The organism is Streptomyces sp. NPDC047974, assembly GCF_040653375.1.
GTDB lineage: Bacteria > Actinomycetota > Actinomycetes > Streptomycetales > Streptomycetaceae > Streptomyces.
This window is the reverse complement of sequence record NZ_JBEZNU010000026.1, coordinates 1-57,671: the sequence shown is the minus strand read 5'-3', so window position 1 is coordinate 57,671 and position 57,671 is coordinate 1. Positions and strand designations below refer to the sequence as shown.

Below are 57,671 nucleotides of genomic sequence, written 5' to 3'. Positions count from 1 at the left end.
TACTCTGTGGGGCAGCACCGGTGGGGGCCGGTGCCGTTCAGGGGAGCGAGACCGCCGGGTACGGCGCCGGGAGCGGGGTAGCAGTCTGGTCACGGCGGCGGCCGTGTGCCCGACGGACCCGCCCTCCGGCGCCGTACCGCGTCGGTCTCTCCTCGACACTTGGGGGTGTCCGTGGCACGAATCCGGGTCCTGGTGGTGGACGACCACCGCGTCTTCGCCGAGTCGCTGGCGGCCGCGCTCGCGGCCGAGCCCGACGTCGACGTCGCCGCCGCGGGCACCGGTCCCGCCGCCATGCGCTGTCTGGACCGGGGCGTCGCGGAGGGGCGCCGGTTCGACGTGCTGCTCGTCGACGCCGACCTGGGCGTGCTGCCCGCGGCCGTGCCGCCCCCTCCCGAGGGCGAGCCCGTCGTGGACGGGATCTCGCTGGTCGCGGGGGTGCGCAAGGCCCAGCCCGCGGTGCGTACGGTCGTGCTCGCCGAGAAGGACGACGCCCGCCGTGCCGCGCTCGCGCTCCAGGCGGGGGCCTCCGGCTGGGTGGCGAAGGACTCCTCGCTCCAGCGGCTGCTCGCCGTGGTGCGGGGGGTGCTGCGGGACGAGACGCATCTGCCGCCGGCGCTGCTGACCGGGGTGCTGCGGGAGCTGACGGCGGCCCGGCGGCACCGGACGGAGAGCGAGCGGCTCGTGGAGTCGCTGACCCCGCGCGAGCGGGAGGTGCTGCGCTGCATGGTGGCGGGCCTGGGCCGCAAGGCGGTGGCGGAGCGGCTCTTCCTCTCCCCGCACACGGTCCGCACGCACATGCAGAACGTGCTGGGGAAGCTGGGCGTCCACTCCACGCTCGCGGCGGTGGCCCTGGCCCGGCGGGCGGGCGTGGGCCCGGCGCCGCTGCCGGCGCTAGCCGGGGACGTTGTCGAACGGGGCGGTCAGCCGGCGTAGCAGGGCGGCCAGTTCGGCGCGCTGGGGGCGGGAGAGCTGGGCGAGGATGGCCCGCTCCTGGGCGAGCAGCCCGGCGAGCGCCTCGTCGGCGCGGTCGCGTCCCTCGGGGGTGAGGCGGACCAGGACCCCGCGCCGGTCGCTGGGGTCGGGGAGCCGCTCGACCAGGCCCTTCTTGGTGAGCCGGTCGATGCGGTTGGTCATGGTGCCCGAGGTCACCAGGGTCTGGGTGAGGAGCTGGCCGGGGGAGAGCTGGTAGGGGGCTCCGGCGCGGCGCAGCGAGGTGAGGACGTCGAACTCCCAGGGCTCCAGCTGGTGCTCGGAGAAGGCGAGCCGGCGGGCGCGGTCGAGGTGCCGGGCCAGCCGGGAGACGCGGCTGAGGACCTCCAACGGCTCCACGTCGAGGTCCGGGCGCTCACGGCGCCATGCAGCGACCAGCCGGTCGACCTCGTCCTCCATGTGATCAGTGTAGTGGGTCTGTTGACATAAAGTCTCTTGGGGTCAAGTTTCTCTATTTCATGAATCTTGATGTCGAGATATATTTGGCCGAAAGGTGGGGAAGGGACCGGGCCGGAACCGGTTCCGTTTCACCGCCACATCCCTGCAAGGGGGCTTCGAACATGCATTCCGTGCCGTCCGCGCCAGCCCAGGGTTCCGCCGTCGCACCGGTCTGGGACCCGCACCAGTACCTCCGCCACTCCACCCACCGCACCCGCCCCTTCCTCGACCTCCTCAACCGAATACCGCGCCTCCCCGACCATGGCCGCCCCGCCCGCATCGCCGACCTCGGCTGCGGACCCGGAAACGTCACCGCCCTCCTCGCCGACCGCTGGCCCGACGCCCGGATCACCGGCTTCGACCTCTCGCCCGAGATGCTCGAACAGGCCGAGAAGGACTGGTCGGGCACGACCGCCGGGGGCGGCTGGCTCGACTTCCGCCCCGCCGACGCCGCCCACTGGACCCCCACCGAGCCCTACGACCTGATCGTCTCCAACGCCGCCCTCCAGTGGGTCCCCAACCACCCCGAGTCCTTCGCCGCCTGGATCGACGGCCTGCGCCCCGGCGGCGTCCTCGCCTTCCAGGTCCCCGGCAACTTCACCTCCCCCAGCCACGCCCTCCTCGGCGAACTCTGCGCCCGCCCCGAATGGCGCGAGCGCCTCTCCGACCAGGGCCGCCGCTTCGTCCACATCCTCGAAGCCCCGGACTACCTCACCCGTCTCACCGCCCTCGGCTGCGAGACCGACGTCTGGGAGACCGTCTACTGCCAGCTCCTCCAGGGCGAGGACCCCGTCCTCGACTGGGTCAAGGGCACCGCCCTGCGCCCGGTCCTCACCACCCTCGGCGACGACCGTGAGGCCGTCGACGCCTTCCTCGCCCAGTACCGCGACCTCCTCCGCGAGGCCTACCCCCCGGGCCGGGACGGCACGGTCTTCCCCTTCCGCCGCGTCTTCGCCGTCGCCCGCAAACCCGCCTGAGACGCGGCCCGGGAACGCGACCGCCCCCGCACCGGAGGGAACCGGTGCGGGGGCGGCCGACGGGGCCGACCCGAGGGTCAGTTGAACTTGGTGTAGGCCTGGTAGCCCGTGCCGAGGCTCGTCTTCTTGGCGAAGCGGGCCGACGAGGTGTTCAGGTACGGGTAGAGCTCGCCCGCGCTGTTGACGCCGAGCAGGTCGCCCTTGCCGTCGGCGTTCAGGTCGCCGGGGGCCGTGAGGTGCTTGAAGGTGTTCCAGCCGCTGCCGACCAGCTTGCGCGCCCCGAAGACCGCGCTGGCGCTGCCGGTGCCCGGGTAGACGTACAGGTCGCCGCCGGTGGTGCGGGCCACCAGGTCGGTGAGGCCGTCACCGGTGTAGTCGCCGGCGCCGAGGAGCTTGTTGAAGCCGTTCCAGCCGCCGCCGATGCTCACACGCGTCGCGAAGCCGGTGCCCAGGCCGTTGCCCTTGTACAGCCACAGGATGCCGGAGGCGTCGCGGGCGACGAGGTCGCCCTTGCCGTCGCCGGTCAGGTCGCCGGGGCCGACGATGGAGTTGTAGATCTGCCAGCCGCCGCCGATGTCCTGGCCGTCGATGATCAGGTGGCCGTCGATGACGAAGGCGTCGTCGCCCGTGCCGTCGTCGTTCAGCGAGGACAGCGTGTAGAACTTCGCGCTCGCCATGAACGAGTCGGCCCCGGAGATGAGGAGACGCGGGCTGAGCCGACCGGTGGTGAGGTTGTCGTACCAGTACCACGAACCGTTCGCCGTGACCGCGTTGACGCCCGCGCGGCCCAGGTACGGGATGCTGCCCGCGTTGGCGATCTGCGCGGCGTCCGACCAGACGCCCTTGTCGCCCTCCTGGACGCGGCCCGCGAGGGTGCCGTCGCCCTTCGGGGCGTAGAAGAAGAGCGTGCCGTCCAGGGAACGGCCGAGGACGCTGCCGCCCCCGCCCGCCACGATCTGGGTGTACGTCTGCCAGCCGCCGCCGATGGACTTGGGGGCGGCGAAGGGCTGGCCGACGACGCCGCTGCCCGGGTAGAAGAACAGCTGGCCGGCGGCGTCGCGGGCGTACAGGTCGGCGTGACCGTCGCCGTTGCCGTCGCCGACGCCCACGAGCTGGTCGAACTTGTTCCAGCCGGAGCCGACCAGGGAGCGGCCGCTCAGCGGCTTGTCCGCGAGGCCGGTGCCGAGGTACAGGTACAGCTGGCCGGTCTTGGTGCGGCCGATGACGTCGGCACGGCCGTCGCCGTTCACGTCGCCGGGCGAGAAGACCTTGTTGTAGGTCTGCCAGCCGCCGCCCACGAAGGTGCCCGGGCGCGGGTTGCCCTCCGCGTCCTGGCTGCCGTACTCGTTGTTGTCGTGGTACATGAAGAGGGCGCCGGTCTCGCTGACCGTCAGCACCTCGGGGCGCTCGTCGCCGGACTGGTTGCCGATCGGGACGACGTCCTTCACGACGGTCTCGTTCTCACCGAACAGGGACAGGCCGGTCGCGGTGACCGCGTTCAGGAAGCCGTACGTGTCGCGGTAGACGAGGTCCTCGAAGCCGTCGCCGTCCAGGTCGGACAGCAGCGGCGAGGCGGCCTCGGCGGCCAGCGCGTCCGCACGGGCCGTACCGGCCTGCGGCAGCGTCAGGCTCCGCTGCGCGGGCTTGTGGTCCTGCTTCCGCTCGGCGAGGGCGCGCGACTTCGACGGGACGGCGTCGTCGGCCGAGGCGGGGGTCGCCAGCAGCATGCCGGCGGACAGGGCGAGAGCGGTGCACGCGGCGACGCGGCGACCACGCCCGGAGAACATGGAACGCAAGGGATCCCCCCCTGGGGAACATGAAGATGTGGGTACCGGGGCGGGTTCCGCACGCCTTCGCCGCGTACCTGCGTGCGAAGGGCGAACATCCCTCCCGATGTGTGCGCGAGTGTAGCCCCCGGCGCCGACATCCGGACGAACGGATGCCGGCGCCGGGGCAACGCGGACTAGTACAGGTGGGAGTAGACCTGCCAGCCGCCGCCGACCTCGGCCCGCGGCGCGAAGACGCCGCGCGTGGCCGTGGAGTGGTAGCGGTACAGCGTGCCGCCGGACGTCGTCGCGAGCAGGTCCGCGCGGCCGTCGCCGTCCACGTCACCCGGGGCGACGATCTGCCGGTACGTGTTCCACCCGGCGCCGATGCGGTACCGGGTCTCGAACGGACGGGTCGAGACGCCCGTGCCCTTGTACAGCCACAGCACGCCCGAGGCGTCCCGCGCGAGGATGTCCGCGCGGCCGTCGCCGGAGACGTCACCGGCGCCGATCAGACGGTTGTAGGAGGCCCAGCCGCTGCCGATCCGGATCCGGGACGCGAAGCCGGTCCCCTCGCCGTTGCCCCGCTGCAGGTACAGCACGCCGGAGCGGTCACGGGCCAGCAGGTCGCCCTTGCCGTCGCCGTTCAGGTCGCCGGGGCCGAAGACGTGGTTGTACGAGCCCCAGCCGCCGCCCTGCCAGTCGTTGACGTGGAGGGTGCCGTCGGCGAGGAGGAACAGGTCGGCGAAGGCGTCCCTGTCGAGCGAGGCGGCGTAGCCCAGCGTGAGGCCGGGCAGGTCGACGTCGAGGGAATCGCGCGGGGTCAGCTTGCCGTTGTTCGTCGCCCCGTACCAGTACATGGCGCCGCCGGACGTCCGGGCCATCAGCGCGTTCTTGCCCGCGAAGGCGATCGCGCCGGAACCGGCGAACTGGTCGACCGAGAGGTACCCGCCGGACGAGAGGCGCCGGCGGGTCTCGAAGGTGCCGTTGCCGCGGCCCGCGTAGGCCCACAGCGAGCCGTCGACGGACCGGGCGAACAGGTCGGCGTGCCCGTCGGCGTTGATGTCGTCGGCCGACAGGATCTGGTTGTACGTGTTCCAGCCCGGGCCGACCGGCTTCTTCGGCTTGAACGGGCTCGTGCTCACGCCCGTGCTGCCGTAGAAGTACAGGGTGCCGTCGGGCGTGCGCGCCACGGCGTCGCCCTTGCCGTCGCCGTCGTTGTCGCCGATGCCGACGAGCTGGTCGAAGGCGCCCCAGCCGGTGCCGGCCTTCACCGGCGCGGCGAACGGAGCCGAGAGGTTGCCCGTCGCGCGGTAGAAGTACAGCTCGCCGTTGTGCTTGCGGGCCAGCAGGTCGAAGCGGCCGTCACCGTCGACGTCACCGGGCGAGAAGACCTTGTTGTAGGTCTGCCAGCCGCCACCGGTCCAGTAGACCCAGCCGCCGCTCAGCGTGGCGTCGCCGTGCAGCTCCGCCTTGCCGTACTTGGTCAGCACCAGCACCTCGGGCCGGCCGTCGGCGTTCTGGTCGCCGACCGGGACCAGGTCCATCGGGACCTCGGCGGCACCGGAGCTGAGCCACGGCCCGCCCTCGGCGTCGCTGCTCGGCACCACGCCGAGCTCGCCGCCCCAGTCGCGGTAGAGGATGTCCGTGAACCCGTCACCGTCCACGTCGAACCGGGACGCCAGCGGGTCGCCCGCCTCCGCGGTCCGGGCGGTCGCGCCGGAGCGCAGCGGAGACAGGTCGAGGTCGGGCAGCGGGGCCGCGGCGCGGCGCGGCTGCTCGGCGGCCGACGGGGGCGTGGGCTGGGCCACGGCGGGAGACGCCAGCAGCATGCCGGCGGAGAGGGCGAGCGCGGTGCACGCGGCGATCCGTCGGCCGCGCAGGGAGAAAGCGGTACGCAATGTGATCCCCCCCTGGGGAACGTGAGAACAGGTTCCAGGGCAGGGCTCCGCTCCTGCTCCGCGCGGCAGAAGGCACGCGCGGAGGGCGGACACCCCCCCGGATGTGGGGGGATCATAACCTTGATCGTTGATCCGGCAACGAGTCTTTTCGGGATTCGTCAGGTCGACGGCTCCGGACCGGGGCGGTCAGTTCTTCCGGTGCCCTATCAGCCGCGGCTTCTGCTCCAGGCCGTCCAGACCGTGCCACGCGAGGTTCACCAGGTGCGCCGCGACCTCCGCCTTCTTCGGCTTGCGCACGTCCAGCCACCACTGGCCGGTCAGCGCCACGCTGCCGACCAGCGCCTGCGCGTACAGCGGCGCCAGCTTCGGGTCGAAGCCGCGCGCCTTGAACTCCAGGCCCAGGATGTCCTCGACCTGCGTGGCGATGTCACTGATCAGCGAGGCGAACGTGCCCGTGGACTGCGCCACCGGCGAGTCCCGGACCAGGATCCGGAACCCGTCCGTGTAGTTCTCGATGTAGTCGAGCAGGGCGAAGGCCGCCTGCTCCAGGAGCTCCCGCGGATGGCCGGCGGTCAGCGCGCCCGTCACCCCGTCGAGGAGCTGGCGCATCTCCCGGTCCACCACGACCGCGTACAGCCCCTCCTTGCCGCCGAAGTGCTCGTACACCACCGGCTTCGAGACCCCGGCCTTCGCCGCGATCTCCTCCACCGACGTGCCCTCGAACCCCTTCTCGGCGAAGAGCGTCCGGCCGATGTCCAGGAGCTGCTCCCGGCGCTCCGCGCCGGTCATCCGCACCCGGCGGCTCCGCCGGGGCTTCGCTCCGGTACCGCCCGTACCGCTGGTGCTGCTGGAACTGCCGTCGATCGCCACGTCCTCCATCATGCCGCGTCGGAGGCCGCGACCTGGCGCCGGGCGTCGATCCGGGACTGCGCCGGCCAGCGGACGTCGGTCGCCCAGCCCGCCAGCTCGAACCAGCGGATCAGCCGCGCGCTGGAGTCGATCTGCCCCTTCAGCACGCCGTGCCGCGCCGACGTCGGATCCGCGTGGTGCAGGTTGTGCCACGACTCGCCGCAGGACAGCACCGCCAGCCACCACACGTTCCCCGAACGGTCACGCGACTTGAACGGACGCTTGCCCATCGCGTGACAGATCGAGTTGATCGACCACGTCACGTGGTGCAGCAGGCAGACCCGGACCAGCGAACCCCAGAAGAAGGCCGTGAACGCGCCCCACCACGACCACGTCACCAGACCGCCGATCACCGGCGGGATCGCCAGCGACACGATCGTCCACAGCACGAACTGCCGCGAGATCCGCCGGATCGCCGGATCCTTGATCAGATCGGGCGCGTACTTGTGCTGAGGCGTCCGCTCCTCGTCGAACATCCAGCCGATGTGCGCCCACCACAGGCCCTTCAGCAGCGCCGGGACCGTCTCGCCGAACCGCCACGGCGAGTGCGGGTCGCCGTCGGCGTCCGAGAACTTGTGGTGCTTGCGGTGATCCGCCACCCACCGCACCAGCGGCCCCTCCACCGCGAGCGAACCCATGATCGCCAGCGCGATCCGCAGCGGCCGCTTCGCCTTGAACGAACCATGGGTGAAGTACCGGTGGAAACCGATCGTGATGCCGTGGCAGCCGATGAAGTACATCGCCGTCATCAGACCGAGGTCCAGCCAGCTCACCCCCCAGCCCCAGGCCAGCGGCACCGCCGCGAGCAGTGCCACGAACGGCACCACGATGAACAGCCCCAGCGCGAGCTGTTCGACGGAACCCTTGCTGTCGCCGCCGAGCGTGGCGGAGGGCAGGGCCTGGACCGAGTCCGGCGTCTCGGACGCCGAGGTCACCTCGGGGGTGATGGTCATGCGTGTCCCCTGGGGGGTGAAGGAGAGGGTGAAGGCACGGCCGGAAACGACCGGACCGAGGCTACGGATGCGTAACCTACGGCGACGTAAGTATGGCAGCGCGACGGCGCCCGGCAAGAGGGCACAAGCGGGGGGCTCGCCCACGTCCAGGGAATGGACACCTATCCTGGGAACGCCGGACAGCGCGGTCCGCAAGCCTCCAGAACCCTCCAGACGTGCTTGAACACTGCAAGGAGCCACACCTGTGAGCAGTGCCGACCAGACTCCCACCACCAACGCCGAGCTGCGCGCCGACATCCGCCGACTGGGCGACCTCCTCGGCGAGACCCTCGTACGCCAGGAGGGCCACGACCTCCTCGACCTCGTCGAGAAGGTCCGGCGACTCACCCGCGAGGACGGCGACGCCGCCGCCGAGCTGCTCCGCGGCGTCGAACTGGAGACGGCGGCCAAGCTCGTCCGCGCCTTCTCCACCTACTTCCACCTGGCGAACGTCACCGAGCAGGTCCACCGCGGCCGCGAGCTCCGCGAGAAGCGCGCCGCCGAGGGTGGCCTCATCGCCCGCACCGCCGACATGCTCAAGGACGGCGACCCCGCCCACGTCCGCGAGACGATCAAGAACCTCAACGTGCGCCCCGTCTTCACCGCGCACCCCACCGAGGCCGCCCGCCGCTCCGTCCTCAACAAGCTCCGCCGCATCGGCGCTCTCCTGGAGAGCCCGGTCATCGAGGCCGACCGGCGCCGCCACGACCTCCGCCTCGCCGAGAACATCGACCTCATCTGGCAGACCGACGAACTCCGCGTCGTCCGCCCGGAGCCCGCCGACGAGGCCCGCAACGCCATCTACTACCTCGACGAGCTGCACGCGGGTGCCGTCGGCGACGTCCTGGAGGACCTCGCCGCCGAGTTGGAGCGCGTCGGCTACGAGCTGCCCGCCGGCACCCGCCCCCTCACCTTCGGCACCTGGATCGGCGGCGACCGCGACGGCAACCCCAACGTGACCCCCCAGGTCACCTGGGACGTCCTGATCCTCCAGCACGAGCACGGCATCACCGACGCCCTGGAGCTCATCGACTTCCTCCGCGGCCTGCTCTCCAACTCCATCCGCTACACCGGAGCCACCCAGGAACTCCTGGACTCCCTCCAGCGCGACCTCGACCTCCTCCCCGAGATCAGCCCGCGCTACAAGCGGCTCAACGCCGAGGAGCCGTACCGCCTCAAGGCCACCTGCGTCCGCCAGAAGCTCCTCAACACCCGCGAGCGCCTCGCCGCCGGCACCCCCCACCAGGCGGGCCGCGACTACCTGGGCACCGCCGAGCTCATCCAGGACCTCACCCTCATCCAGACCTCCCTGCGCGAGCACCGCGGCGGCCTCTTCGCCGACGGCCGGATGGACCGCACCATCCGCACCCTCGCCGCCTTCGGCCTCCAGCTCGCCACCATGGACGTCCGCGAGCACGCCGACGCCCACCACCACGCGCTCGGCCAGCTCTTCGACCGCCTCGGCGAGGAGTCCTGGCGGTACGCCGACATGCCCCGCGACTACCGGCAGAAGCTCCTCGCCAAGGAGCTCCGCTCCCGCCGGCCGCTCGCCCCCACCCCGGCCCCGCTCGACGCCCCCGGCCAGAAGACCCTCGGCGTCTTCCACACCGTCAAGGAAGCCTTCGAGCGCTTCGGCCCCGAGGTCATCGAGTCCTACATCATCTCGATGTGCCAGGGCGCCGACGACGTCTTCGCCGCCACCGTCCTCGCCCGCGAGGCCGGCCTCATCGACCTGCACGCCGGCTGGGCCAAGATCGGCATCGTGCCGCTCCTGGAGACCACCGACGAGCTCAAGGCCGCCGACGTCATCCTCAACGACATGCTCGCCGACCCCTCCTACCGACGCCTCGTCGCACTCCGCGGCGACGTCCAGGAGGTCATGCTCGGCTACTCCGACTCCTCCAAGTTCGGCGGCATCACCACCAGCCAGTGGGAGATCCACCGCGCCCAGCGCCGGCTCCGCGACGTCGCCCACCGCTACGGCGTCCGCCTCCGCCTCTTCCACGGCCGCGGCGGCACCGTCGGCCGCGGCGGCGGCCCCTCGCACGACGCGATCCTCGCCCAGCCCTGGGGCACCCTGGAGGGCGAGATCAAGGTCACCGAGCAGGGCGAGGTCATCTCCGACAAGTACCTCATCCCGTCGCTGGCCCGCGAGAACCTCGAACTGACCGTCGCGGCCACCCTGCAGGCCTCCGCCCTGCACACCGCGCCCCGCCAGTCCGACGAGGCGCTGGCCCGCTGGGACGCGGCCATGGACACCGTCTCCGACGCCGCCCACACCGCCTACCGCAAGCTCGTCGAGGACCCGGACCTCCCCGCGTACTTCTTCGCGGCCACCCCGGTCGACCAGCTCGCCGACCTCCACCTCGGCTCCCGCCCCTCCCGCCGTCCCGACTCCGGCGCGGGACTTGACGGACTGCGCGCCATCCCGTGGGTCTTCGGCTGGACCCAGTCCCGCCAGATCGTCCCCGGCTGGTTCGGCGTCGGATCCGGCCTCAAGGCACTCCGCGAGGCCGGCCTCGACGCGGTCCTCGGCGAGATGCACGAGCACTGGCACTTCTTCCGCAACTTCCTCTCCAACGTGGAGATGACGCTCGCGAAGACGGACCTGCGGATCGCCCGCCACTACGTCGACACCCTCGTCCCCGACGAGCTCAAGCACGTCTTCGAGACCATCGAGGCGGAGCACGCGCTCACGGTCGAGGAGGTCCTCAAGGTGACGGGCGGCGAGAAGCTGCTCGACTCCCACCCCGTCCTCCAGCAGACCTTCGAGATCCGCGACGCCTACCTGGACCCGATCTCCTACCTCCAGGTCGCCCTCCTCGCCCGCCAGCGCGCCGACGCCGAGGCCGGCGTGGAGCCGGACCCGCTGCTCGCGCGGGCCCTGCTGCTCACGGTCAACGGCGTCGCCGCGGGCCTGCGCAACACCGGCTGACGCCGCCGGACCCATGAGAAGTGCCCCCACGGGAATCCCGTGGGGGCACTTCGCACTAGCGGGGGGTACGTCAGCCCTGCGCGGCCTTGCGGCGGCGCAGCACCAGGAACGCACCGGCCGCGGCGAGCGCGGCGGCGACGCCGGCCATCACGCCGACCGGCGCGCTCGAACCGGTCTCCGCGAGGTTGCCCTCCTCGGAGCCGCCCTTGGTGTCGGTCTCGCCCTTGACGTCACCGGTGGCGGCGTCGCCGCCCGTGGCGGTCGTCTCGCCCGTGGTGGTCTCGCCGGTCGCGGTCCCACCGGTGGTGGAGGACCCGCCGGTCGAGGTGGTCTCGCCGGTCGAGGTGGTCTCGCCCGTGGCGGTCGTCTCACCGGTGGCGGTGGACTCGCCCGTGGTGGTCTCACCGGTCGTGGTCTCACCGGTGGTGGTCTCGCCGGTCGTCGTCTCACCCGTGGTGGTCTCACCCGTGGTGGTCTCGCCGGTCGTCGTCTCACCCGTGGTGGTCTCGCCGGTCGTGGTCTCACCGGTGGCGGTGCCACCGGTGGTCTCCTCGCCCTCCGCGGCGCAGGTGTGGGAGAGGTTGAAGAAGCCCTGCTGCACCTCGCCGTCGACGACCGCGACGGCGGACGTCAGCTCGGCACCGGCCTCGGAGGCCACGTACGCGTGGTCGTCCTTCGGGGGGCCGAAGGAGGTGATCTCGATCGGGGCGCCGTTGTCGAACGTGACCGTCAGCTTGACGAAGTCCACGCCGCCGCCGGGGATCACGAAGTGCCACCCGTCCTTGTCGGCCGGGATGGTGTCGGGGCACTCGCCCTGCTGGAAGTCGGCAGCCTTGATCGGCGTCGCCTGGTGCAGCTTGAGCTCGTGCTCACCGCTGGTGGCGGAGGCGGTCGTCGCCAGGGCCAGGGAGCCCGCCATGGCCGCGACAAGCGTGGCAGCGGGAATCAGGGAGCGTCGCATGTGCAGTCGTCCATCTGTGGGATGAGGGATGCCGTGGGAGGTGGCGCCCGCAGCTTATCCGTCGCTTTAAGCCACCCTTAACCCAGAGGCATGTAACGATCCCGCCAGGAAACTGGTTGAATCCGGCCATACCCAGGGCGCGTCACAGCGCCACGAACGCCGCCACCCACAGCGCCGCTCCCGCTCCCGCCAGCGACCAGGCCGTCCGCCGCAGCCGCAGGCCCCCCGCCACCAGCGGAGACGCCAGCACCAGCGCCCCGCCCAGCGGCAGCCAGGCGTGCAGCCCGCCGCCCCAGCCGGTCCGTACACCCTCGTCCGTGCCCGGCTTCACCACCACCGGGATCACCGCACCGGGCCCCGCCGCCACCGACCGCTCGATCGCCAGCGTCCGCCGGGACGACCCCGCCTCCTCCGGCGCGAACGCACCGCTGCACCGCTCGTCCGTGCACCCCGTCACCGTCAGCGTCCCGTGCTCGCGCCCCTTGGCGAGGAGCACGTGCTGCGCCGACGCCCACGACGCCCACACCCCCGCGACGACGAGCAGGACGGCGACGAGGGCCATGGCGGCGTTCCGGACGTGCGTCATGACCCGCGATCGTACAGTCGTACGGCCGAAAGCAGACGGTCAGGAGTTGTACGCCGACTGCGCCCGCTCCAGGCCCTCCGTCACCAGGCACTCGACCGCGTCCGCCGACCGGTCCACGAACCAGTCCAGCTCCTTGCGCTCGGTCGACGAGAAGTCCTTCAGCACGAAGTCCGCCACCTGCATCCGGCCCGGCGGACGCCCGATCCCGCACCGCACCCGGTGGTACTCGGCACCCATCGACTTCGTCATCGACTTCAGACCGTTGTGCCCGTTGTCCCCGCCGCCCAGCTTCAGCCGCAGCGTCGCGTAGTCGATGTCCAGCTCGTCGTGGACCGCCACGACGTGCGCCGTCGGCACCTTGTAGAAGTCGCGCAGCGCCGTCACCGGACCGCCGGACAGGTTCATGTACGACATCGGCTTCGCCAGCACCACCCGCCGGTTCGCCGGGCCCACCGGACCGATCCGGCCCTCCACGACCTGCGCCTGCGCCTTCTGCGCCCGCTTGAACTTCCCGCCGATCCGCTCCGCCAGCAGGTCCACCACCATGAAGCCGATGTTGTGGCGGTTGCCCGCGTACTCCGGCCCCGGGTTGCCGAGGCCGACGATCAGCCAGGGCGCGTTCGCGTCGTCGGTCACCGACATCTCCTCGCGTCGAAACAGAGAGACGGGGTGACGGGCCGTACGGCCCGTCACCCCGTCACGTCAGACAGAGCCTACGGCTCAGGCCTCGGCGGCCTCTTCGCCCTCGGCGCCCTCGGCGGCCGGCTCCTCGGCCTGGGCGGCCAGGACCTGGAGGACGACGGCGTCGGCCTCGGTCACCAGGGTGACGCCCTTCGGCAGCGCGATGGCGCCGGCGGTGACGGAGGAACCGGCCTCCAGGCCCTCGACGGAGACCGTCACGGACTCGGGGAGGTGGGTGGCCTCGGCCTCGACGGAGAGGGTGTTGAGGACGTGCTCCAGGAGGTTGCCACCGGCGGCGAGCTCGCCCTCGGCGACGACCGGAACCTCGACGACGACCTTCTCGCCGCGCTTCACGAGGAGGAGGTCGACGTGCTCCAGGGAACCCTTCAGCGGGTCACGCTGGGCGGCCTTCGGGATGGCCAGCTCGGAGCCCTTGCCCTCGATGTCCAGGGACAGCAGGACGTTCGGGGTACGCAGCGCCATCGTGGTCTCGTGGGCCGGCAGCGTCAGGTGGACCGGGTCCGTGCCGTGACCGTAGAGAACGGCCGGGATGGCGGCGGCGCGGCGGATCTTGCGGGCGGCGCCCTTGCCGAACTCGGTGCGGACGGCGGCGGCGAGCTTCACCTCGGACATGTGCACTCCTCGTAGTGGTGGTGACGTCGGAACTGTCACCCGGCCGCCGACTGGCGATGGCCTGCTACGAAGAGCGCGTCGATAACGGAGCGCCGACCCGAGAACGGGTACCGGCCTCCCTCGCCGAGCAACCAGGGCAGTCTACCCGCCCGGCCCCGGCCCCCCAAATGGATCACGGGCCGGGGAACGGCGGAGGGCCGCCTCCCCCGACCGGGGAAGACGGCCCTCGCCGTGAACCTGTGGCTCCGGCTCCGGTGACTCAGTGCTCCTCGAAGAGGCTCGTCACCGAACCGTCCTCGAACACCTCGCGCACCGCGCGCGCGATCGTCGGCGCGATCGACAGCACCGTGATCTTGTCCAGCTCCAGCGAGCCGGGCACCGGCAGCGTGTCCGTGAACACGAACTCGCTCACCTTGGAGTTCTTCAGACGGTCCGCCGCCGGACCCGACAGGATGCCGTGCGTCGCCGTCACGATGACGTCCTCGGCGCCGTGCGCGAAGAGCGCCTCGGCCGCCGCGCAGATCGTGCCGCCCGTGTCGACCATGTCGTCCACCAGGACGCAGACGCGGCCCTTCACGTCACCGACGACCTCGTGGACCGTCACCTGGTTGGCGACGTCCTTGTCACGGCGCTTGTGCACGATCGCCAGCGGCGCGTCCAGACGGTCGCACCAGCGGTCGGCGACCCGCACGCGGCCCGCGTCCGGGGAGACGATCGTCAGCTTCTCGCGGTCGACCTTGCCGCCCACGTAGTCGGCGAGCACCGGCAGCGCCGACAGGTGGTCCACCGGGCCGTCGAAGAAGCCCTGGATCTGGTCCGTGTGCAGGTCCACGGTCAGGATCCGGTCCGCGCCGGCCGTCTTCATCAGGTCCGCCACCAGACGGGCCGAGATCGGCTCGCGGCCGCGGTGCTTCTTGTCCTGACGGGCGTAGCCGTACGACGGCACGATCACGGTGATGCTCCGGGCCGAGGCCCGCTTCAGAGCATCGATCATGATCAGCTGCTCCATGATCCACTTGTTGATCGGAGCCGTGTGGCTCTGGATCAGGAAGCAGTCCGCGCCGCGCGCCGACTCCTGGAAGCGGACGTAGATCTCACCGTTGGCGAAGTCGAACGCCTTGGTCGGAACGAGACCGACACCCAGCTGGTGTGCGACCTCCTCGGCCAGCTCGGGGTGGGCGCGGCCGGAGAAGAGCATCAGCTTCTTCTCGCCGGTCGTCTTGATCCCGGTCACAGCACTGTCTCCTCAGACGTGTTCTCTGGCCGCAAGACCCGCGCTCCCGGAGCTCCCGGACGCGTGTGCGAACCAGCCGAATTTGTGTGCACCTATCACGGTACGCCGAGTTCGGCGTACCTGTTTCCGGTCAGCTTTCGCCGGCCGACCCCTCCGAGGCCGCCTCGGCCGCGTTCGCCGCGGCGCTGCCGGGCCGCTTCCGGGCGACCCAGCCCTCGATATTCCGCTGCTGGCCCCGGGCGACGGCCAGCGCACCCGCCGGCACGTCCTTCGTGATCACGGACCCGGCGGCGGTGTACGCGCCGTCCCCGATCGTGATGGGAGCCACAAACATGTTGTCCGAACCGGTCCGGCAGTGGGACCCGATCGTGGTGTGGTGCTTGGCCACGCCGTCGTAGTTCACGAAGACGCTCGCCGCGCCGATGTTCGAGTACTCGCCGATCGTCGCGTCGCCCACGTACGACAGGTGGGGGATCTTGGTGCCCTCGCCGATCGAGGAGTTCTTCACCTCGACGTACGTGCCGATCTTCGCCTTCGCGCCGAGCCGCGCGCCCGGACGGAGGTAGGCGTACGGGCCCACGGAGGCCCCGTCGCCGATCTCCGCCTCCACGGCGACGGTGTTGTCCACCCGCGCGCCCCGGCCGACGGTGGTGTCCGTCAGGCGGGTGTTCGGGCCGACCTCGGCGTCCTCGCCGACGTGCGTGGCGCCGAGCAGCTGCGTACCGGGGTGGATCACGGCGTCCGGCTCGAACGTCACGGTCACGTCCACGATCGTCGACGCCGGGTCGACCACGGTCACGCCGGCCGTCATCGCGGCCTCGATCAGGCGGCGGTTCAGCAGCGCGCGGGCCTCGGCCAGCTGCACGCGGTTGTTGATCCCGAGGATCTCCCGGTGGTCGGCCGCCACGGAGGCGCCGACGCGGTGCCCGGCCTCGCGCAGGATCGACAGCACGTCGGTGAGGTACTCCTCGCCCTGGCTGTTGTCCGTGCGCAGCTGCTTGATCGCCTGCGCGAGCAGGGCGCCGTCGAAGGCGAACACGCCGGAGTTGATCTCCCGGATGTCCAGCTGGCCCGGGGAGGCGTCCTTGTGCTCGACGATCGCGGTCACGGCGCCGGTGGCCACGTCCCGCACGATCCGCCCGTACCCGGTGGAGTCCGGCACCTCGGCGGTCAGCACGGTCACGGCGTTGCCGTCGGCGGCGTGCGTCTCGGCGAGCCCCTTCAGCGTCGAGCCGGACAGCAGCGGAGTGTCGCCGCAGACCACCACGACGGTCCCCTCGGGCGCGGCCCCGAGCTCCTCCAGCGCCATCCGCACCGCGTGCCCGGTGCCGTTCTGCTCCTCCTGCACGGCGGTACGGGTCCCCGGGTACACCTCTTCCAGGTGCCCCCGCACCCGCTCCCGCGCGTGCCCCACGACCACGACGAGGTGCTCGGGCTCCAGCTCGCGCGCGGCGGACACGACGTGCCCGACGAGCGAACGCCCGGCGATCTCGTGCAGGACCTTGGGGGTCTTGGACTTCATGCGGGTGCCCTCACCCGCTGCGAGGACGACGACGGCTGCCGGGCGGTTGGCGCTCACGGATATGCCCTTCGGCTTTGGGTGGTGGACGCACGAAGGATACCGGGGCGTTGCGGGGCGGCCACGAGCAAGGGCCCTGACCTGGGAGGTCAGGGCCCGAACCGAGGACGTGTGCGCGGTGGCTCCCCCGCAAGGATTCGAACCTTGTCCTGCTGGTACCAAAAACCAGTGTGCTGCCAGTTACACCACAGGGGACGGCGCCTCAGACCATACCGGAGACGGTTCGCGGAAAGGGCTCCGCCGAGATGCCGCCGAAGACGAAGGGGCGCGCCCGTAGGGTGGGGGCATGACCGCAACGGGGGCAGATCGGGACGCGCCGGGCGCGCGGGCCGTGTGGTGGTGGGGGCGGCGGCGGAGTGCCGTGCTCGATGTCGGACTGGCGCTGGTGTCGGGGGTGGAGTGCGCCTTCGAGGGGGTGGCGTTCGCCGGCCGCGCGGGGGTGCCGGAGGCGCTGGGGGCGCTGTTCGGGTTCCTCGTGGGGTCCGTGCTGCTGGTGCGGCGGCGGTGGCCGATCACCGTGGTGCTGGTGTCGATCGCGGTGGCGCCGGCCGAGATGGGTTTCCTGCTGGGGATCGTCGGGCTGTACACGCTGGCCGCTTCCGAGGTGCCCCGGCGGTACACGGCGGTGCTGGCGGGGATGGCGACGGTCGCCGTGTTCGTCGTGACGGCCGTGGAGATGCGGCGGGACATCGCCGCGCAGGCGGACGACTTCGATCCGAGCGCCTGGTACGTGCCGGTGATGGCGCTGTTCATGACGCTGGGGCTGAACGCGCCGCCGGTGCTGTTCGGGCTCTACATAGGGGCGCGGCGGCGGCTGATGGAGAGCCTGCGGGAGCGGGCGGATTCGCTGGAGCAGGAGTTGTCGCTGCTCGCGGACCGGGCGGAGCAGCGGGCGCAGTGGGCGCGGCAGGAGGAGCGGCGGCGGATCGCGCGGGAGATGCACGACGTGGTGGCGCACCGGGTGTCGTTGATGGTGGTGCACGCGGCGGCCTTGCAGGCGGTGGCGCTGAAGGATCCGGAGAAGGCGGTGCGGAACGCGGCGCTGGTGGGTGACATGGGGCGCCAGGCGTTGACGGAGCTGCGGGAGATGCTGGGGGTGCTGCGGGAGGAGGAGCCGGCGGTGGCTCCGGTCGCGGTGCCGCTGGCGGCGGTGGGGCGGGCGGCGGCGGCCGCCGCGGAGGCCGCGGCGGGGCCGGGCCTTGGCGCTCTGGAGGAGCTGTGCCAGGAGTCGCGGCTGGCGGGGGCGGCGGTGGACCTCGTGGTGCTCGGGGAGCCGGGGGCGTATCCGCCGGAGGTGGAGCGGACGGCGTACCGGGTGGTCCAGGAGGCGTTGACGAACGTGCACAAGCACGCCCCGGGCGCGTCGGTCGTGGTGCGGCTCGCGCACCGGGAGGCGGAGGTGGCGGCGCAGGTGGAGAACGGTCCGTCGGACGCGGGGGCGGCGGACGCGGGGCTGCCGAGCGGTGGGAACGGCCTGGTGGGGATGAAGGAGCGGGTGGTGCGGCTGGGGGGCGCGTTCGTGTCGGGGCCGACGGACGCGGGTGGTTTCAAGGTGTCCGCGGTGATCCCGGTGGGGCGCGGCTAGCCGGCCGTGAGGCGGGTGGGCTGGGTGCCGGTGACGAGGGTGGCGAGGGCGGTGTCGATGTCCCGGCCGAGGTACCAGTCGCCGGCGTGGTCGAGGCTGTAGACGCGGCCTTCGGCGTCCATGGCGAGGACGGCCTGGTGGTCGCCCTCCTCGCCGAGGGGGGCGAGTTCGGTGCCGAGGGCGCGGCCGAGGTCGGCGAGGGTGCGGGCGAGGTGGAGGCCGGCGAGCGGGTCGAAGCGGAGGGTGGCGGGCGCTATCTGGCGGCCGTGGCCGGGGGCGGTGAGGCGCAGGCCGCCGAATTCGGCCCAGGCCTCGACGACGGCGGGGAAGACGCTGTGCCGGTGGCCGGCGGGGGAGACGTGGGCGCGGAGGGTGTCGGCCCATTCCTCGGCGAGTTTGATGTCCCAGCGTCCGGGCTGCCAGCCGGCGTCGCGGAGGGCGGCGTCGACGTTGACGGGGAAGCGGGTGGTGTCGGCCATGGGGCGGTCAGCCGTTCTCGGTGGGGGTGACGGTGCGGACGCCGAAGTGGTCGAGGAGGGCGGTGCAGGAGCGGCAGGGCGCGGCGTAGCTGCCGTGCAGGGGGTCGCCGTCCTCGCGGATGCGCCGTGCGGTGATCTTGGCGTGTTTGAGGCTGCGGCGGGCCTCGCCGGCGGTGAGCGGCTTGCGCTGGGCGCGCTTGGAGCGGCCGTTCTCGGTGGCGGTGAGGTGCCGGGAGAGCAGGATGGCCTCGGGGCAGCGTCCGGTGAAGCGTTCGCGCTGGCCGCTGGTGAGGGTGTCGAGGAAGTCCTGGACGAGGGCGTGCAGGACGGGCGGCGTCTCGCCGCGGCCGGCGGTGCAGGTGAGGGTCTCGCCGCGGACGGAGAGCGCGGCCCCGACGGCGGGCAGGATGCCGTCGCGGCGGTGGAGCAGTAAGGGGGCGCGGCCGTGGTCGGTGTCGCTGCTCCAGTTGAGGCGTGGGTCACCCTGCGTGGGTGTCGTGCTGGCGTACATCGTGCTGGTCTTCCCCTCCTGCAATCCCCCGAGTTGCGGTGACAGCCTGCCAAATAGGGAGCCATATGGGGAAGCTGGGTGGGGGTTTCGCCGCGCCGGTGTGTCGGACCCGTGGTCGGCTTGTCATGGCATCGTGACGGTTCGTGACGCTGGGTGTGCGGGGCGGGCCGGTGGGGACGTGGGCCGGTTCGTGCTCTTGTGGCAGCGCATAGGCTGTGCGGGATCGCTCGGGCCTACCGGGAGCAGTGGTGTCCGGGGGTGCGGGCGGCCAGTAGCGAGCAGTTGTAAGCAGTAGCAGCCAGTGACGCCATGCAGGGGGCAACCGCCATGACGACAGGTCGGCTCGGGCAGTACACCGCGCCACCGAACGCGGCCTATGCCGGGCAGGTCGTGCGCTTCCCGGATCCGGTGCGCGCCTCGCGGCATCCGCGCGGGGTGCGGGTGGACGAGCGGGGTTTCCCGGACTTCTCGCCGTACGCGCGTGCGGCGGCGGAGATCGCGGAGCCTCCGGAGGGTTTCGGCGTCGACGAGTTGCGGCTGACGGACTACGTGTCGGCGAACGCGGCGATGGCGGCGACCGGGCACGAGCTGTGGGACACGATTCCGGCGGTGGCGACGCCGCACGGCTGGACGTGGCACCACGTGGCGGGTTCGCGCCGTCTTGAGCTGGTGCCGGTCGAGGTGAAGGCGCTGCTGCGGCACCACGGTGGTGTGGCGACGGCGGCGGTGGACCACGCGAAGCGGGGGACGCGGCCGTTGCAGGAGACGCGTCCGGTGCACTTCGGGCTGCCGAAGTCCGGGATGTCGGTGTCGGAGCAGCAGTTGCAGGGGGTCGAGGAGGACCTCGGCTACCGGCTGCCCGGGGCGTACCGCTCGTTCCTGAAGGTGGCGGGCGGGTGCGCGCCGGTGGGCGCGGCGCTCGACGCGGAGCTGGGGCTCCTGGTGGACCAGCCGTTCTTCACGGTGCGCGAGGAGGCGGGGGTCAACGACCTCGTCTACGTCAACAAGTGTCTGCGGGACCACCTGACGAAGGACTACCTGGGGGTGGCGTTCGTGCAGGGTGGTCTGGTCGCGGTGAAGGTGCGGGGCGCGGGCGTGGGTTCCGTGTGGTTCTGTGCCTACGACGACGTGCGGGACTCCGGTGAGGAGGCCGCGGGGTGGTCGGTGAACGAGCGGGTGGAGCGTCTGCTGCTTCCGTGTGGTGAGGATTTCGACGCGTTCCTGCTGCGGCTGGCCGGCAATCCGCCGGAGTTGGAGACGGTCGCGAATCTGATGGTGGACGGCGGCTTCGCGCGCGCCGTTCCCGTGGTCCCGGTGGGAGGGTGAGCCGGCTGTGGTGACGTTCGCGCAGGCGCAGGAGCGCGCCGAGGAGTGGATCAACGGCGATCTGCCGCCGTACCAGCACCAGGAGGTGCGGGTGCGGGAGTTCGGTCTGGGTTTCGTGGTGTGGGCGGAGGCCCGTGAGGGTGGTCCGACGGCGGACACGGGCCGGCAGCGGCTGGTGATCGCGCGGGATTCGGGCGAGGCGACGCTGTGGCCGGGGCTGCCGGTGGGTGAGGTGATCCGGCGGTACGAGGAGGAGTACGGGTCCGCCGAGGAGCAGGCGGCGCCGGCTCCGGCCGCGGCGCCCGCGCGCATCGACCTGAACCAGACGTCGTTCCTGCTGAGTCCGCCGGAGTGGTTGCAGGACGCGGCGGACAAGATCGGTCTGCCGCAGCGGCCGAACGCGTCGCAGGAGGAGCGGGGCGAGCCGGAGGGCGAGCCGGACACGGGTGGCGACGTGGTTCCGGCGTCGGGCCCGGAGGCGGTCGCGGCGGCGGGGTCGGTGTCGGTGTCGTCGGCCGGGGCGGACGCCTCGGACGGTTCGGACGGTTCGGAGACGTCGTCGGCGGCGATCCCGCTTCCGTCGTTCGACGCGCCCGCCTCGTCCGCTTCCTCTTCGGCCCCTTCCTCGTCCTCGTCCTCTTCCTCTTCCTCCTCTTCCTCCTCGTCCGCGTCGTCGGGCGGGGACGAGGACGGGTACGAGCCGACGGCGATGGACGGGGTTCCGGCGTCGGCGCCGGCGAGTCCGTGGGCGGACGCCAACGCGAGCTCCGGCGGCGTGGAGGGCGTACCGCTGCCGGCGACGGTGTTCGCGCCGGCGCTGTCGGGGGCCGACGACGAGGACACCCCGGCGCCCGTGGTGGGCGCCGACGCGCCGACGGCGCTGATGCACGGCGGGAGCGCGCTCCCGAAGACGGCCGTGGCGCCGCGTCTGGACCCGGCCGCGGCTCCGCCGCCGGGGGCGACGCCGCCGCCGGTGGCGCCGGGTGCCACCCCGCCGCCGCCCGCCGCCCCGCCGGTCGTGCCGGGAGCGGGGGACATCGCGGACGCGGCGACGAGCAAGGCGGCGCTGCCGCCGAAGAAGCAGGCGTCGGCGCCGGTCGCCCCGCCGCCTCCGCCGGGGGTGCCCGGTGCGACGTCCGGCGGGCCCGCGCCCGCGCCCGCGTACGTACCGACGCAGCTGGTGCCGCAGACGCCGGCGCCGGGTGTCCCGGTGGGTCCGGGGGCTCCCGGGGCTCCGGGTACGCCTCCGCCGCCCGCGCCGCCGGGGCCGGTGACGCCGCCGCAGCCGGTGCACCACGCGGCGACGATGCTGGCGCATCCCGGTCAGGCCGGTCCGGCCGGCGGGGGCAACGTGCCTCCGCCGCCCCCGCCGCCGGGTGCTCCCGGTGCTCCGGGTGCCGCCGGTGGTGCGGGCACGCCCGCGCACGGCATCGAGCACGCGCCGACGATGCTGGCCCAGCCGGGTCCGGCGGGTCCTGGCGCGCCGCTGCCTCCGCCGGGCCCCGCCCCGGCGGCGCCGCAGGCACCGCGCCCGGTCCCGGCTCCCGCCCCTGCTCCGGGTCCCGGTCCGGCTCCGGCCTACGGGTATCCGCAGCAGCCGCCGGCCGGTGTGCCGACGGTCGGTCCCGGGTACCAGGCGGTGCTGCGGTACCGGGCGCCGGACGGTTCGGAGCAGCAGATCATCCGGCGTTCGGCGCCGGGCACCCCGCATCCGGAGTGGCAGATCCTGCACGAGCTGCGCGGGCTCGGCGTGCCGCCGCAGCAGGTGCTCGAACTCCACACGGAGCTGGCGTCCTGCGAGCTGCCGGGCGGGTACTGCGCGCGGATGATCCGGGAGACGTGGCCGCAGGCGCGGATCACCAGCATCGCCCCGTACGGCCGCGATCACGCGGGCCGTCAGCAGGGCATGCGTCAGCTCCTCACCCACCAGGGTGAGTTGCACCAGGTGGCGGACGGTCCGGCGCGGCCCGCTCCGGTGCGGGCCCCGCTGCCGCAGGTGCAGCCGGCGCCGCCGGTGCCGCCGGAGGCCGTGGCGCAGGAGCTGGCGGGCGCGTTCGGGCCGGGGATCCTCCGGTTCGACCAGCGCGCGGTGTCCCGGCAGGGCGTGCCGGAGCTGGTGGCGGTCACGCTCATGTGGGCGGGGCTTCCGGCGGACTTCGGGCCGTTCTTCTGGGCGCAGCCGGCGGTGCCGGTGGTGCCCACGCTGGCGGAGCTGGCGCAGCAGCGACAGGTGCCGGCGGCGCCGGACGCGAGCTCGTACCTGGTGCTGGGCTCGGACTTCGGCCGGGCGATCTGTGTCCAGTACGGGACCGCGCACATCGTGGCGGTGCCGGTGGAGGCGGGTCCGGGCGGGGCGTCGGTGCCGGCGCAGTTCGTGAACACCGGGCTGCCGGAGTTCACGCGGTCGATGGCGCTGCTCGGCCGGATGTGGCGGCTGCGGTTCGGGCTGACCCCGGAGCAGGCGGGCCGCTGGACGGTCGACTTCCAGGCGCAGCTGGCGATGCTGGACCCGGCGGCGCTGTCGTCGCCGGAGAACTGGTGGTCGGTGCTGCTGGAGCAGATGTGGGACGGACTGCTCTGACGCTTCGGCTGCTTCGGCTGCTTCCGGTGCTTCCGGTGCTTCCGGTGCTTCCGGTGCTTTCGCGTGGTGGTGGATCTGACGCCGTGTGAGAGCGGAATGTGACGAAGGGCGCTCGATGTGTGATCACGTCGGGCGCCTTTTGTCCGTTCTTATGGCGCATCCTGGTGGGTGAGGCCATAGGGAAGGGGCGTCAGGATGAGTTTCTCCGTCGGACGGGGCCGGGGGTACCGCCCGGAGCAGGTCGACCGGCACGTCGACGCGCTCTCCCGGGAGCGCGACGAGTCATGGGAGCGGGCCGCGCGGCTGACCGTCCTCGCCAAGGAGATGGAGACGGAGCTGGCCGCGCTGCGGGAGGCCGTCGCGGCGCTGAAGCCGCAGCGGTACGAGTCCCTGGGCGAGGCCGCCGGACAGATCCTGAAGCTCGCCGAGCAGGAGGACGAGCGGCTCGTGCGCGCCGCCGAGGCCGAGGCGCAGGCCGTCGCGGAGGCGGCGGACGCGGCGGCCCGGGAGGCCGGGGAGACGGCCGGAGCCTACGCGGAAGGGGTACGGGCCGCGGCCGAGGCCAAGGCCCGCGCCACCCTGGAGACCGCCCGCGAACGCGCCGAGGAGCTGGCCGTCATCGCCGGCCGCGACGCGGAGGGGGCCAGGGAGGCGGCGGAGGAGGCGTACGGGGAGACCGCGCACCGCGCGGGCGAACTCCTGGCCCACCAGGCCGAGGAGCACCGCACCGCCCGTGCCGACGCCGACCGCGAGGCGGAGGCGGCGGCCGCCGCGCTCGACGCCCGCCACGTCGAGCAGGTCGCGCGGGCCGAGGCCCGCCTGGGGGAGGCCCGCCGGGCCCTCGCCCGCATCGAGGAGGAGGCCCGGCACGGCCAGGAGGACGCCGAGGCGAAGGCCGCGGAGATCCTGGCGGAGGCCCGGCTGAAGGCGGAGCGGACCGAGCGCGCGACGGAGCGGCTGCTGCGCGAGCACGACGAGTCCCGCGACGAGATCCACTCCCACATGGAGCACATCCGCAACTCCCTCGCCGCCCTGACGGGCCGCCCGACGGCGGCGGAACCCGACAAGGCCCCGGCGGCACCGAAAGCCCCGAAAGCCCCGGAAGGCGCCGGGACGACCCCGGAGCGGACAACCGGGGAGACCCGGGCGGAGGCTTCGGCGGAAACCCCCGACACGGCCCTGGGCGAAGCCTCGGGCGAAGCCCCTGAAGGAGCCCTTGGCGGAGCCTCGGGGGAGGCCCCGGAGTAGGCCCCTCGGGGGGCCTTGGCGGAGGCCGCGATGGCCCCGGAGTGGCCCCCCGGAGTGGCCTTCCGGAGTGGCCTTCCGGAGTGCCCCGGGGGGCGACCCGGGCGGGGCAATGGAGCAGGCTCCCGGGGGGAGCCCCGGTGGAGGCCCCGGGTGAAGCCCCGCCCGGGGAGCCCCGGCGGAGGCCCCGGGTAAAGCCCCGCCCCGGCGGAGGCCCCGGGTGAAGCCCGGCCCGGGGAGCCCCGGTGGAGGCCCCGGGTGAAGCCCCGCCCCGGCGGAGGCGCAGGTGAAGCCCCGCCCGGGGAGCCCCGGGGGCGCCTCGGTGGAGGCCCGAAGAAGGGCCGCCGGGGAAACCTCCGCGGAGTTCCCCGTAAACCCCGAGGCGGGACCGCCTGCCGCGCCGTAGTCTCCGCGCATGCGGATGAACCTGACGGCGGTGAACCTCGACTGCGCCGACCCCCTGGCCCTCGCCGACTTCTACGCGAAGGCCACGGGCCTGCCCCTGCACGAACGCTCCGACGCGGACTTCGCCGCCCTGGTGGACGGGAGCGGCCTGGTCCTGGGCTTCCAGCGGGTCGCGGACCACCGGCCGCCGACCTGGCCGGACGGCGACGTCCCGGCCCAGCTCCACCTCGACTTCGACGTCGACGACCTCGACGAGGCGGTGGCCGGGCTGACCGCCCTCGGCGCCACGCTCCCCGCCGTCCAGCCCCGCCCCGACCTGTGGCGCGTGCTCCTGGATCCGGCAGGGCACCCCTTCTGCGTGTCGCCCCGGAAGCGGGACGGGAAGTGACCGTCCGGTAGCGTTTTCCCTCCCAGGGGAGGGAAACATGCACGTGAAGCACGTACACACGCGCGGCCGCCGTCTCGCGGCCGCCGCCGTCACCGTCGTCCTCGCCGCCACCGGCGGCACGCTCACCACGCTCCCGGCGACCGCCGCGCCGGTCGCCGCGCAGGACCAGCAGGCGGCCGCCGTACCGTTCCCGCGCGACGCGGACGTCGTCGGCGCGGGCCCGAGCGGCTTCCTGTCGAAGACCCGCGGCGAGACGCCGGAGTTCCGCTGGACGCGGTACGCGGACGGGACCTCGGTGGTGCTGCCGGGCGCCGACGCGGCGGGGGGCGGCTCGGACCTCGTCGTCACCGGCGACCGGAGGCTGATGAGCGTGAGCTCGCTGCTGAAGGTCCACGACATGGCGAAGCCGGACGCGGCGCCGGTCGTGATCGACCTCGACGCGCTCGGCGACTACACGTACGCGGGCCTGGCGGGCCGCACCCTCCTCGTCGAGGGGTACGAGGACGGCCGCACGGTCCAGTACGCCACCACTCTCGACGCCGCCGTCCTCGCGGGCGGCACGCCCACGTTCCGCGAGGTCGAAGGCGGAGTCCAGGTCGACTGCGACAACGGCGACGGCGCCTGGACCGACACCGGCGCCGCGCTCTACGACTGCCGGGTGGGCGACCAGAGGTTCCCCGCCAAGATCTTCGCCGACCTCGCCACCGGCGAGACCCGCTGGCTCCTCGTCGGCCCGGACGCGTGGGCCTGGGACGGTGCGGTCTCCGCCACCCACATCGCCTGGCGGGAGGCGAGGGTGCCGGGCGGTCACGGCGTCGCCGTCCACCGGCGCGGCGCCCCGAACCCCCAGCTCTGGTTCCCGTCGGAGTACGACGTGAGCGACCCCGTGTACCTGGTCGGCGGCTGGGTGGCGTCCGGTCAGAAGGCCCACATCGACGGGGCCGGTTCCGCCGATGGCGGAGAGGCCACGACACGGCTGCCGTTCGTCGTCCAGTCGGTCGAGCGGCCCGGGGAGAAGGCCGTCCTGCTCACCGCCTTCTCCTCCGCCGTCATCGGCCCCGACGGCACGCTGCTCGTGCGCGGCGGCACCCCCGAGCACGGCGAGGGGCTGTACCGGATCGCGCCGCGCGCCGACGACGGCCGGCCGACGGTCGAACTCGTCGCGTCCACCGGGCAGTCGACCGTCGTCACCCTCACCGACCACGCGACCCCGAACGAGATCACCGGCGAACAGGCGGCGCGCGGCGTCGACTTCGGCTGGGACCTGTCCCGGGGGGACGCCCGGGTCACGATGACCCTGACCCATGTGCCCAGCGGGAAGAGCGTCTCGCGGGCCTGGCCCGCGGAGGGCGCCGCCGGCGAGCCGCGCCGCATCACCTGGCACTGGGACGGCAAGGACCTGGAGAACGCCGCGTGGGCGAGTCCCGCGCGCAGCGGCGCGTACGAGTGGAAGCTCACCGCCCGCCCGGACGACGGCATCGGCCCCGACCTCGTCACGACCGGCCGGTTCCACGTGACCCGGCCCGCCGCCGCGCACGACTACGACGACGACGGCACCGCCGACCTCCTCACCCGGGACCCGCAGGGCGTGCTGTGGCGCTACGGCACCCGGCCCGCCGCCACCGGCGGTCCGCTCACCGGGACCGGCGGTTCGCGGGTGGGCGGCGGCTGGCAGACGTACGACCGGCTGGTGTCCGTCGGGAACGTGGCGGGGAGCTCCGCCCCCGACAGCATCGCCCGCGACCGCTCCGGCGTGCTCTGGCTGTACCAGGGCACCGGCAACCGGAACGCGCCGCTCGCGACCCGTACGCAGATCGGCGGCGGCTGGCAGACGTACGACCGGATCACCGGCGGCAGCGACGTCACCGGCGACCGGCGGCCCGACGTCCTCGCCACCGACAAGACCGGCGTCCTGTGGCTCTACGCGGGCACCGGCAACGCCAAGGCGCCGTTCTCCGCCCGGAAGCGGATCGGCGGCGGCTGGCAGGTCTACAACGAGATCACCGCCGCCGGGAACCTCGGCGGCGCCGGCGCGGGCGACCTCCTCGCCCGGGACCGCTCCGGCATGCTGTGGCTGTACCTCGGCAAGGGCGACGGCACCTTCGCCGCCCGCAAGCAGGTCGGCGGCGGCTGGGGTGCCTTCAAGGGCCTCACCGCCGTCGGCGACGCCGACGGCGACGGCCGCGCCGACCTCGTGGCGTGGAACGGCGACGAGACCTTCTACGCCGGTACCGGCGACTGGTCCGCCCCGTTCAAGCGGGGCGTCCGGGTGGGCCTGACGCAGGACTCGGCGTACGACTCCCTCTTCTGAGTCCTACTCCGCCGGGGCCCAGGGGGCGGCGAGCAGCTCCGCGAGGGCGCGCCGCTCCCGGCCCTCGGGCGAGGCGTCGGCGGCCCTGCCGAAGGCCACCATCGACACGAGGGCCCACCCTGGCCCGGGGGCCAGCTCCTTGGTGAGGGCCTCCAGGTCGAAGGCGCGGAACTGGTGGGCCGACAGGCCCATCGCCTGTGCCTGGACGGTCATGTGGGCGACGGCCTGCCCGAGGTCGTAGTCGGCGAACTCGGAGTACTGGAGCCCCGAGCCGTCGACGTGCCGGCGGGTCAGGGTGACGACCAGGAGGCCGGCGTCCACCGCCCACCGGGCCGCGCTGGGGGCGAGGTGCGGCACCACGCGCGCGTGCTCCGGCTCGCCGGGGCGCGCCGTGAAGAAGCCCCACGGCTGGGAGTTGCCCGCGGAGGGCGCCCAGCGGGCCGCTTCCAGAAGGAGCTCCAGCGTGGGGTCGTCGACCGTGCCGGACGGGTCGAAGCGGGAGGGGCTGAACCGGGCCGCGAGCAGCGGGTGGAGACCGTCGCGCGGTTCCGGGGCAGGGCGCATGTCCGGCCCAACCCGCCGTCGTGCGCGGCTATTCCGGCCGGTCCTCGTCCCCCGACACCTCCTTCAGGACCGGGAAGCGCCGGGGTGCCAGGGTGAGGAGGGCGAGGAGGGCGAGGGCGGCGGCGGCCGCGGCGCCGAAGTAGACCCAGTCGACGGCCGCGTCGACCGCGCGGCGGATCGCGTCGGTGGTGTCCAGGGAGCGGGCGAGGGTGTCGAGGTCGGTGTCGCCGCCGAGGCGGGCGGCGAGGACCGTGTTGGCGACCGCGCCGAAGGCGGCGGCGCCGACGCTCTGGCCGACCTGGCGGCAGAAGAGGACGGAGGCGGTGGTGGTGCCGCGTTCCTCGTAGGGGACGGTCGACTGGACGCCGACCATCAAGGGGAGTTGGAAGAGCCCCAGGCAGGCGCCGAGCGCCAGCATCAGGAGGGCCGGCTGCCAGGCCTCGCCGGGGTAGGGGAGGAAGGGGAAGGCGAGCAGGCAGGCGAGGGCGCCGGAGATGCCGAGGACGGCGGTCAGACGGAAGCCGATGCGGGTGTAGACGCGGTTGGAGAAGGCCGCGGAGATCGGCCAGCTCAGGGTCCAGGCGGAGAGGACGAAGCCGGCGGCCATCGGGCCCAGGCCGAGGACCGACTGGGCGTAGGTCGGGAGGAAGACGGTGGGGGCGACCATGAGGAGGCCGAGGGCGCCCAGGGCCACGTTGACGGCGGCGATGGTGCGGCGGCGCCACACCCAGCCGGGCAGCATGGGTTCCGCCGCCCGGCGTTCGACGGCCACGGTCACGGCGGCGAGGAGGGCCGCGCCGCCGAGGAGGGCCAGGGACGGGGGCGAGAGCCACGGCCAGGCCACGCCGCCCTGGACGAGCGCGGTCAGCAGCAGCGCGCCGGTCGCGAAGACGCCGAGCGCGCCCGCCCAGTCGACGCGGACCGGGCCGGTGCGCGGGGGCCTGGCGGGCTCCTTCAGATGGCGGACGATCAGCCAGAGGGCGGCGGCGCCGAGCGGCAGGTTGACGAGGAAGATCCAGCGCCAGTCGGCGTACCCGGCGAGGAGCCCGCCGACCGCCGGGCCCGCGACGGCGGAGGTGGCCCAGACCGAGGAGAGCCTCGCCTGGATCCTGGGGCGTTCCTTGAGCGGGTACAGGTCGGCGGCGATGGTCTGGACGGTGCCCTGGAGGGCGCCGCCGCCGAGGCCCTGGACGACGCGGAAGGCGATGAGCGCGGCCATGTTCCAGGCGGTGGCGCAGAGCAGGGAGCCGAGGAGGAAGAGGACGGCGCCGGTGACGAGGACCGGCTTGCGGCCGTAGGTGTCGCTGAGCCTGCCGTACACGGGGAGGGTGACGGTGACGGCGAGGAGGTAGCCGGAGAAGAGCCAGGAGAAGACGGAGAGGCCGCCGAGGTCGCCGACGATCTGCGGGACGGCGGTGGCGACGATGGTGCCGTCGAGCGCGGCGAGCCCCATGCAGAGCATCAGGGCGGCGACGACGGGGCCGCGGCGCGGGTGCGCGGGCGGCTTCTCCAGGCCGGTCCGCCTCGGGGTCGTTCTCCCGTCCGTCGCCACGCGCCTCTTCCTTTCTTCGTACACCTAAATGTGCGCGGACAGGGTCTCACTCCGACCACGGGCTGAGGAACCCCTAAGGGGAGCTCCCCCATGCGAGCCAGGGGACGGTCGTCCCGGCGGAGGACGAGAAGGGACGGGCGCGGTTCTTAGCTTGGTCTTACAACACCCACCCGCTTCCGTTGAGGAGAAGACCGTGACTTCGGCTGTGACCATTCCCAGGCACGGGGGTACCGGAGGGAAGACGGCCGTCGCCGCGCGGGCGCGGCAGGTCGTCAAGGCGTACGGGGCGGGGGAGACCCGGGTCGTCGCCCTCGACCACGTCGACGTGGACATCCGGCGGGGGCAGTTCACCGCGATCATGGGCCCCTCCGGGTCCGGCAAGTCGACGCTGATGCACTGCCTCGCCGGGCTCGACACCGTCACCGGCGGGCAGATCTTCCTCGACGAGACCGAGATCACCGGGCTCAAGGACAAGAAGCTCACCCGGCTGCGCCGGGACCGGATCGGCTTCATCTTCCAGGCGTTCAACCTGCTGCCGACGCTGAGCGCGCTGGAGAACATCACGCTGCCCATGGACATCGCCGGGCGCAGGCCCGACCAGGAGTGGCTGGACCGGGTCGTCGAGACCGTCGGTCTCGCCGGGCGCCTCAGGCACCGGCCGGCCGAGCTCTCCGGCGGCCAGCAGCAGCGGGTCGCCGTCGCCCGGGCGCTCGCCGCCCGGCCGGAGATCATCTTCGGCGACGAGCCGACCGGCAACCTCGACTCGCGGGCCGGCGCCGAGGTCCTCGGCTTCCTGCGCCGCTCCGTGGACGAGCTGGGGCAGACGATCGTCATGGTCACCCACGACCCGGTCGCCGCCTCCTACGCGGACCGGGTGCTGTACCTCGCGGACGGGCGGATCGTCGACGAGATGGAGCGGCCCACCGCCGAAGCCGTCCTCGACCGGATGAAGGACTTCGACGCGCGCGGGCGGACGTCATGACCGTCCTCAGAACCTCGCTGCGCAACCTCCTCGCGCACAAGGGCCGGATGGCGCTCTCCGCCGTCGCCGTGCTCCTCTCCGTCGCGTTCGTGTCCGGGACCCTCGTCTTCACCGACACCATGAACACGACCTTCGACAAGCTCTTCGCCGTCACCGCCTCCGACGTCACCGTCTCCCCGGCGGAGGCCGACGCCTCGGACGAGACCCCGGACACCGGCCGCCCCGAGTCCCTCCCGGCCTCCGTCGTCGCCGAGGTGCGCGGCGCGAAGGGCGTCGCCGAGGCGCGGGGCTCCGTCAGCTCGATGGGCGTCACCGTCGTCGACCGGGCGAACAAGAACGTCGGCCCGACCAGCGGCGCCCCGACGATCGCCGCCGACTGGAGCCCGTACGAGCTCCGCACGGTCGAGCTCGTCGAGGGCCACGAGCCGCGCGGGCCCACCGACGTCGTCGTCGACCGCGGCACCGCGGACAAGCACGGCCTGGAGCTCGGCGCCCCGCTGCGCACGATCACCGCCGACGGCGACTTCACCGCCGCGATCTCCGGCATCGTCGAGTTCAAGGTCACCAACCCGGGCGCCACCCTCGTCTACTTCGACACCGCCACCGCGCAGCGCCGGCTGCTCGGCAAGGAGGGCGTGTTCACCCAGGTCATGGTGGAGGCCGAGCCGGGCGTCGCCCACACCGCGCTGAAGGCGGACGTCGCCGCCGCGCTCGGCGACGGCTACAAGGTGCAGACGGCCGCCGAGGTCGCCGACGAGGGCAGCGAGGACCTGGCGGGCTTCCTCGACGTCATGAAGTACGCGATGCTCGGCTTCGCCGGGATCGCCTTCCTCGTCGGCATCTTCCTCATCGTCAACACCTTCTCCATGCTGGTCGCCCAGCGCACCCGCGAGATCGGCCTGCTGCGGGCCATCGGCGCCGGCAGGAAGCAGATCAACCGTTCCGTCCTCGTCGAGGCCGTCCTCCTCGGGCTGATCGGCTCGGTCGCCGGCGTCGCCGTCGGCGTCGGACTCGCCGTCGGTCTGATGGAGCTCATGTCGACCATGGGCATGGAGCTGTCCACCCGCGACCTCACCGTCGCCTGGACCACCCCCGTCGTCGGTCTCGCCCTCGGCGTCCTCGTCACCGTCCTCGCCGCGTACGTGCCGGCCCGCCGGGCCGGCAAGGTCTCCCCGATGGCCGCCCTCCGCGACGCCGGCACCCCCGCCGACGGCCGCGCGGGACGGGTCCGCGGCGCGCTCGGCCTGCTCCTCACCCTCGCGGGCGGCGGCGCGCTGTGGGCCGCGACCGAGGCCGAGAAGGCCGGTACGGGGTCGCTCTGGCTCGGCGTCGGCGTCGTGCTGTCGCTGCTCGGCTTCGTCGTCATCGGCCCGGTCCTCGCGGGCGGCGTCGTCCGCGTCCTCGGCGCCGTCGTCCTGCGGGTCTTCGGGCCCGTCGGCCGGATGGCCGAGCGGAACGCGCTCCGCAACCCGCGCCGCACCGGTGCGACCGGCGCGGCCCTGATGATCGGCCTCGCGCTCGTCGCCTGCCTGTCCGTCGTCGGCTCCTCGATGGTCGCCTCGGCCACCGACGAGCTCGACCGGTCCGTCGGCGCGGACTACATCGTGCAGAACCGGATGGGCGCGCCGATCGTGCCGCAGGCGCAGGCCGCGGTGGAGCGGACGGCGGGCCTCGACCACGTCACCGAGTACCGGCCGGTGGACGTGCGGATCACCGACCCGGCCGGCACCGTCTCCAAGGAGTGGCTGGCGGCGACCGAACCGTCGTACGTCGGCGACCTCAGGCGCGAGGTGGCCGCCGGCGACCTGGCGGCCGCGTACGCCCCCGGCGCGATGTCCGTCGGCAGCGACTACGCCGCCGCGCACGGCGTGAAGGTCGGCGACACCCTCACCGTCGCGTTCGCGCACGGCTCGACGGCGAAGCTGAAGGTCGCGGCGATCACGGCGGACACCGGGAACGTCGACAACGGCGCGCTGTACACGAACGTCAGCACCGCCCGGGCGCACCTGCCGGCCGAGCGGCTGCCGGCCAGCGGGCTGCTGCTCGCGAGCGCGGAGGACGGCCAGGAGGAGGCGGCGTACGCCGCGCTGAAGGAGGCGCTGGCCCCGTATCCCCAGTACACGGTCTCCGACCAGGCCGACTACAAGAAGGACCTCCAGGACCAGGTCGGGCAGCTCCTGAACATCGTCTACGGCCTCCTCGCGCTCGCGATCGTCGTCGCGATCCTCGGCGTGGTGAACACGCTGGCCCTGTCGGTGGTCGAGCGCACCCGCGAGATCGGCCTCATGCGGGCCATCGGCCTCTCCCGCCGGCAGCTGCGCCGCATGATCCGTCTGGAGTCGGTCGTCATCGCCCTCTTCGGCGCGCTGCTCGGCCTCGGCCTGGGCATGGGCTGGGGCACGGCCGCGCAGCAGCTCCTCGCCCTCGAGGGCTTCGGGGTCCTGGAGATCCCCTGGCCGACGATCCTCACGGTCTTCGTGGGCTCGGCCTTCGTGGGCCTCTTCGCGGCGCTGGTCCCGGCGTTCCGCGCGGGCCGCATGAACGTCCTGAACGCGATCGCGAGCGAGTAGCGGCGAACGCCCACCGAACGCACCGGCACCCCCAGGGGGCCTCACCCCATCGGGTGAGGCCCCCGCCGCCGTCGTCCCCGTGCCGGGTGGGCACTGACCTGGTGGGGCGTATGCCCGCAACGGAACGGGGCGGTGCGTCGTAGGGTGGAGGCCCCGGCCCGTTCACGTGTCGGGTGGTTCGCGTTGCCGCTTGTCCGTTCACCCTCGTACGTACCGGGATGGAAGCTCCATGAGCCTGCACGGTCTGCTCGACCTCGTCGTCAAGGACGCGGCCCTCGCGGAGGCGGTGGCGGCCGCGTCCGACGGAAAGCGCCCGCACGTGGACCTGGTCGGGCCCGCGGCGGCCCGGCCCTTCGCCGTGGCCGCGCTGGCCAGGGACTCGGGGCGCCCGGTGCTCGCGGTGACGGCGACCGGCCGCGAGGCCGAGGACCTGGCGGCGGCGCTGCGCTCGCTCCTCGACCCGGACACCGTGGTCGAGTACCCGTCCTGGGAGACGCTGCCGCACGAGCGGCTCTCGCCCCGTTCGGACACCGTCGGCCGCCGTCTCGCCGTGCTCCGCCGGCTCGCCCACCCGAGCCCGGACGACCCGGCCGCGGGCCCGGTGTCCGTGGTCGTCGCGCCGATCCGGTCCGTGCTCCAGCCGCAGGTGAAGGGGCTGGGGGACCTGGAGCCCGTGGCGCTCAGGTCGGGGCGGACGGCGGATCTGAACGACGTCGTCGAGGGGCTGGCCGCCGCCGCGTACTCCCGGGTCGAGCTGGTCGAGAAGCGCGGCGAGTTCGCCGTCCGCGGCGGCATCCTGGACGTCTTCCCGCCGACCGAGGAGCACCCGCTCCGGATCGAGTTCTGGGGCGACGACGTCGAGGAGATCCGCTACTTCAAGGTCGCCGACCAGCGCTCGCTGGAAGTCGCCGAGCACGGCCTGTGGGCGCCGCCCTGCCGGGAGCTGCTGCTGACGGACGAGGTGCGGGGCAGGGCCGCGGCCCTCGCCGAGGAGCACCCGGAGCTCGGCGAGATGCTGAACAAGATCGCCGAGGGCATCGCCGTCGAGGGCATGGAGTCCCTCGCGCCGGTCCTCGTCGACGACATGGAGCTGCTGCTCGACGTCCTCCCGGCCGGGGCGATGGCCGTCGTCTGCGACCCCGAGCGGGTGCGGACCCGGGCCGCCGACCTGGTCGCCACCAGCCAGGAGTTCCTGCAGGCCTCGTGGGCGGCGACGGCCGGCGGCGGCGAGGCGCCGATCGACGTCGGCGCGGCCTCCCTGTGGGGGATCGCGGACGTCCGCGACCGGGCGCGGGAGCTCGGCATGATGTGGTGGTCGGTGTCGCCGTTCGCGGCCGACGCCGAGACCGACGGCGACACCCTCGCGCTCGGCATGCACGCCCCGGAGACGTACCGCGGCGACACCGCCCGCGCGCTCGCCGACACCAAGGGCTGGCTGGCCGACGGCTGGCGGACGGTGTACGTGACGGAGGCCCACGGCCCGGCGTCCCGCACCGTCGAGGTGCTCGGCGGCGAGGGCATCGCGGCCCGTCTGACGGCCGACCTGACCCGGGTCGACCCGGCCGTCGTGCACGTGGCCTGCGGCTCGATCGACTTCGGCTTCGTCGACCCGGCGCTGAAGCTCGCCGTCCTCACCGAGACCGACCTGTCCGGGCAGAAGGCGGCCGGCAAGGACGGCCAGCGGATGCCGGCCAAGCGCCGCAAGACCATCGACCCGCTGACCCTGGAGGTCGGCGACTACATCGTGCACGAGCAGCACGGCGTCGGCCGCTACCTGGAGATGGTGCAGCGGACCGTGCAGGGCGCGACCCGCGAGTACCTCCTCGTCGAGTACGCCCCCGCCAAGCGCGGCCAGCCCGGCGACCGCCTGTACATCCCGACGGACCAGCTGGAGCAGGTCACCAAGTACGTCGGCGGCGAGGCGCCCACCCTGCACCGGCTGGGCGGCGCGGACTGGACGAAGACGAAGCAGCGGGCGAAGAAGGCGGTCAAGGAGATCGCCGCCGACCTGATCAAGCTGTACAGCGCCCGGATGGCGGCCCCCGGGCACGCCTTCGGCCCCGACACCCCGTGGCAGCGGGAGCTGGAGGACGCCTTCCCGTACGCGGAGACGCCCGACCAGCTCTCCACGATCGCCGAGGTGAAGGAGGACATGGAGAAGACGGTCCCGATGGACCGGCTGATCTGCGGCGACGTCGGCTACGGCAAGACGGAGATCGCGGTGCGGGCCGCCTTCAAGGCGGTCCAGGACGGCAAGCAGGTCGCCGTCCTGGTGCCGACGACCCTCCTGGTGCAGCAGCACTTCGGCACCTTCTCCGAGCGGTACGGGCAGTTCCCGGTGAACGTCCGCGCGCTGTCCCGCTTCCAGACGGACACCGAGTCGAAGGCGACCCTGGAGGGGCTGAAGGAAGGTTCCGTCGACGTCGTCATCGGCACCCACCGGCTGTTCTCGTCGGAGACGAAGTTCAAGGACCTCGGCCTGGTCATCGTCGACGAGGAGCAGCGCTTCGGCGTCGAGCACAAGGAGCAGCTGAAGAAGCTCCGCGCCAACGTCGACGTCCTCACCATGTCGGCCACCCCCATCCCCCGCACGCTGGAGATGGCGGTCACCGGCATCCGCGAGATGTCGACGATCACCACCCCGCCGGAGGAGCGGCACCCGGTCCTCACCTTCGTCGGCCCGTACGAGGAGAAGCAGATCGGGGCGGCGATCCGCCGCGAACTGCTCCGCGAGGGCCAGGTCTTCTACATCCACAACCGTGTGGACTCCATCGACCGCGCGGCGGCCCGGCTCCGCGAGATCGTCCCCGAGGCGCGCATCGCGACGGCCCACGGCCAGATGACGGAGTCGGCCCTGGAGCAGGTCGTCGTCGACTTCTGGGAGAAGAAGTTCGACGTGCTCGTCTCGACGACGATCGTCGAGTCCGGCATCGACATCTCCAACGCCAACACCCTCATCGTGGAGCGCGGCGACAACTTCGGCCTCTCCCAGCTCCACCAGCTGCGCGGCCGCGTCGGCCGGGGCCGCGAGCGCGGCTACGCCTACTTCCTCTACCCGCCGGAGAAGCCCCTCACGGAGACCGCCCACGAGCGGCTGGCGACCATCGCGCAGCACACCGAGATGGGCGCCGGCATGTACGTGGCGATGAAGGACCTGGAGATCCGCGGCGCGGGCAACCTCCTCGGCGGCGAGCAGTCCGGCCACATCGCGGGAGTCGGCTTCGACCTGTACGTCCGCATGGTCGGCGAGGCCGTCGCGGACTACCGCGCCTCCCTGGAAGGCGGCGCGGAGGAGGAGGCCCCGCTGGAGGTCAAGATCGAGCTGCCGGTCGACGCCCACGTGCCCCACGACTACGCCCCCGGCGAGCGCCTGCGGCTCCAGGCCTACCGCGCCATCGCCTCCGCGAACTCGGAGGAGGACGTCAAGGCCGTGCGGGAGGAGCTCACCGACCGCTACGGCAAGCTGCCCGAGCCGGTCGAGAACCTCCTCCTCGTCGCCGGCCTGCGCATGCTGGCCCGCGCCTGCGGGGTCGGCGAGATCGTCCTCCAGGGCCCCAACATCCGCTTCGCCCCGGTGGAACTCCGCGAGTCCCAGGAGCTCCGTCTGAAGCGCCTGCACCCCAAGTCCGTCATCAAGCCGGCCGTCCACCAGATCCTGGTCCCGCGCCCCGCCACCCGCCCCATCGGCGGCAAGCCCCTCGTCGGCCGCGAACTCCTCGCCTGGACGGGAGAGTTCCTGACGACGATCCTGGACTAGGGCCCGTCCGACCGGGGCCGGTCGGCCAAGGCCCGTCCGGCCAAGGCCCGTCCGGCCAGGGCCCGTCCGCCGCCGGGGCGGCGCGAAATGATCACTTTCGGTGGTTTTCGGGCCTAGGATTCCCGGGTGCTGATACGTCGAAGGATCCACCGCGCCCCCGCCTCCGCCGCCGTGCTGTCCGGGCTCGTCCTCCTCTCCGGGTGCTCGCTTCCCGCCGGGGAAGGCGAGGGGGCGTCCGGCGGGGCCGTGCCCGCAGGGCGGGTCGCCAGCCCCTTCCGGAACCCGGACGGGACGAAGCCGGGGCTCGCGCCGGTGACGGAGGAGGGGGAGCGGGAGCGGGCCCGGGACCTCGTCGGGGGGCTCGCCACCAAGGGGCGGGGCCCGCGCACCGGGTACGCGCGGGAGGAGTTCGGGCACGCGTGGATGGACAAGGCGGACGGCGTGCCGTTCGCGCGCAACGGCTGCGACACCCGCAACGACCTGCTCCGCCGCGACGGCCGCGAGCTGCGCTTCCGGGACGGCTCGGACTGCGTGGTCGTGGCGATGACGCTGGACGACCCGTACACCGGCACCACCATCGACTGGCGCAAGCAGAAGGCCGCCGAGGTCCAGATCGACCACGTCGTGCCGCTCTCGTACGCCTGGCAGATGGGCGCCTCCCGCTGGACGGACGCGAAGCGCCAGCGGCTCGCCAACGACCCGCTGAACCTGCTCCCGGTCCAGGGCCGCGCCAACTCCGCCAAGGGCGACTCCGGTCCGGCCTCCTGGCTGCCGCCGGCCAAGGCCGTCCGCTGCGCCTACGCGGTCCGATTCGCGCAGGTGGCGGAGAAGTACGAGCTGGCGGTGACCGGCCCGGACCGGACGGCGATGCTGCGGCAGTGCGGCGGCTGAACGGGCCCGTCCGATAATCGGTTGGCGTGGCGTCGGAAGGTCTCTAGCCTGCGGGCCATGGACCACGAACTGAAGATCACCACGCTCGCGGAGCGCCCCGAGCTCGAAGGGCCGATGTGGTCCATGAAGGACCTCTGGCCCGAGTTCATGATGTACGACCCGGTCGGCTGGTCCCACATGGGCCGGATCGTGCGGGAGTTCCCCGAGTACGTGCTCGTGGCCACCGACCCGGACGGCACCGTCGTCGCCCGCGGCTTCAGCGTGCCGTTCCGCCTCGACGCGGACGGGCGGCGGGCGCTGCCCGACCGGGGCTGGGACGAGGTGCTGCTGTGGGCCTTCTCCGACCTGCGGCACGGGAAGACGCCCGACACGGTGAGCGCCATCGAGATCACCGTCGACACCCGCGCCCTCGGGCGCGGGATCTCGCACCGGATGCTCGCCGCGATGCGGGAGAACGTCCGCCGGCTCGGCTTCTCCGAGCTGGTCGCGCCGGTCCGGCCCAACGGCAAGCACCTGGAGGCCGGGGCCTCCATCCACGAGTACGCCGTCCGCACCCGGGAGGCCGACGGGCTGCCGCACGACCCGTGGCTGCGGGTGCACGTCCGCGCCGGTGGCCGGATCGAGGCGGTCGCGCCCGCGTCGATGACGGTCTCGGGCTCGCTGGAGCAGTGGCGGACGTGGACGGGGCTCCCCTTCGACACGGACGGTCCGGTCGAGGTGCCGGGCGCGCTCGTGCCCGTCCACTGCGAGGCCGCGCGCGGCTACGCGGTCTACGTCGAGCCCAACGTGTGGGTGCGGCACGCGGTCGCCGCCTCCTGACCCGGGGCGGGGGAGCCGCCCCCGCGGGGTGATCTTCGGGGCGGGCGCTGTACCGTACGGCGTCCCCGTCGTACGCGAGTGCAAGGCACCGCGCGCCCGCAACCGTGAGAGGTCCCGACCGTGAACCACCCCGTCGTCCTGGAGAAGGGCGCCCTCCCGCGCCGCGAGGGGCCGCCCGCGCTGCCCGCCCGGGCGGCGCTGGCCGCCGTGCCGGTGTTCAGCCTCGGCGTCCTCGGCTGGGTGCCCGCCCTCGCGCTCGCCCTGTACCGGGGGACCCGCGCGGACTGGCTGGCCGCGCTGTTCTTCACGGCCGTCTCGGTCGGCTGGTGCTTCCAGGTCGCGCTGACCCCCGTCGACACCTCCGGCGGCGCCTTCCTCCTCGACGTGGTCCTGCTCGCCCTCTCCACGGCGGGCGCGGCCGGGCACGTCCTGCTGGCGCGCGGGAAGGGGCGGGCCGCGTGAAGACCAGGCGTACGTGGCGCACCCGCGCCCGGAAGACGGAGGCCCGCTCCACCGCGCCCGACGTGCTCGCGGCGGCGGCCGGGCTGCTGCGCGGCCGGGCCGGCTGGGCGGTCGGCTCGGTCCTCGTCGTGCTGCTCGGGCTGTTCGCGGCCTCGCTGGTCTCGGGCGCCCTCGGCGACGACGGGGGTACGCCCCCGGACACCCGGGCCCGGGCCTACGCGGACCGGGACGCCTGCCTCCTGACGGACGAGCGGGGCATCGTGTCGGGCGGGCCCGCCGCGCCCCTGTGGGAGGGCATGCAGCGCGCGTCCGCGGACGGGCGGGTGCGGGTGACGTACGTGCCGGTGACGGGGGAGCGGACGGCGGCGAACGCGCGCCCGTTCCTCAACGGTCTGGTGCAGCGCGACTGCGAGATCGTCGTGGCCTCGGGTCCGGCCCAGGTGACGGCGGCGACGGAGGCCGCGGCGAAGAACGGCGGGGTCCGGTTCGTCGTGGTCGACGAGGGTTCCGGTTCCGGTGAGGTCCCGGGGAACGTGACGCGGATCGCGGCCGGCGAGAAGGCCGGCGGCGAGGTCGAGGCGGTCGTGACGCGCTTCGCGCGGGAGGGCTGACCTCCGGCCGGGGCCGGCGGTGAGGACAGAGCCGGAGTTAAGCGGACGTTCCCCCTCCGCTTTGCAAAGGGAGAGTAAAAAAGGCCCCCCTGGTTCGCGCGTGCAATCGGCCATCGGGAAAGCTCGCGAGGCTTTGTAAGCAACGCGTAAGTAAAGGCCGACCCATGAAGACACGCCGGGTCCGTGGCCCTCGCCTCTTTCCGCCAGGCAGTACTGGCAGACGCAGGTTGAGGGCTACGGCTCTTTCCACGCTCATAGCGTTCTTCCTCATGCTCACCACCGAGACGGCGATGGCCACCGGAGCCGTCCTCGAACCGGTGCGCATGCCCGAGATGTCCCTCTCGGGCCTGTGGAAGTGGCTGAAGAGCGACGATCCCCTCGACACCCCCGACCAGCAGGGCGGCACCGCCCGCGGCAAGAGCCACAAGGCGTCCGCGGACGCCACCAGCGCCGACGGCGGCGCCGGGCGCAAGACGGGCAGGGGCAAGGGCGAACTCGCGCCCTTCCAGCGCGAGACCGCCGACCCCGCCGAGACCCGCACCGGCAAGGCGCCGGGCGACGCCGAGAGCTTCGACGAGCGCACCAGCAAGCGGGACGCCAAGAAGTCCACGGCCACCTCGGACCACTACGTCAACGCCGACGGCTCCACCAGCGTCCGCCACTACGCCGGTCGGACCAACTTCAAGACCGCCGACGGCACCTGGAAGCCGATCGACACGACCCTGACCGAGGACAAGGACGGCCGCCTCCAGCAGACGGCCAACTCCCTCGACGTCGAGTTCGCGCCGACCGCCGCCGACAAGGCCCTCGCCTCCGTCGACTTCGGCAAGGGCCGCAGTCTGGCCTACGCCCTGCGGGACGCGGCCGGGAGCGAGCCCGTCGTCGACGAGAACGGCACGGTCACCTACGCCGGGGTCCTCCCCGACACCGACGTGCAGCTCGTGCCGCTCGCCGAGGGCTTCAAGGAGAACGTCGTCCTGCGCTCCCCGCAGGCCGCGAACTCCTGGACCTTCCCCCTCGACGTGAAGGGCCTCACCCCGCGCGTCGCCGCCGACGGCGACGTCGAGTTCACCGACGCCGACGGGAAGGTCACCGCGACCATCCCGCACGCGTACATGGAGGACTCCAAGGTCGACCCGCGCTCGGGCGACGCCGCCCAGTCGCGGAACGTCTCCTACGAGCTGACCACCGTCGACGGCAAGCCGGCCCTGCGGATGACCGCCGACCGCGCCTGGCTCGACGACCCGGCGCGCGTCTACCCGGTGACCGTGGACCCGACCATCACCGCGTCGAACTCCACGTACACGCAGAACACCATCGGCGGGGACCACTCCACCGAGACCCAGATCAAGGTCGGCTCGTACGACTCGGGCACGAACAAGACCAACTCGTTCCTGCAGTTCAGCACCCTGGGCACCACGCTCGCCGGGCAGCGGGTCACCGCCGCCAGCCTGAACGTGTACGCCCTGTGGTCCTCGACCTGCGCCGCCCAGTCGTTCTCGGTCCACCCGATCACGCAGTCGTGGACGCCGTCCGGCGTCACCGCGTACCCCGGCCCGTCCTTCGGCGCCTCGATCGGCTCGGCCACCCCGGCGCCCGGAGCCTCCTGCTCCAACAGCTCCGGCTCGGCGAGCGTCGGCGTCAAGATGCCGGTGACGCTGTCGACCACCTGGTTCAACAACGTCGCCGGCGGCGCGGCCAACTACGGCCTCGCGCTCACCGCGCCGACCAACGACATGCTCCACTGGAAGAAGTTCCACTCGGACAACTCGGCGACCGCCGGCTTCCGCCCGGCCCTGGTCCTGACCTACACGCCGAACACGGCGCCGCAGATCAACGCCCAGTACCCGCCGGCGAACTTCCAGGTCAACACCCTCCAGCCGGAGCTGCTGGCCTACGCGAGCGACGCCGACAGCGGCCCGAGCCCGCTCTCGTACACCTTCGAGGTCTACGACGGCGACACCGGCGCCCTGGTGGTCAGCTCCGGCTCGATCGCCAAGAACAGCTGGAAGGTGCCCGCCGGAAAGCTGACCTGGGCGAAGAGCTACGACTGGTACGTGGCCGCCGCCGACGGCATGTCGGAGGTCGTGGAGGCCAGCAGCCTCACCACGACCGTGCCGCAGCCGCCGGTCACCTCGGGCCTGTCGATGAACACCGACGGCCACGAGTTCGACCCCTCGGACGGCAACTACACGACCGAGGACACCGACGCCGACGTGCCGGTCATCGGCCCGTCCCTGGAGATCGACCGCTCCTACAACAGCCTCGACCCGCGCGTGGACTCCGCGTTCGGCGCCGGCTGGTCGACGATCGCCGACATGAAGGCCGTCGAGGCCAAGGACAGCGCCGGTGTCGTCACCAGCGTGATCATCACCTACCCGGGTGGTGAGCAGGTCGCCTTCGGCCGCAACGCCGACGGCACCTTCGTGCCCCCGCTGGGCCGCTACGCCCGCCTCGCGGCGGTCACCGGCGGCTACGCGCTCACGGACAAGGACTTCACGGAGTACGCCTTCAAGCAGGCGACCGCGAAGGCCGGCACCTACGCGCTGAGCTCGATCAAGGACTACGCCGGCCGTACGGAGACCTTCACCTACGACGCGAACAAGCGTCTGACGAAGATCACCAACGTCACGTCCAAGCGGAACCTGGGCTTCACCTGGTACCAGCCCGCCAACGCGACCGCCTGGCACGTCCAGACCGTCTACACGGACCAGGCCACCGTCGGCGACGCGAACTCGGTCCAGACCTGGCAGTACACCCACACCGGTGACCAGCTCACCAAGGTGTGCCCGCCGGCCGACTGGTCGAAGTGCACCACGTACACCTACGCGACCGGCAACCACTACCGCACCACGGTCCTGGACGCCGACCCGTTCGCGTACTGGCGCCTCGGCGAGACCTCCGGCACGGTGACGAAGGACGCCCTCGACGCCAACCAGGGCCAGTACAACGGCACGTACAAGAACGTGACGCTGGGCGGCAGCTCCGTGCTGGCCGGCTCCACGCAGAAGACGGCCACGTTCAACGGCACCACCTCGTACGTCGAGATCCCGGCCTCGCCGGGCGCCACGCCCTCGTACACGACGGTCTCGCTCTGGTTCAAGACCACCCAGGCCGGCGGTGTCCTCTTCTACTACGGCGACAAGCCGCTGAGCGACCCGGACCCGGTCGTCAACACCCTGAAGAACACGCCGGCGCTGTACGTGGGCACGGACGGGAAGCTGCGCGGCTGCCTGGCCACCGGCGCCTGCGGCACCACCATCACCTCCGCCGCCTCCGTCAACGACGGACAGTGGCACCAGGCGGTCCTGACGGGCGCGGGCAGCACCCAGACGCTCTACCTGGACGGTGTGGCGCAGGGCACCAAGGCCGGTGAGATCAAGGACTGGAACACCCCCTACATCGCCTTCGGCGCCGGTGTGAACAACCGCGGCTGGCCGGCGATGAACGCCGGTGACCAGCTCGGCCACTTCGCCGGACAGCTGGCCGAGGTGGCCATCCACGCCGAGCCGCTGCCGGCGGACGTGATCTCCACGCAGTACCAGGCCGCCAAGCGGTCCGCCGGACTGCTCCAGAAGATCACCACGCCCAACCTGAAGACCCAGGCGTCGGTCGTCTACGACACCACCGACGACCGCGTCCTCCAGGCCACCGACGGCAACGGCGGCACCTGGAAGCTCAACCCGCCGACCATCACCGGCTCGTCCCAGGTCTACCGCTCCGCCGTCATGGGCTCCGCCCCGGCCGGCTACTGGCGCCTGGACGACACCCAGGGCGCGGCCCAGGCCGCGAACCAGCTGAACACCGGGTTCGGCACCTACAACACGGTGATCCAGGGCGCGGAGGGCCCCTTCGGCGCGGACGACGCGCCCGCGGCGCTCTTCGACGGCACCGGCTCCTACCTGGAGCTGCCGCACGACACCTGGCACCAGACGCAGGACCGCTCGGTCGAGGCGTGGTTCAAGACCACCGAGGCCGGCGTGATCATGGCCGACCAGGCCCGCGCGATCAACGACCCGCTGGGCGTCGGCGGCGCGTACAGCGACCTGCTGTACGTCGGCACCGACGGCAAGCTGCGCGGCCACTGGTGGGCCAGCACCTGCGGCAGCAACAACACCACGATGGCGTCCAAGGGCGTCGTGACGGACGACAAGTGGCACCACGCCGTGCTGTCCGCCACCGGCACCACCCAGACGCTGTACCTGGACGGTGTGAAGGAGGGCGTCTGCACCGGCGCGGCCAACAGCCAGACGACCGGCCGCACCTACGTCGGCGCCGGCTTCTCCAGCAACTGGACGAGCGCCCCGACCGGCATCGGCTACTTCACCGGTTCCATCGCCGAGGTCGCCGTCTACACCAAGGGCCTGGCCGAGGCCGAGGTCGCCGCCCACTGGTCGGGCTACAAGGCCTCCTCCGGCATCGCCCCGGTCAAGACGGTCAAGCTGACCGACCCGACGGACAAGACCCTCACCTACGTGTACGACGCCGAGATGGGCAACCGCCTGCTCGCCGCGATCGACACCGAGGGCGCCCGCACCACCTACGGGTACGACACCGGCGGCTTCCTGCACACCGTCACGGACGCCAACGGCAACCGCTCGATCACCGGCCACGACGTGCGCGGCAACGCGGTCTCCCAGACCACCTGCCAGAACACCGCGGCCAACAAGTGCTCGACGGAGTACTTCACCTACTATCCGGACGCGACCACGGCCTTCCCGCCGATGGACCTGCGCAACGACCTCATGCTCACCGAGCGCGACGGCCGTTCCTCGGGCCCGACGGACAACGCGTACCTGACCAGCTACAGCTACGACACCGGCGGCAACCTGCTGTCGGTGACCACGCCCCCGGTGGCCGGACACCCGAACGGCCGGACCGCGTCGACCACGTACACCACCGCCACCACCCCGGCGGCGGAGGGCGGCACGGCGGTCGCTCCGGCGGGCCTCGTGGCGCAGGTCGTCACGCCGGGCGGCCGGAAGACCACGTACACCTACTACGCCAACGGCGACCTGGCCCGGATCACCGACGCCAACGGCGCCAAGGCCGAGTACACGTACGACAACCTGGGCCGCGAGATCTCCAAGAAGGAGGTCTCGGACGCGAACCCGACCGGTCTCGTCACGACCCAGACGTACGACAAGAACGACCAGGTCCTCACCGAGACGACCCCGGCCGTCACCAACCGGGTGACCGGCGCGAAGCACCAGGCGAAGACCACCACGGCCTACGACCCCGACGGCAACATCCTGTCGCAGTCGATCGTGGACCTCACCGGCGGTGACACGGCCCGCGTCACCTCGATGACGTACGACGCCCACAACCAGCTGGCGAGCCGGACGGACCCGGGCGGCGACACCACGTCGTTCGAGTACGACGCCTACGGCAACAAGGTGAAGGAGACCGACCCCGCGGGGACGGTCAACACCTACACCTTCGACGGCGAGCAGCGACCGCTCACCACCAACCTGCTGAACTACACCGGCGACCCGTACAACCCCTCGCCGGCGACCACGCTCGTCCAGGAGTCCCGGGCCTACGACCCGGCCGGCCGCCTCGCGTCGATCACCGACCCGATGGGCTGGCAGACGGCGTACACCTACACCGACGACGGCCTGTCGGCCAGTGTGGTCCGCAAGGACCCCGCGACCGGCAAGTCCTTCACGGAGCAGGCGAACACCTACGACGCCGCCGGCAACCTGATCGAGCAGATCACCAACGACGGGCAGACCCGCACCACCTTCACGGTGGACGCGGCCGACCGCACCGTCTCCGAGGTCCTCGACCCGAACGGGCTCGCCCGGACGACGACGGTCGGCTACGACCCGGACGACAACGTGGTGACCGAGACGGACCGGGACCCGGCGACGGGTGACGTGTCCACCACGGACACCCGGTACGACGCCCTGGGCAACATCACCGGCACCACCGTCCACGACGGCACCACGGCCCCGGTGGCCCGCTACAAGCTGGACGAGACCACCGGCTTCGGCCTCGCGGACTCCTCCGGCGCGAACAACACCGGCAGCCACGGCACCGGCATGCACTGGAACACCGACCGGGGCGGCAGCGCCGTCTTCGACGGCAACGCCGAATCGTGGGCGCAGACCGACGGCCCCGTGGTGAACACCGCGGGCAGCTTCACCGTCTCCGCCTGGGTCAAGCTGACGTCCACGGCCGCCAACCGGACCTTCCTCGCGCAGGACGGCAAGGAGGCCTCCGGCTTCCAGCTGTACTACTCGACCGGCTTCGGCTGGACCTTCAACCGGCACGCGACCGACACGTACGACCCGGCGATCGTGCGGGTGTCCTCGGGCACGGCCGCGGTCGCGGTCAACACGTGGACGCACCTGGTCGGCGTGTACGACCAGGCGAGCTCCAAGCTGCGCCTGTACGTGAACGGCGTCGAGACCGGCACGGCCGCGACCTTCGGCACCCCGTGGGAGGCCACCGGTCCGCTGCAGGTCGGCCGCCGCTGGTACAAGGGCGCCTACGCGGAGAACCACCTCGGCGGCCTGGACGACGTCCAGGTCTACTCCGAGGCCCTCACCCCGACGCAGGTCACCGCGCTCAAGGGCGGCACCCTGCCGGCCGCGGGCAGCTCGGTCCGCACCACGTCCTGGAAGCTGGACCAGCGGGGTCTGCCGCTGTCCCAGACGGACACCGCGGGCAACGTCACCGACTACGGGTACGACGAGATCGGCCAGCAGACCTCGGTCACCGAACCGGCCGTCATGGCGGAGCAGAACGGCGGGACCCCGGTCTCCGTCCGCCCCGTCACGATGACCGGCTACAACACCTTCGGCGAGCCGACGGAGTCCTCGGACCCGCTCGGCAACGTGGTGACGACGGCGTACGACGCCGAGGGCCAGGAGTCCTCGACCACCACGCCGGAGTACCTGGCACCGGGTGCCACCACCCCGATCAGGGCCACGGCCTACAACGAGTACAACAAGCTCGGACAGGTCACGGCCGAGGTCGACCCCCTCGGCAACCGCACCACGTACGCGTACACGCAGTTGGGCGACCTGGCCTCGGTCACCGAGCCCGGCGGCGGCACGACGCGGTACACGTGGGACGCCAACGGCGACCAGCTGTCGGCCACCCGGCCGAACGGCGCCCGCCAGGAGTCGACCTACGACTACCTGGGCCGTGAGCTGACCAGCACGGACATCGTGCGCCAGCCCACGCAGCGGGCCTACACGGCGATCAACGAGTACAACGCGCCGGGCGGCGAGCTGTCCCGCGTGGTCTCGCCGCAGGGCGTCGCGGAGTCGTACAAGTACAACGCCGTGGGTGAGGTCACCGAGGTGACCGACAGCGCGGGCAAGGTCTCACGCTTCACCTACGACATGGACGGCCAGCCCCTCACGGCCACCGAGCCCGACGCCACCGGCACCCGCAACACGTACGACGGTTACGGCCAGCTGGTGACGACGGAGGACCTGGACGAGACGGGTGCCGTGCTGCGCACGGCCCGGACCGGTTACGACCGGGCCGGGAACATGGTCTCGGCGACCGATCACCGCGGTCACACCAAGACCTTCACGTACGACGCCTCGGGTCTGATCACCAAGGTCGTCGAGCCGGTCTCCGCGACCGAGTCGATCACCACGACCTACGGGTACGACGCGGCGGGCAACCAGACCCGCTTCACCGACGGACGGGGCAACCCGTTCCTGACGACGTACAACACGTGGGGTCTGCCGGAGAACCAGATCGAGCCGTCGACGCCGGCGCATCCGGACCTCGCGGACCGGACGTTCACGGCCGTCTACGACGGTGGCGGCAGGATCAAGGAGTCGCGTTCCCCGGGCGGGGTGGCGATCTCCTTCGAGTACGACGTGAAGAGCCGGCTGGTCCGCCAGTCGGGCACGGGTGCGGAGGCCGCCACGGCCGACCACACGTACACGTACGACGCGGACGACCGGGTCACGGAGGTCGCGGGGCTCGGCACGGAGAAGAACACCTTCTCCTACGACGACCGCGGTCTGCTGCTGACGGCGAACGGCCCGTCGGGCGCCTCGTCCTTCGCGTACGACGGCGACGGCGGGATGACCTCCCGCACCGACGCCTCGGGCACGTCGACCTTCGGCTACGACACCGCCGGGCGTCTGAAGACGCTCGACGACGGTGCCACCGGCTCGACGGCGACGTACGGCTACGACGTCAACAGCAACGTGACGTCGATCGACTACGGCACGGGCAAGGCGAAGCGCGCCTTCGGGTACGACAAGCTGGAGCGCCCGGTCAGTGACACGCTGACGTCGCCGACCGGCAAGACGCTCGCGTCCTTCACCTACGGGTGGGACGCGGACGACAACCTGACGTCGAAGACGACGGCGGGGCTCACCGGCTCGACGGCCAACACGTACACGTACGACTGGGCCGACCGCGTCACGTCCTGGAACAACGGGACGACGACCGAGCTGTACGGCTACGACGCGTCCGGCAACCGGACCCGGGTGGGTGGCGACACCTACACCTACGACGCCCGGAACCGGCTCACGTCGGACGGCCACAGCGCCTACACGTACACCGCGCGCGGCACGCTGAGCTCGGTGACGGACGAGGCCAGCCGCGTCACGAACATGAAGGTCGACGCCTTCAACCGGGTCATCCAGGAGGGGAACCGCACCTACACCTACGACGGTCTCGACCGGGTCCTGAACGCCAAGGACGAGACGGGCAGCGCGCTCTACTCGTTCCAGTACGCCGGCGCCGGCAACGACGTGGCCTCGGACGGAGTGACGTCCTACAGCCGCGACGCGGCGGGCGGCCTGGTCGGCGTGAAGACGGCGGCCTCCGCGGTCCTCGCCCTCACGGACCTGCACACCGACGTGGTGGCGCAGTTCACCACGACGGGCGAGGCGCTCGCCGGTTCGACGACGTACAGCCCCTTCGGCAAGGTCCTCCAGACCGCCGGAATGGCCGGTGCGCTCGGCTACCAGTCCGGCTGGACCGACCCGGCGACGGCGAAGGTCAACATGGCCGCGCGCTGGTACTCACCGGAGACCGGCCAGTTCAACAGCCGTGACACCGTCGGCCTCAGCGGGATCCCGAGCTCGATCTCGGCGAACCGGTACGCGTACGCGGACGGCAACCCGATGACGGGCATGGACCCGACCGGCCACTGGCCGAGCTGGGCCGACAAGATCGTCAAGAAGGTCACGAAGAAGGTCAAGAAGACCGTCAAGTCGGCCTACAAGAAGGTCAAGAAGGCCGTCAAGAAGGTCGCCAAGGTCGTCAAGAAGGCCGCGAAGAAGGTCAAGCGGGCCGTCAAGAAGGCGGTGAAGCGCGCCAAGCGGGCGGTGAGAAAGGCCGTCCGGTACGTCGCCGACAGCGTCCGGAAGGTCAAGAGATACGTCAAACGCGTCTACAAGCGCGTGAAACGTGTCGCCCACAAGGTCGTCAAGCACGTCAAGAAGGCGGTCCGCAAGGTCGCCAAGGCCGTGAAGCACGTCGCCAAGAAGGTGGTCAAGGCAGCCAAGAAGGTCGGCCGGGCCGTCAAGAAGGCGGCGAAGGCGACAGCCAACTTCGTCAAGCAGCACGCCTCGACCATCGCCGCGGTGGCCACCGGCATCGCCGTCTTCGCGGGCTGCACCGCGATCACGGCCGGTGTGGGTGCCGTCGGCTGCGCCGCCCTCGCGGGCGCGGCGGCCAACGGCGTCGGCTACATGATGAGCGACGGTCCGAAGTCGGTCGGCGGCTTCCTCGGCGCGGTCGCCATCGGCGCCGTGACCGGCGCGGCCGGCGGCGTCGGCGGACGCCTCGCGGCGAGCGCCGCGGGCAAGCTGCTCTCCGGCACGGCCGGCAAGATCGCGACGAACGTCGCGGAGGAAGCCGGTGGTGAGGCCCTCACGGGCGCGGTCGAGTACGGCACCTCCTGTGTGAACAGCGAGGAGGGCTGCTCGGTCGCCGGAGCCGCGAAGGCGGCGACGATCGGCGCGGTCATGGGCGGTGCGTTCGGCGCGAAGGGCAAGGCCAACGGTCCGAAGACGAAGGACTCCCCGTCGCCGGACGGCGGCTCGGGCCCGGGTTGCCGGATCCGGAACCCTCGCACGCCGCACAGCTTCACCGCGAAGACGCCGGTGCTTCTCGCCGACGGAGGCACCAAGCCGATCTCCGACGTCAAGGCCGGGGACAAGGTGCTCACGGCCGAGCCCGGCAAGACGACCAAGGAGGTCCACGAGGTCAAGGAGGTGATCGTCACCAAGACCGACCGTCACTACGTTGACGTCACCATCATGACGAAGGCCGGCCGGAAGACGATCGAGACCACCGAGCACCACCAGTTCTACGAGTCCACCCGCAACGCCTGGACGCAGGCGGGCGACCTCCAGGTGGGCCAGAAGCTCCAGAACGGCGAGGGCGCCCCGGCGGCGATCGTCGAGGTCAAGTCGTACAAGGCCGACCGGACCACGTACGACCTGAGTGTCGAGGGTCTGCACACCTACTTCGTGGTCGCGGGCTCGTCGGCGACGACGGCGGAGACGGCGTCGGGTTCCGGCTCCGGCTCGGACGGAGTCGATCCTCGGTCCGCGGTCCTCGTCCACAACTGCAACACGAACGGCGAGGCCGAGGTCCGTATCCCCGACTGGGCCACGAACGACCAGGCGGACCAGTTCTCCGCCTACGTGGACGCGACGAACGCCGCGATCGCCGCGGGCAAGATGTCGCCGACCGGCCGGGTCTCCACCAAGGGCAAGGTCCGGAGGGAAGCGGCCCGCGAGGCGAAGAAGGAACGCAAGCGGGCCGAGGACGCCGGGACTCCCTACACTGGGGTGGCCGGACACGCGCCCGATGCCATGTGGCTGGGACACGGAAAGCCGCCGACCTGGATCGACATGGACCTGGAGGTCAACAGCAGCCTCTCAGGACAGGGGCAGCGCTGCCCCGTCGGCTGCAAGCCCAAGAAGTTCGTGCTGGTCGACAACAGGAACCAAGCGAGTACGCCATGACCGACTGGACTGACGAGTTGCGCCGGATGCGCTCCGCCAAGGAGCGTGTGCGGGCGTTCGACGCCGACGAACTCTGGCGTTTCGAGGAGCCGCGTCCTCCTGCGGACGCGGACCGTCTGCGCGAGGTGGCGCGACGGCTCGGCCACGAGCTCGACCGGGAGTACGTCTCCTTCCTGCTCGAAGCGGACGGCTGGCCTGCGCTCATGCAGGACGTCGACCTCTTCGGCACGGAGGAGCTGCTTGGCTCGCCCGCTCTGGAGACGGCTCGGCGACTGGTGGCCACGCTCGAACCCGATGTGCTCACGCAGTCGGGGCTCGACCGTGACGCCTTGCTGCCCATCGCCGCCTCGACCACCACGATCGACTTCTTCGTGATGCCCGTCGCCCCGGCGGACGGGCCGGCTCCGGTGATCTGGATCGCCGGAGCCGAGGTCGAGCGGTACACCTCGTTCTCCGATTTCTTCCGGCACATGACCGAGGAGAACCTCGACGAGGCGGAAAGCCTCCGAGCGGAGAACGCGGAGAACGCGGAGAACGCGGAGAACGCGGAGAACGCGGAGAACGCGGAGAACGCGGAGGGCGACGACTGACGAGCGGTTGACCCCGTTCGGCGGTCTGCCGCTCGGGTCGAACCACGGCGGCCCGTCCCGAAGCCATCGGGGCGGGCCGCTTCGGCTTGTCAGCCCGTCTTCGTCCAGTCCCCGCAGCCCGCCGTCTTGAAGTACGCGTCCTTCGCGGTGACCTTGACGACGGCCGTGCCCGTCACGTTGTCGTTGGCGAGGATCGAGTCGACGCCGTGGGTCGCGTCCTTGGCGCGCTCCCAGTAGCACTCCGCGTCCTTGTTGCCGGTGGACTTGTAGGTGCCGGGGGCGATGTCGACGCCGACCTTGAGCATGCCGGCGGAGCCCTTGAGGGTGGTGCCGGAGGGGGTGCCCGCGGCCTTGGGGTCGACGGCCTCCCAGGTGCCGCAGCTCGTGGACTTGAAGAGCTTGTCGGAGGCCTTGATCTCGACGTAGGCCGTCCCGGTCACGTTGTCGTTCGCGAGGATCGAGTCGACCTCGCCGCTCGCGTCCTTGGCCCGCTCCCAGTAGCACTCCGCGTCCTTGTTGCCCGTCGAGCGGTAGAGCCCGGGCTTCACGTCGGAGCCGACCTCGAAGTCGCCGTCGCCGTCCACGGTGGCGGCCTTCGGCTTCTCGGGGGCCTTGGACTCCGGGGCCTTGTCGCCGGAGGCGGCCGGGGCGGAGGACTTCGCCTCGGGGGTCTTGGTGTCCTCGCCGCCGCCCCCGCCCATCGCCGCGCCGATGGCGACGACGACCACGACCGCGCCGGCCGCGGTGAGGACCTTGTGGCGGGCGAACCAGTTGCGCTGCTGCGTCTGCGACTTCGACATGGCTGTGAACACCTTTCAGGTGTCGAGGAGGATTCCTGTGGACTCCGTGCTTCGATGACGTAATCACAGCAGAGCTTGTGAACCGAGTCAACCATGTTCACGAATTTCGGATCGACTCACACCGTGAACGGGGTTCGTCGGTATGCTCGGTGTGCTCGGTGTTCCCCACACGACGGACGGAGGGTTCAGGTGCCCGAGGACAGCGCTACAGAGGTCACCGCCGCCGGCATCGCCCGGCTCGCGGGCGTCGGCAGGGCCGCCGTCAGCAACTGGCGCCGCCGCCACGCCGACTTCCCCAAGCCGGTGGGCGGCACCGACACCAGCCCCTCCTTCTCCCTCGAAGAGGTCGAGAGCTGGCTCCGCGACCAGGGCAAGCTCGCCGAGGTCCCGCTCCGCGAGCGCGTCTGGCAGCAGCTCGCCGGACACCCCGCCGGCGCCGTCGCCGGACTCGTCCACACCGGCGGCGTCCTGCTGCTCCTGCGCGAGCGCGCCCCCGCCCTCGCCGCCCTGACGGCCCTGCCCGACGCGCGGCTCGCCGACGCCCTGCCCGGCGCCCTCGAAGAGGTCCTCACCCTGCGCCTCGGCGTCCCGCGGGCCGTACGCACCCCCACCGCCGCCGAACTGGCCCCCGCCGTGCCCCTGCTGCGCGCCGCCACCGAGCTCGCCGCCGAGCTGGGCGGCCCCCGCCAGTGCTTCGAGTTCCTCCTCGGCCGCCACCTGGACGCCAACCCGCGCCAGTACACGCTCACCCCGCCGCCGCTCGCCGAGCTGATGGCCACCCTCGCCGCCGCCGTGACCGCCGACGCCGGCGACCCGCCCGCGACCCTCTTCCTCGACCCCGCCTCCGGCACCGGCGGCCTGCTCCGCGCCGCCGCCCACCCGGCCGAACTCGCCCTCCAGGACGCCGACCCCGAACTGGCCGCGCTCTCCGCGCTCCGCCTCGCCCTCCACGGCGACGCCGACATCCGCTCCGCCGCCGGGGACACCCTCCGCGCCGACGCCTTCCCCGCCCTGCGCGCCGACACCGTCCTCGCCCACCCGCCGTTCAACGAGCGCGCCTGGGGCCACGACGAACTCGCCTACGACCCCCGCTGGGAGTACGGCTTCCCGGCCCGCACCGAGTCCGAGCTCGCCTGGGTCCAGCACGCCCTGGCCCGGCTCCGCGACGGAGGCACCGCCGTCCTCCTCATGCCCCCCGCCGTCGCCTCCCGCCGCTCCGGCCGGCGCGTCCGCGCCGACCTGCTGCGCCGCGGCGCCCTGCGGGCCGTCGTCGCCCTCCCGGCGGGCGCCGCGCCCCCGTACGGCATCCCCCTGCACCTGTGGGTCCTGGTCCGCCCGGCCCCCGACCGCCGCCCCCCGGCCGAGGCCCTCTTCGTCGACACCGCCGGGCTCGTGCCCGACGCGGGCCGCGACAAGCTCCCGTGGACCGCGCTGCAGAGCGCGGTCCTCGACGCCTGGGCCGGCCGCACCGCCGACGAGTCCGTCGCCCGCGCCGTCCCCGTCATCGAACTCCTCGACGACGAGGTCGACCTGGCCCCCGCCCGCTACCTCGCCGCCCCCGACGCCGGCGGCTCCGCCCCCGAACTGGCCGCCGTCCGCGACCGCCTGGACGAGACCCTGCGCCGCACCCTCGGCGCCGTGCCCCGGCCCGTGCCCACCCCGCCCGAGCCCCGCCCGCTCACCACCGTCGGCGAACTGGCCCGCACCGGCGCCCTCCGGCTCCACACCGGCGGCCAGGGCACCGCCCCCGCGGGCCGCGAGGTCCCCGTCCTCACCGAGCACGACGTCCTCACCGGCGCCGCCCCCTCTGGCACCCTCCCGGAGGCCGCCGACGGCCACGCCGAGGAAGCGGTCCTCGTCGCCGAGGGCGACGTCGTCGTGCCCGTCCTCGGCGGCGGACCGTCCGCCCGGGTCGTCGACGCCGCCACCGCCGGCGCCGCCCTCGGCCGCAGCCTCCAGCTGCTCCGCCCCGACCCGGCCGCCCTCGACCCGTGGTTCCTCGCCGGCTTCCTGCGCGGCACCGCCAACAACCGGCAGGCCAGCAGCTTCGCCTCGACCGCCACCCGGCTCGACGTCCGCCGCCTCCAACTGCCCCGGCTGCCGCTCGCGGACCAGCGCCGGCACGGCGTGCAGTACCGCGCCCTCGCCGACTTCGAGGAGGCCCTGCGGCTCGCCGCCCGCCTGGGCGAACAGCTCGTCCAGGGCCTGTACGACGGCCTCGCCGACGGGAGCGTCCGGTCCGAGTGACGGCCGACGGCCGGTCCCTTACCCTCGAAGCCTGATCAGCTTCCTGGGGGGAAACGCATGTACGGACCGTCGCCCGATCCCGCGCCGAGACCGGGCGGTTCGTCCGCCGGGGCCATCGCCGTCCGCGTGCTCCTCACCGTCCTCGTCGTCGTCTCCCTCGGCTTCCTCGCCTGGGTCGCGATGCTCCGGATCGCGATCATGCGCCGCACGGGCCGGGACTGGGCCCTCTTCTGGGCCCACCTCGTCCTCAACATCGCGTGCGTGGTCCCGCTCGAACAGCGCTTCGCCGACACGTGGATGAACACGGCGGGCATGATCGTGCTGCTCGTCCAGATGGTCGCGGTGGTCTGCTACTACCTCATCGTCGACACCCGCCACCACCACGCCCCCGCCCCGGCCCCGGCTCCGCCCGCGCCCGCGCCCGTACCCGGGTACGGCTACCCGCCCGCGCACCCGGGCCCGGCGACCACGGTCCCGAGCCCCTACGCACAGCAGCAGGCCAACCCGTACGCGCAGACGCCGCCCGCCCCGGCCGCCCCGCCCGCCCCGCCGTCCCCCCGCATCGACCAGGTCCGGGCCGAACTGGACGAGCTGAGCGACCTCCTCCGCAAGGAGGAGGACAGATGAACGGCCGGGTCGTCGGCGGCCGGTACGAGCTGGCCACCGTCCTCGGCCAGGGCGGCATGGGCCAGGTGTGGACCGCGTACGACAACCGCCTCGACCGCCGGGTGGCGGTCAAGCTCCTCAGCCCGGCCGCCCTCACCGGCCCGCGCACCGCCGCCGACGAGCTGCGCCGCCGCTTCGTCCGCGAGTGCCGGGTCACGGCCCACGTCGACCACCCCGGCCTGGTCACCGTCCACGACGCCGGCAGCGACGGCGACGACCTCTACCTCGTCATGCAGTACGTCGACGGCGCCGACCTCGCCGACCACCTCGCCGAACACGACCCGTACCCCTGGGAGTGGGCGGTCTGCGTCGCCGCCCAGGTGTGCGCGGTGCTCGCCGCCGTCCACGCCGTCCCGATCGTCCACCGCGACCTCAAGCCGCGGAACGTGATGATCCGCCCCGACGGCACCCTCACCGTCCTCGACCTCGGCGTCGCCTCCGTCCTGGACTCCGACACCACCCGCCTCACCCACACCGGCGAACCCATCGGCAGCCCCGCCTACATGGCGCCCGAGCAGGCCATGGGCGGCGCCGTCGGACCGCGCACCGACCTCTACGCCCTCGGCGTGCTGCTCCACGAACTCCTCTCCGGGAACGTGCCGTTCGCCGGCTCCACCGCCCTCGGCGTCCTCCACCGCCACCTCCACGAGCCGCCGCTCCCGCTCCGCCAGGTCCGCCCCGAGGTCCCCGAGGCCCTCGAAGCCCTCGTCCTGCGGCTCCTCGCCAAGGACCCGGCCGACCGCCCGTCCGGCGCGCACGAGGTGTACGAGGCACTGCTGCCGCTGCTCCCCGCGCGCGGCGTCCCCTCCGGACCCATGGACCCCACCCGCCCCTTCCTGCGCCCGCACGCGCCCTGGCCGGCCACCCCCGGCCCCCCGCGGATCCAGCCCCCGCAGCTCCAGTCGCCGGCCCGGCCGTCGGGCCGGCCCCCGTCCGCGCCGCCCGCCGTCGCGGACCCCCGGATCTCCGTCCCCGCGCAGCCCCCGGCCCCCGTACCCGTCCCCGCCCCCGCGCCCCGGGGCGCGGACGTCGCGGGCGCCGTGGAGGAGGTGAAGCGGCTCCTCGGCGAGGGCGCCCTCACCCAGGCCGTCGACGTCCTCGGCGGGATCCTCCCGACCGCCGCCGCCGAGCACGGCGAGGGCTCCCCGGTCGTCCGCATCCTGCGCAAGCAGTACGCCTCCACCCTCCTCGACGACGGCCAGTACCGGCGCGCCCTGCCCGAGCTGCGCCGGCTCGCCGCCGACGACCCGGGCAACGCCCAGTTCGGCTACGACATCGCGCTCTGCCTGGAGCAGCTCGGCGAGACCACCGAGGCGCTCGCCGCCTTCCGCGCGGTCCTCCCCGCCTTCGAGCAGGGCGCCGCGCAGGACCCCGGCCGGGCCTTCGACATCCGGCGCCGCACCGGGCTCATGCTCCTCGCGGCCGGCCGGCACGCGGAGGGCCAGGCGGAGCTGCACCGGCTCCTCCTGGACGCGGAGCGGCTCTACGGGGCGTACCACCCGCTCGCGGCGGAGCTGCGCCGCGCGCTGGAGCACCAGCGCCAACTCGGGCGCCATGCCTGACCTTTCCGGCCGATAAGCGGTGGGCGCGGGCGGAAGGGGTCGCGTACGGTCGGAAGCGTGACACTTCCTTCCGTTCCTTCCGTCCAGCTGAACCACACCGTCGTCTTCTCCTCCGACCGCTCCGCCTCCGCGGACTTCCTCGCCGGGATCCTCGGCCTCCAGGTGGGCGCCCCCTTCGGCCCGTTCCTCCCCGTCGACCTCGCCAACGGCGTGACGCTCGACTTCTACCAGGCGCCCGAGGGCCCGATCCAGGGCCAGCACTACGCCTTCCTCGTCCGGGACGAGGACTTCGACGCGATGATCGGCCGCCTGGAGGCGGCCGGGGTCACCTACTTCGCGGACCCGGCCCACCGGCAGCCGCACGAGGTGAACGGCCTCTTCGGCGGCCGGGGCGCGTATTTCGACGACCCGGACGGGCACAACATGGAGATCATGACGGTGCCGTACGTGCGGCCCTGACCCCGGCGGGCGCGGCGGGGCGGGCGCGGCGGGGCGGACACCCCGTCAGAATCACGACTCCACAACGTGAGGGGTGCGGGAACCCCAAGGTCACGATTGTCTGTTTTGCGGGTTGTAATGTTCGCGTCTGATCACGTCCGCGCCAATCAAGGACCCTTCATGACGACGCCGTCCACCCCCGCCGTGCCCGAGTCCGCTGCCGCCCCCGCTCCCGAGGCCCCCAAGAGCAAGAAGGCCCTCAAGAAGGTCGGCGGCATCGTCGTGGCGATCGTCATCGCCGTGGCCGTGAAGCTCGGACTGCCCTACCTCACGGGCGACGCGCCGGTGCACGCCAAGGTCGGCGAGTGCGTGGTCGTGACCGGCGCGGAGAACGACCCGAAGGTCGACACGGCGGACTGCTCCTCCGGCAAGGCCGACCTGTACAAGGTCGAGAAGGTCTTCGAGGACACCTTCGACCTGGCGAAGTGCGGCGAGGAGCTCTCGGCGCTGGCGCAGCAGCTCGACTCGGACAAGTTCGTCCTGTGCCTGTCCGAGGTCAAGAAGTAGGCACCCGCCTCCAAGGAGGCGAGGGGAACGGCCGGGAGCGGAAGCTCCCGGCCGTTCCGTTTTGCGCCCGCCGGGGCGGAGGGTTCCACCGGGTCGTGAGAGTCCGCGGGGCGGCGGTGCGCGAGATCTCCCAGGGACGTCGTACACGTCCAGGCCGGCGCCGGCGATGCGGCCCTCGCGCAGGGCGTCCAGGAGGGCGTCCTGGTCGATCAGGCC

Annotated in this window: 39 protein-coding genes, 1 tRNA gene and 1 pseudogene; 23 read left to right on the top strand and 18 right to left on the bottom strand. The window is 72.6% G+C overall.

The window, feature by feature from the left end:
- Positions 1-171 precede the first annotated feature (171 nt).
- Positions 172-933, top strand: a complete 762-nt coding sequence (locus tag AB0E19_RS29785; RefSeq protein ID WP_362185289.1) for a response regulator transcription factor — start codon at positions 172-174, stop codon at positions 931-933.
- Here the strand turns inward: AB0E19_RS29785 and AB0E19_RS29780 are convergent.
- Entirely contained in the window at positions 892-1,389 is a 498-nt protein-coding gene (locus AB0E19_RS29780; protein WP_030494707.1) for a MarR family transcriptional regulator, read from the bottom strand. The genes AB0E19_RS29785 and AB0E19_RS29780 overlap by 42 nt on opposite strands.
- A 161-nt stretch (positions 1,390-1,550) precedes the next feature.
- On the opposite strand from AB0E19_RS29780, the gene AB0E19_RS29775 reads away from it, so the two are divergent.
- On the top strand, positions 1,551-2,405 hold the full coding sequence (locus AB0E19_RS29775; RefSeq protein WP_362185288.1) for a trans-aconitate 2-methyltransferase: 855 nt from the start codon (positions 1,551-1,553) through the stop codon (positions 2,403-2,405).
- Positions 2,406-2,482: 77 nt separating this feature from the next.
- Here the strand turns inward: AB0E19_RS29775 and AB0E19_RS29770 are convergent, their stop codons facing one another.
- The 4 genes from AB0E19_RS29770 to AB0E19_RS29755 form a co-directional block, all read right to left on the bottom strand.
- Positions 2,483-4,192, bottom strand: coding sequence for a VCBS repeat-containing protein (locus AB0E19_RS29770; protein ID WP_362185287.1), 1,710 nt, complete (start codon positions 4,190-4,192; stop codon positions 2,483-2,485).
- Between the two features lie 176 nt (positions 4,193-4,368).
- Positions 4,369-6,072: a VCBS repeat-containing protein gene (locus tag AB0E19_RS29765; protein ID WP_362185286.1), complete on the bottom strand. Its 1,704-nt coding sequence runs from the start codon at positions 6,070-6,072 to the stop codon at positions 4,369-4,371.
- Between the two features lie 186 nt (positions 6,073-6,258).
- The gene (locus AB0E19_RS29760) at positions 6,259-6,954 is read right to left on the bottom strand and encodes a TetR/AcrR family transcriptional regulator (protein WP_206325414.1); all 696 of its coding nucleotides are present in this window, start codon (positions 6,952-6,954) and stop codon (positions 6,259-6,261) included.
- Positions 6,951-7,934 carry a fatty acid desaturase gene (locus tag AB0E19_RS29755; protein ID WP_362185285.1) on the bottom strand — a complete coding sequence of 328 codons (984 nt, stop codon included), beginning with the start codon at positions 7,932-7,934 and terminating at the stop codon, positions 6,951-6,953. The genes AB0E19_RS29760 and AB0E19_RS29755 overlap by 4 nt, the downstream gene beginning before the upstream one ends.
- 244 nt (positions 7,935-8,178) lie before the next feature.
- On the opposite strand from AB0E19_RS29755, the gene ppc reads away from it, so the two are divergent.
- On the top strand, positions 8,179-10,908 hold the full coding sequence (ppc, locus tag AB0E19_RS29750; protein WP_362185284.1) for a phosphoenolpyruvate carboxylase: 2,730 nt from the start codon (positions 8,179-8,181) through the stop codon (positions 10,906-10,908).
- Between the two features lie 70 nt (positions 10,909-10,978).
- Here ppc and AB0E19_RS29745 read toward each other — a convergent pair whose 3' ends face one another.
- The 7 genes from AB0E19_RS29745 to AB0E19_RS29715 form a co-directional block, all read right to left on the bottom strand.
- Positions 10,979-11,869, bottom strand: coding sequence for an LPXTG cell wall anchor domain-containing protein (locus AB0E19_RS29745; protein WP_362185283.1), 891 nt, complete (start codon positions 11,867-11,869; stop codon positions 10,979-10,981).
- Positions 11,870-12,011: 142 nt separating this feature from the next.
- On the bottom strand, positions 12,012-12,455 hold the full coding sequence (locus AB0E19_RS29740) for a hypothetical protein (RefSeq protein ID WP_362185282.1): 444 nt from the start codon (positions 12,453-12,455) through the stop codon (positions 12,012-12,014).
- Between the two features lie 39 nt (positions 12,456-12,494).
- Positions 12,495-13,097 (bottom strand): aminoacyl-tRNA hydrolase, encoded by a 603-nt coding sequence (gene pth / locus AB0E19_RS29735; protein ID WP_362185281.1) that lies wholly within the window; start codon positions 13,095-13,097, stop codon positions 12,495-12,497.
- Between the two features lie 78 nt (positions 13,098-13,175).
- Positions 13,176-13,769, bottom strand: a complete 594-nt coding sequence (locus tag AB0E19_RS29730) for a 50S ribosomal protein L25/general stress protein Ctc (RefSeq protein ID WP_362185280.1) — start codon at positions 13,767-13,769, stop codon at positions 13,176-13,178.
- Between the two features lie 259 nt (positions 13,770-14,028).
- A complete protein-coding gene (locus AB0E19_RS29725) occupies positions 14,029-15,003 on the bottom strand; it encodes a ribose-phosphate diphosphokinase (RefSeq protein WP_031007234.1) in 975 nt (324 codons plus the stop codon).
- A 130-nt stretch (positions 15,004-15,133) separates the two neighbouring features.
- On the bottom strand, positions 15,134-16,582 hold the full coding sequence (glmU, locus tag AB0E19_RS29720) for a bifunctional UDP-N-acetylglucosamine diphosphorylase/glucosamine-1-phosphate N-acetyltransferase GlmU (RefSeq protein ID WP_362185279.1): 1,449 nt from the start codon (positions 16,580-16,582) through the stop codon (positions 15,134-15,136).
- A 119-nt stretch (positions 16,583-16,701) separates the two neighbouring features.
- A tRNA-Gln gene (locus AB0E19_RS29715) sits at positions 16,702-16,777 on the bottom strand.
- Positions 16,778-16,868: 91 nt separating this feature from the next.
- Between AB0E19_RS29715 and AB0E19_RS29710 the strand changes: the two genes are divergently transcribed.
- A complete protein-coding gene (locus tag AB0E19_RS29710; RefSeq protein ID WP_362185278.1) occupies positions 16,869-18,167 on the top strand; it encodes a histidine kinase in 1,299 nt (432 codons plus the stop codon).
- Here the strand turns inward: AB0E19_RS29710 and AB0E19_RS29705 are convergent.
- Together AB0E19_RS29705 and AB0E19_RS29700 are read right to left on the bottom strand one after the other, a co-directional pair.
- Complete coding sequence (locus AB0E19_RS29705; protein WP_360607666.1) at positions 18,164-18,646, bottom strand: SUKH-3 domain-containing protein; 483 nt, start codon at positions 18,644-18,646, stop codon at positions 18,164-18,166. The genes AB0E19_RS29710 and AB0E19_RS29705 overlap by 4 nt on opposite strands.
- 7 nt (positions 18,647-18,653) lie before the next feature.
- Positions 18,654-19,157, bottom strand: a complete 504-nt coding sequence (locus AB0E19_RS29700) for a YwqJ-related putative deaminase (RefSeq protein ID WP_362185277.1) — start codon at positions 19,155-19,157, stop codon at positions 18,654-18,656.
- Positions 19,158-19,484: 327 nt separating this feature from the next.
- Here AB0E19_RS29700 and AB0E19_RS29695 point away from each other — a divergent pair, with 327 nt between their 5' ends.
- The 5 genes from AB0E19_RS29695 (at position 19,485) to AB0E19_RS29675 (ending at position 27,413) form a co-directional block, all read left to right on the top strand.
- Positions 19,485-20,483, top strand: a complete 999-nt coding sequence (locus AB0E19_RS29695; protein WP_360607829.1) for an SMI1/KNR4 family protein — start codon at positions 19,485-19,487, stop codon at positions 20,481-20,483.
- A 7-nt stretch (positions 20,484-20,490) separates the two neighbouring features.
- Positions 20,491-23,064: an SUKH-4 family immunity protein gene (locus tag AB0E19_RS29690; RefSeq protein WP_362185276.1), complete on the top strand. Its 2,574-nt coding sequence runs from the start codon at positions 20,491-20,493 to the stop codon at positions 23,062-23,064.
- 195 nt (positions 23,065-23,259) lie between these two features.
- A complete protein-coding gene (locus AB0E19_RS29685) occupies positions 23,260-24,312 on the top strand; it encodes a cellulose-binding protein (RefSeq protein ID WP_362185275.1) in 1,053 nt (350 codons plus the stop codon).
- A 412-nt stretch (positions 24,313-24,724) separates the two neighbouring features.
- Positions 24,725-25,102: a VOC family protein gene (locus AB0E19_RS29680; protein WP_362185274.1), complete on the top strand. Its 378-nt coding sequence runs from the start codon at positions 24,725-24,727 to the stop codon at positions 25,100-25,102.
- 37 nt (positions 25,103-25,139) lie between these two features.
- Entirely contained in the window at positions 25,140-27,413 is a 2,274-nt protein-coding gene (locus AB0E19_RS29675) for a VCBS repeat-containing protein (protein ID WP_362185273.1), read from the top strand.
- A gap of 3 nt (positions 27,414-27,416) precedes the next feature.
- Here the strand turns inward: AB0E19_RS29675 and AB0E19_RS29670 are convergent, their stop codons facing one another.
- Positions 27,417-27,977, bottom strand: a complete 561-nt coding sequence (locus AB0E19_RS29670) for a nitroreductase family protein (RefSeq protein WP_362185272.1) — start codon at positions 27,975-27,977, stop codon at positions 27,417-27,419.
- Between the two features lie 28 nt (positions 27,978-28,005).
- Positions 28,006-29,490 (bottom strand): MFS transporter, encoded by a 1,485-nt coding sequence (locus AB0E19_RS29665; protein ID WP_362185326.1) that lies wholly within the window; start codon positions 29,488-29,490, stop codon positions 28,006-28,008.
- A 232-nt stretch (positions 29,491-29,722) separates the two neighbouring features.
- Between AB0E19_RS29665 and AB0E19_RS29660 the strand changes: the two genes are divergently transcribed.
- The 9 genes from AB0E19_RS29660 to AB0E19_RS29620 all read left to right on the top strand — a co-directional run bounded on the left by AB0E19_RS29660 (position 29,723) and on the right by AB0E19_RS29620 (position 51,175).
- Positions 29,723-30,511: an ABC transporter ATP-binding protein gene (locus AB0E19_RS29660; RefSeq protein ID WP_362185271.1), complete on the top strand. Its 789-nt coding sequence runs from the start codon at positions 29,723-29,725 to the stop codon at positions 30,509-30,511.
- Entirely contained in the window at positions 30,508-33,081 is a 2,574-nt protein-coding gene (locus AB0E19_RS29655) for an FtsX-like permease family protein (RefSeq protein WP_362185270.1), read from the top strand. Before AB0E19_RS29660 ends, AB0E19_RS29655 begins: the two co-directional genes overlap by 4 nt.
- 229 nt (positions 33,082-33,310) lie before the next feature.
- The gene (gene mfd / locus AB0E19_RS29650) at positions 33,311-36,838 is read left to right on the top strand and encodes a transcription-repair coupling factor (protein WP_362185269.1); all 3,528 of its coding nucleotides are present in this window, start codon (positions 33,311-33,313) and stop codon (positions 36,836-36,838) included.
- Positions 36,839-36,964: 126 nt separating this feature from the next.
- Complete coding sequence (locus AB0E19_RS29645; RefSeq protein WP_362185268.1) at positions 36,965-37,729, top strand: HNH endonuclease family protein; 765 nt, start codon at positions 36,965-36,967, stop codon at positions 37,727-37,729.
- 57 nt (positions 37,730-37,786) lie between these two features.
- Positions 37,787-38,548: an N-acetyltransferase gene (locus tag AB0E19_RS29640; protein WP_362185267.1), complete on the top strand. Its 762-nt coding sequence runs from the start codon at positions 37,787-37,789 to the stop codon at positions 38,546-38,548.
- Positions 38,549-38,668: 120 nt separating this feature from the next.
- Positions 38,669-39,010, top strand: a complete 342-nt coding sequence (locus tag AB0E19_RS29635; RefSeq protein ID WP_362185266.1) for a hypothetical protein — start codon at positions 38,669-38,671, stop codon at positions 39,008-39,010.
- Positions 39,007-39,621, top strand: coding sequence for a BMP family ABC transporter substrate-binding protein (locus tag AB0E19_RS29630; protein ID WP_362185265.1), 615 nt, complete (start codon positions 39,007-39,009; stop codon positions 39,619-39,621). Before AB0E19_RS29635 ends, AB0E19_RS29630 begins: the two co-directional genes overlap by 4 nt.
- Before the next feature lie 269 nt (positions 39,622-39,890).
- The gene (locus AB0E19_RS29625; RefSeq protein WP_362185264.1) at positions 39,891-50,585 is read left to right on the top strand and encodes a LamG-like jellyroll fold domain-containing protein; all 10,695 of its coding nucleotides are present in this window, start codon (positions 39,891-39,893) and stop codon (positions 50,583-50,585) included.
- A complete protein-coding gene (locus AB0E19_RS29620; protein ID WP_362185263.1) occupies positions 50,582-51,175 on the top strand; it encodes an SMI1/KNR4 family protein in 594 nt (197 codons plus the stop codon). The genes AB0E19_RS29625 and AB0E19_RS29620 overlap by 4 nt, the downstream gene beginning before the upstream one ends.
- An 89-nt stretch (positions 51,176-51,264) precedes the next feature.
- Here the strand turns inward: AB0E19_RS29620 and AB0E19_RS29615 are convergent, their stop codons facing one another.
- Positions 51,265-51,975, bottom strand: coding sequence for a hypothetical protein (locus AB0E19_RS29615; protein ID WP_362185262.1), 711 nt, complete (start codon positions 51,973-51,975; stop codon positions 51,265-51,267).
- A gap of 189 nt (positions 51,976-52,164) precedes the next feature.
- Here AB0E19_RS29615 and AB0E19_RS29610 point away from each other — a divergent pair, with 189 nt between their 5' ends.
- From AB0E19_RS29610 to AB0E19_RS29590, 5 genes are all read left to right on the top strand, one after another.
- Positions 52,165-54,222, top strand: coding sequence for an N-6 DNA methylase (locus AB0E19_RS29610; RefSeq protein WP_362185261.1), 2,058 nt, complete (start codon positions 52,165-52,167; stop codon positions 54,220-54,222).
- A 57-nt stretch (positions 54,223-54,279) separates the two neighbouring features.
- On the top strand, positions 54,280-54,849 hold the full coding sequence (locus AB0E19_RS29605; protein ID WP_362185260.1) for a hypothetical protein: 570 nt from the start codon (positions 54,280-54,282) through the stop codon (positions 54,847-54,849).
- Positions 54,846-56,450 (top strand): protein kinase, encoded by a 1,605-nt coding sequence (locus tag AB0E19_RS29600; RefSeq protein WP_362185259.1) that lies wholly within the window; start codon positions 54,846-54,848, stop codon positions 56,448-56,450. Before AB0E19_RS29605 ends, AB0E19_RS29600 begins: the two co-directional genes overlap by 4 nt.
- 57 nt (positions 56,451-56,507) lie before the next feature.
- Positions 56,508-56,909 carry a VOC family protein gene (locus tag AB0E19_RS29595; RefSeq protein WP_360607708.1) on the top strand — a complete coding sequence of 134 codons (402 nt, stop codon included), beginning with the start codon at positions 56,508-56,510 and terminating at the stop codon, positions 56,907-56,909.
- A 159-nt stretch (positions 56,910-57,068) separates the two neighbouring features.
- Positions 57,069-57,455: a hypothetical protein gene (locus AB0E19_RS29590; RefSeq protein WP_362185258.1), complete on the top strand. Its 387-nt coding sequence runs from the start codon at positions 57,069-57,071 to the stop codon at positions 57,453-57,455.
- A 138-nt stretch (positions 57,456-57,593) separates the two neighbouring features.
- Here the strand turns inward: AB0E19_RS29590 and AB0E19_RS29585 are convergent.
- Positions 57,594-57,671 (bottom strand): annotated as a pseudogene (locus AB0E19_RS29585) (NAD(P)-dependent oxidoreductase); the annotation flags it as partial.

What these genes read in the sequence shown, in the direction of transcription:
- AB0E19_RS29675 (WP_362185273.1), top strand. Translation starts at nt 25,140, where the DNA reads ATGCACGTGAAGCACGTACACACGCGCGGCCGCCGTCTCGCGGCCGCC.
- pth (WP_362185281.1), bottom strand. Translation starts at nt 13,097, where the DNA reads ATGTCGGTGACCGACGACGCGAACGCGCCCTGGCTGATCGTCGGCCTC.
- AB0E19_RS29730 (WP_362185280.1), bottom strand. Translation starts at nt 13,769, where the DNA reads ATGTCCGAGGTGAAGCTCGCCGCCGCCGTCCGCACCGAGTTCGGCAAG.
- AB0E19_RS29590 (WP_362185258.1), top strand. Translation starts at nt 57,069, where the DNA reads ATGACGACGCCGTCCACCCCCGCCGTGCCCGAGTCCGCTGCCGCCCCC.
- AB0E19_RS29760 (WP_206325414.1), bottom strand. Translation starts at nt 6,954, where the DNA reads ATGATGGAGGACGTGGCGATCGACGGCAGTTCCAGCAGCACCAGCGGT.
- AB0E19_RS29710 (WP_362185278.1), top strand. Translation starts at nt 16,869, where the DNA reads ATGACCGCAACGGGGGCAGATCGGGACGCGCCGGGCGCGCGGGCCGTG.
- mfd (WP_362185269.1), top strand. Translation starts at nt 33,311, where the DNA reads ATGAGCCTGCACGGTCTGCTCGACCTCGTCGTCAAGGACGCGGCCCTC.
- AB0E19_RS29625 (WP_362185264.1), top strand. Translation starts at nt 39,891, where the DNA reads ATGCTCACCACCGAGACGGCGATGGCCACCGGAGCCGTCCTCGAACCG.
- AB0E19_RS29755 (WP_362185285.1), bottom strand. Translation starts at nt 7,934, where the DNA reads ATGACCATCACCCCCGAGGTGACCTCGGCGTCCGAGACGCCGGACTCG.
- AB0E19_RS29670 (WP_362185272.1), bottom strand. Translation starts at nt 27,977, where the DNA reads ATGCGCCCTGCCCCGGAACCGCGCGACGGTCTCCACCCGCTGCTCGCG.
- AB0E19_RS29680 (WP_362185274.1), top strand. Translation starts at nt 24,725, where the DNA reads ATGCGGATGAACCTGACGGCGGTGAACCTCGACTGCGCCGACCCCCTG.
- AB0E19_RS29620 (WP_362185263.1), top strand. Translation starts at nt 50,582, where the DNA reads ATGACCGACTGGACTGACGAGTTGCGCCGGATGCGCTCCGCCAAGGAG.
- AB0E19_RS29745 (WP_362185283.1), bottom strand. Translation starts at nt 11,869, where the DNA reads ATGCGACGCTCCCTGATTCCCGCTGCCACGCTTGTCGCGGCCATGGCG.
- AB0E19_RS29615 (WP_362185262.1), bottom strand. Translation starts at nt 51,975, where the DNA reads ATGTCGAAGTCGCAGACGCAGCAGCGCAACTGGTTCGCCCGCCACAAG.
- AB0E19_RS29600 (WP_362185259.1), top strand. Translation starts at nt 54,846, where the DNA reads ATGAACGGCCGGGTCGTCGGCGGCCGGTACGAGCTGGCCACCGTCCTC.
- AB0E19_RS29685 (WP_362185275.1), top strand. Translation starts at nt 23,260, where the DNA reads ATGAGTTTCTCCGTCGGACGGGGCCGGGGGTACCGCCCGGAGCAGGTC.
- AB0E19_RS29770 (WP_362185287.1), bottom strand. Translation starts at nt 4,192, where the DNA reads ATGTTCTCCGGGCGTGGTCGCCGCGTCGCCGCGTGCACCGCTCTCGCC.
- AB0E19_RS29740 (WP_362185282.1), bottom strand. Translation starts at nt 12,455, where the DNA reads ATGACGCACGTCCGGAACGCCGCCATGGCCCTCGTCGCCGTCCTGCTC.
- AB0E19_RS29780 (WP_030494707.1), bottom strand. Translation starts at nt 1,389, where the DNA reads ATGGAGGACGAGGTCGACCGGCTGGTCGCTGCATGGCGCCGTGAGCGC.
- AB0E19_RS29695 (WP_360607829.1), top strand. Translation starts at nt 19,485, where the DNA reads ATGACGACAGGTCGGCTCGGGCAGTACACCGCGCCACCGAACGCGGCC.
- AB0E19_RS29775 (WP_362185288.1), top strand. Translation starts at nt 1,551, where the DNA reads ATGCATTCCGTGCCGTCCGCGCCAGCCCAGGGTTCCGCCGTCGCACCG.
- AB0E19_RS29655 (WP_362185270.1), top strand. Translation starts at nt 30,508, where the DNA reads ATGACCGTCCTCAGAACCTCGCTGCGCAACCTCCTCGCGCACAAGGGC.
- AB0E19_RS29700 (WP_362185277.1), bottom strand. Translation starts at nt 19,157, where the DNA reads ATGTACGCCAGCACGACACCCACGCAGGGTGACCCACGCCTCAACTGG.
- AB0E19_RS29705 (WP_360607666.1), bottom strand. Translation starts at nt 18,646, where the DNA reads ATGGCCGACACCACCCGCTTCCCCGTCAACGTCGACGCCGCCCTCCGC.
- AB0E19_RS29605 (WP_362185260.1), top strand. Translation starts at nt 54,280, where the DNA reads ATGTACGGACCGTCGCCCGATCCCGCGCCGAGACCGGGCGGTTCGTCC.
- AB0E19_RS29640 (WP_362185267.1), top strand. Translation starts at nt 37,787, where the DNA reads ATGGACCACGAACTGAAGATCACCACGCTCGCGGAGCGCCCCGAGCTC.